This window comes from Alterluteimonas muca (genome assembly GCF_021191595.1).
Taxonomy (GTDB): Bacteria; Pseudomonadota; Gammaproteobacteria; order Xanthomonadales; family Xanthomonadaceae; genus Luteimonas; species Luteimonas muca.
The window spans coordinates 225,532-281,089 of the sequence record NZ_JAIWPS010000003.1; the positions used below are offsets into that span (position 1 = coordinate 225,532).

Here is a 55,558-nt window from a genome sequence, read left to right on the forward strand (position 1 = left end):
GGTGGGTGCGCTGTCGGCACTGTTCGTCGCGCTGTTCGGCTCGTTCAACAAGCGCCTCGTCGACCGCGCGGATCCGCTCACCGTCACCACCATCGAACTCGGCGCCGGCACGCTGACGCTGACCCTGCTGTGGCCGGTGCTGGCAGTGGCCGCGCCGGTGTTCGCCGGCGGCTTCGTGGTGCCCGGCGCGCGCGATGCCGGCCTGCTGCTGTTGCTGGCCTTCGCCTGCACCCTGCTGCCGTTCGCGCTGTCGCTGGTGGCGCTGCGGCACATGAGCGCGTTCTCGGCGCAGCTGGCGGTGAACCTGGAACCCGTCTACGCGATCGTGCTGGCCATCCTGCTGCTGGGCGAACAGCGCGAACTGACGCCTGCGTTCTATGCCGGCGTGGCGATCATCATGGCGGCGGTGCTGGTGCATCCGCTGCTGTCACGGCGCCGCGGGTCGGCCGCGCCGGAACTGCATGCCGAGAACCTCGCCACCGGCGAAGCGCGCGACCTGCTCGACACCCGGCGCGACTGAGCGCGCGCCTCAGCCGGCCTCGACCCGGTTGCGGCCACCGCGCTTGGCCGCGTACAGCGCGACATCGGCACGCGCGAACACGTCCTCCACCATTTCGCCCGGGCGGCCCTCGGCCACGCCGAAACTGAGCGTCACCGGCAGGCCGATGGACAGGTCGGCGACCGCCTGCCGCAGCGTCTCGCATTCGCGCATGGCGGCATCCGCCCGCTGGCCGGGAAACAGCACCACGAACTCCTCGCCACCCACCCGCGCCACCCGTCCGCGGGCGGCGTGGTGTTCACGCAGCGCATCGGCCACCGCCACCAGCACCCGGTCGCCCTCGGAGTGGCCGTGCTCGTCGTTGACCTGCTTGAAGTGGTCGATGTCGCAGATCGCCACCGAATATGCGGCACCGGTGTCCGCCACCGCCTGCAGCTCCTCGGCGAACGCACGGCGGTTCGGCAGCCCCGTCAGCGGGTCGGTGCGGGTCAGTTCCACCAGGCTGGCGTTTTCCTGTTCCAGTGCCAGCTGGTACTGCTGCAGCTGCTCCTCGTACCACTCGCGCTCGCGCAGCTGCAGCTCCAGCTCCCCGCTGACGCGGCGCAGTTCGATCAGCCGCGATGCCTGCCGTGACAGTGCCACCAGCGCCAGCTTCTGCTCCTCGTCGAGCACCCGCGGCTCGCGATCCATTACGCAGAAGCTGCCCAGCGGCAGTCCGTCCGGATCGAGCAGCGGTGCACCGGCGTAGAACCGCACGCGCAGCTCGCCGGTGACGAAGGGGTTGTCGCGGAATCGCGGGTCCAGCCGCGCGTCCGGGACGATCATCAGCTGCTCGGGCTGCAACAGCAAATGTGCGCAGAAGGAGTCGTCGCGGGCCGTCTGCTCGAAATCGATCCCCCGCCGCGCCTTGAACCACTGGCGGTCCTCGTCGACCAGGCTCACCAGCGCGATCGGCATGCGGCAGATCGCGGCGGCGATGCGGATCAGATCGTCGAAGCCGTCCTCGGGCGCGGTGTCGAGGATCCGCGCCCGGCGCAGGGCGTCGAGCCGGCGCGCCTCGTTGGCGGGACGCTCGGGTTTTACCATCGGGTCGTGTCTCCGTCTGGAACGCAGCGATGATGCGCGGGTCGGATTGAACGCGCTGTGACATCGGCCGCCGTGCACCGAATCACCCATGTATATCCGCTACCCGTGCACGCCGATGGAGATTGCCGGTTCCGTGACCACCCGCGACACCGACGGATTCGAAGTGCTGCTCGCCCGCCACCGCGGCATCGTGCTGAAGGTGGCGGCCAGTTACGCGCTGCACCGCGAGGACCGCGCCGAGCTCGCCCAGGAGATCCAGCTGCAGCTGTGGCGCGCCTGGCCCGGCTATGACCCGGCGCGCAGCTTCCCGACGTGGATGTATCGCATCGCCCTCAACGTGGCGATCGACCATGTGCGCCGCCAAGGCGGACAGCACGGACGCGCGGAAGCGTTCGACGAATGCCTGCATGACGGCGCCGCACCCGGTCCGGACTCCGCGCTCCACGACCAGCTGCGGTTGCTGCAGGACTTCATCCGCAGCCGCGCGCCGTTCGAACGCGCGTTGCTGCTGCTCTACCTCGAAGAACGCAGCACCCGCGAGATCGCGGAAGTCCTCGGCATCGGCGAAAGCAACGTCACCACCCGGATCTCGCGACTGAAGCAGCGCCTGCGCGAACACGTGCGCAGCAACCACCCGGAGGCACACGATGGAACTCGATGAACTCAGGCACGCCTGGCAGGTGCTCGGCCGCCAGCTGGAACAGCAGGGCGCGGTGCAGCGCGAGCTGCTGCGCGAACGCAGGCTGGAGCGGATGCGCCGCGGCCTGCGGCCGCTGTTCTGGGCGCAGCTGGCGCAGGGTACGCTGGGCGTGGGGCTGATCCTGCTCGGCGTGTCCTGCTGGACGGCGCATCTGCAGGTGCCCGCGATGCTGGCCACCGGCCTGCTGGTGCATGCCTTCGGCGTGGTCACCCTGCTGATGGCATTGCTGACTGCGGCGCTGGTGCTGCGCATCGACTACGCGGCGCCGGTGGCGCGCATCCAGCAACAGCTGGCGCAGCTGCGCTGCGTCTACCGGATCAACTCCAACGTCTGCGGGCTGCCCTGGTGGATCTTCTGGGTGTTCGTGGTGCTGGCGTTCGCCGACGTGGAGCCCGGCCCGGCGACGCCGACCTGGGTGCTGATCAATCTGGCGATCGGCGGCATCGGCCTGCTGGCCACCGCGATCTTCATCGTCTGGCGGCGCCGGAGCGGGCGCGGGCCGGGCGCGCTGTCGGACGAAAGCGCGGGGATCCACCGCGGCGAACGCGTGCTCGAGGAACTGGCCGACGGCGGGCAGGAATGAAGAACCCCGGCGCAGGCGCCGGGGGCCGGTGACACCACGCCGCCGGCGCACGAAGCGCCGGGGCGGTTTACTGGTCGTTGGCGCGCACGCTGTAGCCCGAGACGCGCCAGGTGCGGTCCTCGTCAAGCCGGAACGACACGAGCTCGCGCACCGGCTCGGGGGTGTTCGCGAACCGGGTCGGGAACACCACGTTGAGGTACAGGCCCTCGGGGACCTCGCCGCCGGCCTGGAACTGCGAACGCGTCACCACGGCCTGGCCGCGCTGGGCGGCGGCGCCCACGCGAGCGCGGTCGTTGGCGACTTCCTGCACGAAGGTCTCGCGCGGAATCATGCTCTTCACCCGCACGGTGGCCATGTCCCACACCTCGCCGGTGCGGTTGCCATCGATCATCTGCACGACCTGCTGCGCGGCCTGGGTGATCTCGGCGTCCTGGCGGGCGAGCTGGGCCTGCTGCTCGGGCGTGAGCTGCGCCTGTGGCGCCGCCTGCGCCGGCTGCTGCGGGCGGGGCTGTGCCTGCGGCTGCTGCGCGAACGCACTGCCGGCGACGAGGAGGGCGACCGCTGCCGCCAGGGTGACGCGGGTGGACTTCGTCTGCTGCCTCATGCTGCCTGCTTCCGTTGGGAAAGGCGCTATCTATTGCACTCCCGGCGCCGCGCCGCAAGCACGACCTGCCGCGACCGCTCCCGCGGCCGGACACGCAACGGGCGGACCCGTGGGCCCGCCCGTGCAGGAAACAGCTTCGTGCGGCGCGCCGGCCGCCGCCGATCAGAACGGAATGTCGTCGTCTGAGAAGTCGTCCATCGCCGGCTGCGGCTGCGGCTGCTGGGCCGGGGCCTGGCGACGCGGCGCGCCGGATTCCTGCCGCTGCGGGCGCTGTCCGCCGCCGCTGCTGCGCTCGTAGTTGCCACCGCCACCGCCCCCGCCGCCCTCGCCGCGGCCGCCGAGCATCTGCATCTCGTCGGCAACGATGTCGGTGAAGTACTTCTCGACGCCGTCGCTGCCGGTGAACTTGTCGTAACGGATGGACCCTTCGACATACACCTGCGAACCCTTGCGCAGGTATTCGCCGGCGATCTCGCCGAGCTTGCCGAAGAACTTCACCCGGTGCCACTCGGTGCGTTCCTGCTGGTTGCCGTCCTTGTCCTTGCGCACGCTCGACGTGGCCAGGCTGATCGTGGTCACGGCCATGCCGCCCTGGGTGTACTTCACGTCGGGATCGTTGCCGAGGTTGCCGACCAGGATCACCTTGTTGATTCCGCGTGCCATGTGTGGGGACCTTCTTCGATCGCCACCGGCGGCGCCGGCGGCTTGCGTGTGTGTGGGGCGGAAGTATAAGCGAGCCTCCGGGCTCCGGCCCCCGGCGACGCCGCCCGGGGCCGTCGGGAAACACCGCGCCATCGTGTCGGCGTCCGGCGCAGGCCCTTTATACTCGGGCGTTTCCCGCACGTCCCCACGCATGTCCGCCACCGCCCCGCCCCCCGCCGCCGTCACCACCGACCTGCCGACGATCCAGGCACTCGCCGCGCCCGACATGCAGGCGGTGGATGCGCTGATCCGGCGCCGGCTGGCGTCGGACGTGCTGCTGATCAACCAGGTCGCCGAGCACATCGTCTCCGCCGGCGGCAAGCGCCTGCGGCCGATGCTGGTGGTGCTGGCCGGCCGCGCCTGCGGGGCCGGCGGGCCGGACCACCACCAGCTCGCGGCGATCATCGAGTTCATCCATACCTCCACGCTGCTGCATGACGACGTGGTGGACGAGTCCGACCTGCGTCGCGGCCGCAGCACCGCCAACGCGATCTGGGGCAACGCCGCCAGCGTGCTGGTCGGCGATTTCCTCTACTCGCGCAGCTTCCAGCTGATGGTGGAGCTGGACTCGATGGAGGTGATGCGGATCCTCGCCGACACCACCAACCGCATCGCCGAGGGCGAGGTGCTGCAGCTGCTGCACGTACACAACCCGGATACCGACGAGGCCGCCTATCTCGGCGTGATCGAGCGCAAGACCGCGGTGCTGTTCGCCGCCGGCACGCGCCTGGGTGCGCTGGCCGCCGGTGCCGATGCCGCCACCTGCCAGAAGCTGCACGACTTCGGCATGCAGCTGGGCTACGCCTTCCAGATCGCCGACGACGTGCTCGACTACGCCGCCGATGCGGCCGACCTGGGCAAGAACCTCGGCGACGACCTCGCCGAGGGCAAGGCCACGCTGCCGCTGATCCACGCGATCCGCGAGTCCGATGCCGCCACCCGCGAGCGCCTGCGCGGCATCGTGCAGCGCGGCGATGCCGATGCGATGCCGGAGGTGCTGGCGGCGATCCATGCCACCGGCGGCCTCGAATACAGCCGCGACCGTGCCCGCGTGCATGCCGAGGCCGCGCAACGCGCGCTCGACGGGCTGCCGGACAACGACGCCGTTGCAGCGCTGCGCGGGCTGGCGAAGTACGCAGTGGATCGCGCGTACTGAGGGTCGGCGTGCGGCCTTTGACCGTATGCGCTTACGGACTGCGCTGCCCGAAACGCTCCTCGAAGAAGTCGTCCATCATCCGCCAGGCGCGCTTGGCCGAGCGCTCGTGGTAGACGCAGTTCGGTGGGCTGTCGGCATCCGATTCCGCGAAGCAGTGCACTGCCCCGGCGAAGTTGACGAACTGCCAGTCGGCGTCGACGGCATCCATCTCCTGCTGGAAACCCGCGATCTCCTCCGCGCTGACGCCGCGGTCGTCGGCACCGTTGAGCACCAGGATCGCCGGCGCGACCGCTGACGCCGCCGGCGCCGATGTCGACAAGCCGCCATGCAGGCTGACCACCCCGGCGAGGGACGCGCCGTCGCGGGCGAGCTCGAGCACGGTGGTACCGCCGAAGCAGAAACCGACAGCGCCGACCTGCTCCGCATCCACCTGCGGCTGCACCTGCAGCACCTCCAGCGCCTTGCGGGCACGCGCCCGCAGGGTGGCGCGGCCGTCCTCGCCACGCAGGGCGCCGGCGACCTTGCCGGCCTCACCATCGTTGGCGGGACGCACGTCGCGGCCGTACACATCGGCCACCAGCACCACGTAGTCGTCGCCGGCAAGTTGCCGGGCCTTCTCGACCGCCGAGGCATTCACGCCGCGCCAGTTCGGCACCATCAGCAGGCCGGGCTTGCGATCGCCACCGCTGTCTTCATGGACCAGCACGCCCTCGAAGGTGGTGCCGTCGAGGGTCCATTGCACGGGGTCGGCCTTCGGAGCCGCCTGGGCGGCGGCGGCGAAGGCAGCACAGCAGGCGGCAAACAGGATGCGGCGCATGGGTCGTGCTCGGGGTCTGGGGCCCCGAGCGTAGCGCGGCGCTGCCGCGCGCGTGCACGCATCAGGCGATGCCGAGGCCCGCGATCGCGGTGATCGCATCGGGGTCGAATCCGCCCAGCCGGGCGAAATGGCGGCCGCGTTCGGTGTAGTCGCGGTAGGCGCCGAAGCTGGGCGCACCGGGCGACAACAGCAGCACCCCGCCGTCGATGCCGGGCACGCCCTTCGCGGCGGCGACCGCCGATTCGAGGTCCGTGGCCTCGCGCAACACGAAGCCGGCCTCGCTCGCGGCCGTACGCAGCGCCGCATGGATACGCGGCCCGTTCCCGCCCATCGTCACCACCGCGCGTGGTGGCTGCGTGCGCACATGGGCGACGAACGCGGTCCAGTCGAGGCCGCGGTCGTGGCCGCCGACCAGGATCGCCACCGGGCGATCGCGGTACAGCTCGAGCGCGGCGATGCTGGCGTGCGGCGTGGTGCTGATCGAATCGTTGACCCAGTCGATGCCATCCCGCGTGCCGAGCGACTGCAGGCGGTGCGGCAGCGGCTGGAAGCCACGCGCATGCGCGGCCAGCGCCATGGCGTCGTGGCCGCAGGTCTCGAGCGCTGTCAGCACCGCGCACAGGTTGCCGCGGTTGTGGCGCCCGGGCAGCGGCAGGTCGCGGGTGTCGAGCACGGCGGTGTCGCCGCGGAACACGGTGTCCTCGCGCAGGTGCCAGCCGTCCGCGCGGCCATACCAGCGCACGTCGCTGTCGGGCAGTTGCAGCGCAGCCAGCCGCGGGTCGGCGGCGTTGAGCACGGCGACATGCGGCCTGGCCCTGGTCAGCAGCGCCAGTTTGTCCTCGACATAGCGCGCTTCGCCGCCATGCCAGTCGAGGTGCTCGGGAAAGATGTTGGTGACGATCGCAAGCGGGGGGCGCACGCCGGACGCGGCGACATCGCGGGTCTGGTAGCTCGACAGCTCGACCGCCCAGGCGTCAGCCTGCGCATCCAGCAGCTCCAGCAACGGCAGGCCGATATTGCCGGCCAGCGCGGTGCGCACGCCGCCGGCACGCAGCAGGTGGGCGAGCAGCGCGGTGGTGGTGCTCTTGCCCTTGGTGCCGGTCACGCACAGCGTGCGCGCATCGCCACGTTCCGCAAACCACAGCGTGGTCCCACCGATGAAGCGGGTGCCACGTGCGGCCGCAGCCTGCGCGGCCTCGCCATAGGGGCTGATCCCTGGCGACTTGACCACGATGTCGCAGGCGGCAAGCGTGTCGGCATCGACGGCCGTGCGCACCTGCAACAGCGGATCGCCGAGGCCTGCTGCATCGTCGGCCTCGCCGGGCTGGCAGAACAGCGTCAGCGGCAGTGTCGGCAGTCGGCTGCGGATGGCCCGCCACGCCGCACGGCCCTCGCGCCCCCAGCCCCACAGGCCGACGCGCCGGCCATCCAGCGATGCGATGTCAGGCGGCGAAGCGTGCACGCAGCCGCTCCCAAAGCACCGCGGGGATGCGGTGTTCCCCTTCGAGTTCTAGCAGCCGCGTGACATCGGCATCGGCGCCGTCGAGCTGCGGCGCGATCTCGCGGGCGAAGCGCTCGACGATCGCGTCCTCGCGCCATTCCGGTCGTGCCGCCAGTGCGGCCAGCGCTGCGCGGGATTCGCGCGCCTCGCCGACGCATTCGAACGGCTTGTGGTCGCGGTATTCGATCAGCGCGTCGTAACCCGGCACCTGCGAGGCGTCGTCGAGCAGGTTGCGGCCGAAGATCGCCACCAGCCGCGGCTTCGGCATGAACGGCGCCAGCGCCAGGAACACGAAATGGCACTTCGGGCACACCCCGCACCAGCGGTTGACCGGGCGCTCGCCCAGCAGGTGGAAGTTGCGGTTGCAGCTGGAGAAGTGCGCGTCGTAACGGTCGATGCGCGCGAACTGCCGCGCCACCGCCAGCTCCGACAGCGGCCGCAGCAGCGAGTAGTACGTGAGGTCCGCGGCGACGAAGCGCTGCAGGTGTTCGCCGAAGGCCTGTTCGAACGCCCAGCCCTTCGACCACTGGTGGTTCACCTCGCCCGAGCCCTCGATCAGGCTGCCGTAACTGGCGGAGCGCTCGTTGGAGAACACCACCTGGTCAGCGTCGAGCACCAGCGCGGCGAGTGCGAGGATCGCGGAATTGATCGCGGTGACCGGGATATGGCCGTTGTACGCACCGTGCCGGTTGTAGTCGAACAGCTCCGGCGCGAGCTGGCGCTGGATGTTGAGCGTCGGCAGGCCGGTGCGCTCGGCGCAGGCGCGGATCAGCTGCGACCCGCCGATCCAGCTGACGGTCTGCGCGACGCCGGCATCGCGCAGCGCCTCGATGGACACCAGCGAATCCTTGCCACCGCCGATCGCCGCCAGCGCGTGTTCGCGCAGGCCCAGCGCGGGTGCGCCGGTGCTGCCCTCATCCGCACCGTGGGCGCCTTCGCCCGCAGGCGGGAGAACGGAAGCATCCGTGGAGGAAAACCGGATCCTTCCGCGCAGGTCGAGCCCGTTGCGGTAGGCGAATTCGCCGAGGCCATGCAGGTAGACGTCGTCCAGCAATGCCGCGGTGTCGGCATCGATGGCATAGCCGTCGATGCGGATGGTGCCGGGCACCGCCGCCTTGTAGTAGCTGACGCCGGCGATCAGGTGCAGCAGCCGCGTGGCGCGCTGCACTGCCGCCGCACGCGCCGCATCCAGTGCGAACGGAGCGCCGGGCACGGTGACCGTTTCCACCAGCTCCGGGCCGTCGTCGAAGGCGTAGACCAGCCGGGCGACGCCGCTGCCGGCATCGAAGCCGCAGTCGACGAAACGGAAGCTCTGGATCGCGTCGCGGTCGAAAGCCTGGCTCACGGGGTTCCTCCCTGCACGGGTAGCACGGCCTGGCCGGGCAGTTCGCGCATGTTGTAGGTGTTGGCCATCGCATGGCCGTAGGCGCCGGCATCGGCCACCAGCAGCACGTCGCCGGGCTGGGTGGCCGCGGGCAGCAGGCGGCGGCGGCCGAGCACGTCGCTGGACTCGCAGATCGGGCCGACCACGTCGAACTCCGCGGTGTCCGTATCGTCGAGCCGCGACAGGTTGTGCACGTCATGCCAGGCGTCGTAGAGCGCGGGCCGCATCAGTGCGTTCATGCCGGCGTCGGCGCCGACGCGGCGAATGCCACTCTTTTCCACCACCTGGGTGGCGGTCAGCAGCAGCGCACCCGCTTCGGCAACCAGGTAGCGGCCCGGCTCGATCGCCAGCAGGTAGCCCGGATAGGCCGCCTTGACCTCGGCCAGCCCTGCGCTCCAGGCCTCGAGGTCGAACGGCTCGTCCTCGTCGCGGTACGGGATCGGCAGGCCACCACCGATGTCGATCGTGAGGATGCTGCCGATGCGCTCGGCGATCCCTCCAAGCTCGTCGCAGACCGAACGCCAGTGCTCGGGCGTATCGACGCCGCTGCCGAGGTGCGCGTGCAGGCCGCTGATGCGCACGCCAAGCGGGCGCGCGGTGGCGAGGAACGCGCCGATGCGGTCGACCGGCAGGCCGAACTTCGACGCCAGCCCTCCGGTCATCACCTTCTCGTGGTGGCCTTCGCCACGGCCGAGGTCCACTCGCAGCCACAACGTGCGGCCGCGGAATACGTCCGGCCAGCGCATCAGCGCCTCGACATTGTCGAGCGTCACCGTGACGCCACGCGCGAACGCGGCGGCGTATTCCTCGATCGGCGCGAAGCTCGGCGTGAACAGCACCCGCTCCGGCGCGAGGTCCGGGATGGTCGCGAACACATGCGCCATCTCGCCCTGTGACACGCACTCGAGGCCGAAGCCTTCATCCACCAGCAGCCGCAGGATCGCGGGATGCGGATTGGCCTTGATCGCGTAGTAGCGGCGATCGACCGGGGTGACCGCGGCCAGCGCACGCGCACGCGCACGCACGGTGGCGAGGTCGTAGACATAGCGGGGGGTCGCCCCGTCGGCGAGCACCAGCAGCTCCTCGCGGCGCGCCTGCCACCACGGCTGCGGACGACGGCGCAGCTGGCCGTCGATCTCGCGCCAGCGCGGGCCGAACACGCGGGTCTCGCGCACCGGCATCGCCTCGCTGTCGATCAGCCCGGCATGCAGTTCGGGCAGCAGGCCATCGGCATCGGCCTCGTCGATGACGAAGGTGAGGTTCAGGTCGTTGGAGGACTGCGAAATCAGGTGCACGCGCTCGCGGCCCATCGTGGCCCACACGTCGGAGAGCTTGTGCAGCAGCGAGCGCATGCCGCGCCCGACCAGGGTGATTGCCGCGCACGGCGCGATCACCTTGACCCGGCAGAACTGCGCGAGGTCTTCCGACAGCCGCGCCAGCACGTCGGTGCTGACCAGGTTGTCGCTGGGATCGAGCGAGACGGTGACGTTGGTTTCCGACGAACCGATGAGGTCCACCGACAGCCCATGCGCGCGGAAGCGCTCGAACACGTCGGCGAGGAAGCCGACCTGCTGCCACATGCCCACCGTCTCCATCGATACCAGCACGATGCCGTTGCGGCGGCTGATCGCCTTGACCCCGGGCACCGGGTCGACGCTGGCCTCGATCAGCGTGCCCGGCAGCTCCGGGCGGCCGGTGTCGAGGATCGCCAGCGGCACGCCCGCCGTGCGGCAGGGCCCGAGTGCGCGCGGATGCAGCACCTTGGCCCCGGTGGTGGCGATTTCCTGCGCCTCGGCGTAATCGAGCCGGGTCAGCAGACGCGCATCCGGCACCTCGCGCGGGTTGGCGCTGAACATGCCGGGCACGTCGGTCCAGATCTCCACCCGCTGCGCGCGCAGCAGTGCGCCGAACAGCGCCGCGGAGGTGTCGGAGCCGCCGCGGCCCAGAATCGCGGTGCCGCCATCGCCATGGCGCGCGATGAAGCCCTGCGTCAGCAGCATCGGTGCATCACTGTGGGCGCCGAAGCGGGCACGCCAGACGTCGTCGGCCTCGCGCTGGCAACTCACCGCCAGCCGGCGCGCCCAGTCGCTCTGGTGCGGCAGTTCCAGCGCATCGATCCAGTCGCGCGCGTCGGTCCAGCCGAAGTCGAGGCCCTGGCTGCGCAGGTAGGCGGCGCCCAGGGTCGAGGACAGCAACTCGCCCTGCGCCAGCACCTCGGCCTGCCAGTCGTACGGGCGCGCCTGCGCACGTGCATCGGCGGCCAGCGCACGCAGTGCCGCCAGCCGCTCGCCCAGCACCCCATCGGCATCCAGCCCGAGGGTTTTCGCGAACACGCGATGACGCTCGACCAGCGCCTGCATGCGGCCGCCCGGGTCGTCCGCGCCTTCGGCGATCGCCTGCAGCGCGTTGGTCACACCGGACAAGGCCGAGACCACCACCAGCACGCGTGCTCCGCCGCGCTCATGGCGCTCGCGCGCGAGCCGGCCGACGGTGTCCCAGCGCGTGCGCTCGGAGACGCTGGTGCCGCCGAACTTGAGCACGATCCAGCGCGGGGAGGAGGAAGTGGAAGCCATCGGGGTCCTGGACGAGGCGGGCGCGCAAGCGGCGCGCGAAGCGCGACATTCTATGGAATCGCACGCACCCGCGGCGGGCGATGGCCGCAACACGCACCGTCGAAGATGACCGGCTGCCATCGAGGACGCGCACCGCAGGAGGCCTTTGCGGGCGCCGGTTGCTAAGCTGCGCGGCCCTCACGCCGCCCCCTGCCATGACCGCCCGCCGCTTCGTCCAGCTCGATGTCTTCGCCGACCGCCCCGGCGCAGGCAATCCCCTCGCCGTGGTGTTCGATGCCGGGGGTCTCGATGACGCGACCATGCAGGCGATCGCGCGCTGGACGCGGCTGCCGGAAACCACCTTCGTGTTCGCGCCGGACGCCGGCAGCGACTACCGCATCCGCATGTTCAGCCCGCGCCGCGAAGTGCCGTTCGCCGGCCACCCCAGCGTCGGCACCGCGCAGGCGCTGCTCGCCGCGGGACGCATCGCGCCGGACGCCGACGGACTTGTCTGGCAGGACGGCATCGCCGGCCGGCTGCCATTGCGGGTGACCGGCACTGGCAACGAACGCACCGTCGCCGTACGCACACCGAAGGCGCGCGTGGTCGAAACCGCGGAGCGTGATGATCCGCGCCTGCGCAGTGCACTCGACGGCCTGCCGCCCGGTGCGCTGCCGCCGGCGCTGGTGGATGGCGGCCGTCGCTGGTGGCTGGCCGAGCTTGCCGACGAACGCAGCCTGCGCGAGGCGCAGCCGGACTGGAACGCGATCGGCAGGCTGGCCGAATCCACCGCGACGATGGGGCTGTGCGCCTATGCGCGCGCCGATGCCGGCAACCCCTGGGATCTGGTGGTGCGCGCCTGGGTCGGCGCGCCGGCGCAGTTCGAGGACGCGGCCTCGGGCGCCGCCAATGCGACGCTCGCCGCGTGGCTGGCATCGCGCGATGCGCTGCCGGGCGGCAAGCGCCACTACGTCGTCAGCCAGGGCCGCGAGGTCGGGTATGACGCGCGGCTGCAGCTGCAGATCGACGACGAAGGCGAGGTCTGGTCGGGTGGCCGGGTCGCCTTCGTCATCGAGGGCACGCTGGACTGGGCGGGCTGAGACGCCCGCCCACCCGGGCGTGCGGTGGCAACGCGCAGGTCAGTCGCGCGGCGCCTGCCCCGCCTCGTACACCGGCGTGCCGTCGACCCAGGTCGAGCGCAGCCGCAGCGCGTGCAGGCGCCCGACCGGCATCGCCAGCGGATCGTCCTCGACGATCAGGAAATCCGCGCGCATGCCGGTGCGCAGCTGGCCCACGTGGGCCTCGTCGAAACTGGCATAGGCCGCGTCAGCGGTGAAACCGCGCAGTGCTTCGACGGCGGTGAGCTTCTGGTCGGCAAGCCAACCGCCCGGCGGCTGTCCGTCCAGGTCCTGGCGGGTGGCGGCGGCATACAGGCCCAGCCGCGGATCGACCTGTTCGACCGGGAAGTCGGAACCCAGCGCGAGGCGTGCGCCGCTGTCGAGCAGCTTCCGCCATGCATACGCACCGGCCAGGCGTTCATCGCCCAGGCGTGCGCCGGCCCAGGGCATGTCCGACGTGGCGTGGGTGGGCTGCATCGATGCGATCACGTCCATCCGCGAGAACCGCGGGATGTCCTCGACGGCCACGATCTGCGCGTGCTCCACGCGCCAGCGCGGGCCATCGGCGGCCTGCGGCAGCGCCGCCTCGTAGGTATCGAGCACCAGCCGGTTGCCACGATCGCCGATCGCATGCGAGGCCACCTGTACGCCGCAACCCGCGGCCTTGGCCACGGTGGCGCGGAAGGCGTCGGGGTCGGTCACCAGCAGGCCGGTGTTGCCATGGTCGTCGCTGTAGTCCGCAAGCAGGGCCGCGCCACGGCTGCCCAGCGCGCCATCGATGTAGAGCTTGACCCCGCGCATCTGCAGGCGGCCGCCATCGTGGGCGTACAGGCCGTTGCTGCAGAGGTCATCGAGTGCCGCACCCTCGCCGTCGGCGTAGGCCGACACGCGCAGCGGCAGGCGACCGGCATCGGCGAACTGCCGGTACAGCGCCAGGCCTTCGCGCGAAACGCCCATGTCGTGCACGCCGGTCAGGCCGTTGCGTACGGCAGCATCCAGCGCGAGCTCCAGCGCGCGCGCATGGTCCTCGGCCGACAGTGCGGGAATCGCGGCCTCGACCAGGCCCATCGCCTCGTCGATGAAAACCCCGGTGGGTGCACCGGCCTCGCGCACGATGCGCCCGCCCTGCGGGTCGGCGGCATCGGCAAGGCGGGCGCCTGCGGCGTCGGCTGCGCGCATCGCCGCGCTGTTGGCCCAGCCGGCATGGCCATCGATCCGCCGCAGCCACACCGGGCGGTCCGGGAACGCGGCGTCGAGGTCGGCGGTGGTGGGGAACGCGGTGTCGGGCCACAGGTTCTGGTCCCAGCCGTTGCCCAGCAGCCATGCGCCGTCGGGCAGCTCGCGGGCGAATGCGGTCAGCCGCGCGACCACCTCATCCCTGCTGCTCGCGCCGACCAGGTCGGCACGCAGCAGGGCGAGCCCCAGGCCCATCAGGTGCGCATGCGCATCGATGAGGCCCGGCACCACCACCGCGCCATCCGCGTCGATGACCTCGGCCTGCGGATGGCGGCTTCGCAGCGTCGCGGCGCTGCCGATATCGACCAGCACGCCGTCGGCGTTCCACACCATTGCCTCGGCCTGCGGCTGCTGCGGATCCATCGTGTGGATGCGCGCACCGACCAGCATGGTGTGCTCCGCGGCAAACGCCGACGGTGTCGCCAACAGGCAGGCGAGCACGCCGGCCAGCATGCCCGTCGCCGGGCCCTTCATGGTTCCACGCATTCCCCAACCCCTCGATCGTCGCGAGCGCAGACTATGGACGCGCGCGGCGTCCCGCGGCAATCACGACGATCGGCACATCGCACGACGCGGCAGGACGCGGATCAGCCCGCTCCTGCGCCGCGTCGTGCGCCGTGCAGCGTGCGATCCACGCTGCGCGCGCCTGTGGTCAGTCGAGCAGCTCGGCCTCGAGGGTGATCGGCACCGCGGAAAGCGCCTTGGAAACCGGGCAGTTCTGCTTGGCATCATCGGCCAGTGCGCGGAACTTCACCGGATCGATGCCCGGCACCCGCGCGCGGGTGGTGAGGGTGATCGCGCTCATGGTCGGGCCGCCTTCCATCGACAGGTCGACCCTGGCCTCGGTGTCGATGGAGTCCGGTGCATGCCCGGCGTCGCTCAACTTGGCGGCCAGTGCCATCGTGAAGCAGCCCGCATGCGCGGCGGCGATCAGCTCCTCGGGGTTGGTGCCCTTCTCCTCGCCGAACCGGCTGTTGAAGCCGTAACGGGTGCCGGTCATCAGGCCGCTCTGCGGCGTGTCCAGCGTGCCGCCGCCGGATTTCAGGTCGCCTTCCCAGCGGGCGCGGGCCTTGCGCGAAATACCCATCGTGGTCGTCCTCGGTGTGGATGTGCCGCCCAGCCTAGGCGCCGGGTTGTTAGCGAGGTGCGCACGTGCTGCGTCGCAACGGGTTTTCGGCGGGGTCGCGGGCTATCGTCGACGGGCCATGACCGCCCGCCTGCAGGCCGTCTGCAGCGGCCCGCACCGCCGGCCGACCCGCGCCGCGGTGACACACGCGGACAGCCATGACGCCTCCTGCGCGGCCCGGGCCGCGTCCCGGCCCCCGGGCCGACAGCCACGGAGTCGCGTCCATGTCCCACAGCACCGAAGCCATCCGCAACCTCGCCCTCGCGGGCCACCCCGGCACCGGCAAAACCATGCTGTCCGAAGCCCTGCTGCACGCCGGTGGCGCGATTGCGACGGCAGGCACCATCGAACGCGGCAACACCGTGTCCGACCATGATCCGATCGAGCGCGAACGTGGCCATTCGATCGATGCCGCGCTGGCCTCGTTCGACCATGCCGGCGTCCACGTCAACCTCATCGACACCCCCGGGTATCCCGACTTCCGCGGCCCTGCGCTGGCGGCGCTGGCGGCCGTCGACACCACGGCGATCGTCGTCGACGCGGTGCGTGGCGTGGAACACGGCACACGCCGGTTGATGGCGCGCGCCGCCGGGCGCGGCCTGTGCCGGATGCTGGTCGTCAACCGCATCGATGCCGAAGGCGCCGACCCTGCGCGCGTGCTCGACGCCCTGCGCGAGGCCTTCGGCCCCGAGGTGCTGCCGCTCAACCTGCCGGCCGACGGCGGCCAGCGCGTGGTCGACTGTTTCCGCCTGCGCGAAGGCAACAGCGACCTCGGACCGGTCGGTGACTGGCACCAGCGGGTGCTCGACCAGGTCGTCGAGATCGAAGAGACCGTGATGGACCGCTACCTCGAGCGCGGCGAGGACGGCCTGTCGACGACGGCACTGCACGACGCCTTCGAGCGGTGCATGCGCGAAGGCCACCTGGTGCCGGTGTGCTTCGTGTCGGCACGTACCGGCGTTGGCGTGGACGCGTTGCTGGCGACCATCCGCGAGCTGCTGCCGCACCCCGGCGAAGCCAATCCGCCGCCGTTCGTGGCCGGCACCGGCGCGGACGCCCGACCGCTGCAGCTCACGCCCGATCCAGCGGCGCATGTCGTTGCCGACGTGTTCCGCATCGTCCACGACCCGTTCGTCGGCAAGCTCGGCATCTTCCGGGTGTACCAGGGCACCGTGCGTCGCGACAGCCAGCTGCTGGTCGATGATGGCCGCAAGCCGTTCCGCGTCGCCCATCTGTTCCGCATCCATGGCAGGGACCACATCGAGATCGACGCCGCCGTGCCCGGCGACATCGCCGCGGTGGCCAGGGTCGAGGAGCTGCACTTCGATGCCGTGCTGCACGACAGCCACGACGAGGACCACATCCACCTCGCGCCGCCCGGCTTTCCACAGCCGATGTTCGGGCTTGCGGTCACGCCCGCACGCAAGGGCCAGGAGCAGAAGCTCGCGATCGCGCTGCAGCGGCTGGCGGAGGAGGACCCGTGCTTCCGGGTCGAGCAGGACGAGGAGACGCACGAAACGGTGATCCGCGGGCTGTCCGACCTGCACCTGCGGGTGCAGCTGCAGCGCCTGGGCGAACGCCACGGCCTGGAGGTGGAGACGCGCGCGCCGCGCATCGCCTATCGCGAGACGATTTCCGCGCCTGCCGAAGGCCACCATCGCCACAAGAAGCAGACCGGTGGCGCCGGCCAGTTCGGCGAGGTGTTCCTGCGCGTGGAGCCATTGCCGCGTGGGGCCGGCTTCGAGTTCGTCGACGAGGTCAAGGGCGGCGTGATCCCCGGGCAGTTCCTGCCCGCGGTCGAGAAAGGCGTGCGCCAGGTGCTGAAGGAAGGCGCGCTCGCCGGCTACCCGCTGCAGGACGTGCGGGTGGTGGTCCACGACGGCAAGCACCATGCCGTCGACAGCAAGGAGGTGGCGTTCGTCGCCGCGGGCCGCAAGGCCTTCCTGGATGCCGTCTCGCGTGCGCATCCGCAACTGCTGGAGCCGATCGTGGAGATGGAGGTGCACGCACCCGACGCCCACACCGGCGACATCAGCGGCGGGCTGGCCTCACGCCGCGCGCGCATCCACGGCACCGACGGCGGCGATGCCGGGGAGATCGTGGTCCGCGCGCAGGTGCCGCTCTCCGAGCTGGACGGCTATGCCGCCGAGCTCAAGTCGGTCACCGCCGGGCGCGGCCGCTATGCGGTGGATTTCAGCCATTACGAACCGGCACCGCCGCAGGTGCAGAAGCGGCTGGCCGAAGCCTGGAATCCGCGTCGCGATGAGGACTGACCTCCACCGCCGCGGTCACAGGCGCCGGCGCCACGCTGCAATCGTCGGCGCCGACGGCCTCGAGGCGCCGCGCCGCGGCCCCGGCCATCAGCCACCACCAGTGGCGCTGCGACATCAGCTGCAGGTCGCCTACGCGCAGCACTTCGCGGCCCGTGGCCGGCGTGCCGCCGTGGACCGGCATGGTGGACACCGCGGCAAGCAGCGGCACGATCAGCAGACTCGGAAGACGGGGCATGGCGGCGGTCACTCGGCGGGTCACTCCTTCATGGATGCACCGGCGGGGCCGATGGTTGCAGCGTTCCGTCGCATCGGTGCCAGAACGTGCAGCTGATCTCCCCGGCGCTGGCGGCGCATCTCGCCGATGCCGTGCTGGCCCTGCATGCCGGCATCGCGCTGTTCGCGGTGGCGGTGCTGGGTGCCGTGCTTATCGGCGGCCCGCTCGGGTGGCGCTGGGTGCGTCACGCGTGGCTGCGCCGCCTGCACCTCGCGCTGCTCGCCGTCGTCGCGCTGCAGGCGTGGCTCGGGCGGCTGTGTCCGCTGACGGTCTGGGAACAGGCGCTGCGCACGCATGCCGGGCAGTCGACGCATGCGGGGTCGTTCGTCGAATACTGGCTGTCGCGCCTGCTGTTCTTCGAGGCGCCGTGGTGGACATTCATCGCCGCCTACAGCCTGGCCGTCGGGCTGACGGTGCTCGCCTGGTGGCGCTGGCCACCGCTTCGACGGTCTTGAATGCGCGAAAACCCCGGGTTTCTTTGCGGTTTCCTATTGGCGGCGGCCTTGACATGGCCTACATTCCGACTGGCCGGCGGGTATGGCCGACATCCAACCATCCATCACGGAACAGGACACATGGCGAAGAAAGCAACCAAGGTGGCGAAGAAGGCCGCTGCTCCGAAGAAGGCCGCTGCAGCGAAGCCGGCCGCACCGAAGGCGATCAAGGAACCGCTGAGCAAGTCGGGCCTGGTGGCACACCTCGCCGAGACCACCGGCGTGGTCGCGAAGGACGTCCGTTCGATCCTCGCCGCGCTCGAAGGCGCGATCCACGGTTCCATCGGCAAGAAGGGCCACGGCTCGTTCACCCTGCCGGGCGTGCTGAAGATCACCTCGGTCAAGGTGCCGGCAAAGCCGAAGCGCAAGGGCATCAACCCCTTCACCAAGGAAGAGCAGGTGTTCGCGGCGAAGCCGGCGACCGTCAAGGTCAAGGTGCGTCCGCTGAAGAAGCTCAAGGACGCTGCCGTCTAAGGCATTCGTCCGCACTGCCCGCATTACGGGGCTGAAGGCCGGTCTGCTCATCGAGCGGCCGGCCTTTTTGTTTCGTGGCAGATCAGCGGAGAGTCCGGACAGCCCGCCACGAACGCCGGGGGATGCCCAGCCGGATATCTCCGCGTCCTGCTCCCACATCCGGCCGCCGGCCATCCATGGCCGGCTCTGGACATCCCCCGGCGTCCGCGGCGGGCTCCAGAGGCTGGCGCGTGGTCGGGACGAAGATCAAAAGCGAAGACGGCCGGGTGGTGCTGGATGACGAGGCCGACTGCAACCGCTGTTGATCTCCGTGCCGAGCCGACGAACGCAGGAGCCCGTCGCGTGCACAGGGGGGTGTGCGCACAGCCGGCCATGGATGGCCGGCGGCCGGCCGTGGTAGCTGGACGCGGACTTCGGCCGGGGGAGCACACCCCCCTGGGCGCGCGACGGGCGGCACGAAACCCAACGAAGCGACTCCACGGACACACAGACATTTCCGCTGCACGTCATCGTCCAGTGTCTGGAAAACGACCTGCCCTTCGCGGCCAGTCGACCCATCCGCCATGACGAGCGGCCTCCGGGCAGTCCGGAGGGGGACGGTTGCGCCACGATGACGCAGTGCGCATTGATTCCCGATTAAGCCGTCACCCCGTTATCTCGCCTGCTCGCCCGATTCCTCCCAGGACCGACCGATGAAACTGCAAGGCTTCCTCGACCAGCTGCTCCGCTCCGCCACAGACCCCGCCGCTCCCGCGACGCGTGAGCCGTCCGCCGCCGGCGGTCCGCTCGGCAACCTCGGTGGGATGCTCAACCAGGACTTCGGTCGTGGCGCGCTGACGGGCGGCGCACTCGGCCTGCTGCTCGGCCGCAACCGCACCACACGCAAGCTCGCCACCTATGGCGGGCTGGCCGCCATCGGGTTGATGGCCTACCGCGCCTATGGCGACTACCAGCGCCAGCAGACCGGCCAGACGATCGAACCGCAGACGGTCGACCGCCTGCCGCCGCCGCAGGCGGAACTGCACAGCGAAGCGATCCTGCGCGCACTGGTGGCGGCGGCGAAGGCCGATGGCCATGTCGACGCCCGCGAGCGCGAACTGATCGAAGGCGAGTTCCGGCGCGTGGATGCCGACCGCGAACTGCAGCAGTGGCTGCACGCGGAACTGGAGAAGCCGCTCGACCCCGCCGAAGTCGCTGGCGCCGCGGCTGCGCCGGAGATCGCCGCCGAGATGTACCTGGCCAGCCTGCTGGTGGTGGACGAGCAGAACTTCATGGAGCGCGCCTACCTCGACGAGCTCGCACGCAGGCTCGGCATCGACGACGCGCTCAAGACCCGGCTGGAAGCGCAGGTGCGCGTGCCGGCCTGAGCACATACGGGCGCGGGGACATCGGCTTCACCCGCGCCGGCTAGGCTGTAGCCGTGTCGACGCCACCGCCTTCCCCTCCCCGCCGCGACTACCGCCGGCCCGCGATCCGCGCCACGGGCTGGATCGTGTTCCTGCTGCTGGCCTGGTTCGCGGCGTCGTGGGCGTGGCGGCAACCGTTCATGGCCCCGGTGCGCATGGGCTACGAACTGGCGCGCATGCCCGCGCCCGATGCCCTGCCGATGCCGGTGCGTGGCGTCGCCGCCTCCCGGGTGGCCGATACCTATGGCGCGCCGCGCGGCAGTGACCGCCAGCACGAAGGCGTGGACATCTTCGCGTCGCGCGGCACCGACGTGCTCAGCACCACGCCGGGCATCGTCACCTCGGTCCGCGAAGGCGGCCTCGGCGGCCGGCAGGTCTGGGTGCTGGGCCCGGCACGCGAGCGCCACTACTACGCACACCTCGATGATTGGGCGCCGGATCTCGCCGAGGGCCAGGTCGTGGTGCCCGGCGATGTGCTCGGCAGCGTCGGCGACACCGGCAATGCCCGCGGCACGCCGCCGCACCTGCACTACGGCATCTACGGCTCCGACGGCACCTATGACCCGCTGCCGCTGCTGCGTGCGGGCGCACGTCGCGACACCGGATCATCCCCGCAGAGCCAACAGAGCCCATGACCACGCCGACTGCATCGACCGATCACCGCGGCACGGTTAGCATCCAGCCTCCCGCCCGCCGTGGACACGACACCCGGATGGACAAGCGTTTCCTCGTTTGTGGCCTGATGATGAGCCTGGCGGCGATGCTGCTGGGCGTGCTCGTCCACGGCGGCCTGTTGCGCGCCGACTACCTTGCCCATGCCGCGCTCTACCGCGACCCGGCGGAGGCGAACGCGCGGCTGGTCTGGATCGTGGTCGCCTATGCCTTGATCGGCTTCAGCATGACCTGGCTGTTCCGCCGCATGTATCCCGAGCGCCGGGTACGGGCACGCGATGGCCTGCAGTTCGGGCTCGCGATCGCGCTGGTGTCGTTCCTGCCGTGGCATCTGCTGGCCTATGTGGGCCAGCCGTTGCCGTCCGGCCTGCTGGCCCGCCAGGTGCTGTTCGACCTGCTGTCGATGCTGCTGCTCGGCCGCCTGCTGGTCTGGCTGCGGCCCAATCGCGCACCGCTGAGCCTTCCGGAATGAGCGGCCCGCAGCACCCGCGGTGTGCCCGGCTGCGGCCCGCCCGCATGGTGTCCGGCCTGCTGCTGGCCGCGCTGCTCGCGGGCTGCGGTGGCAACGACGATGCCCAGCAACAGCGACGCGGCGCGCCGGCTTCGGCCAGCGATGTCGCCACCCTGCCCGCCCCGGCACCGGGCGGCGGCAGCGTGACCGGCGCACCACCGCCGCCCGCACCGGGCGAGGTTTCGCTGGGCGACGAACCGGTACAGGACGCATGGATCGAGACCGCTGGTGTCGACGGGCTGCCGCCGCTCGAGGACAACCCGGAGGCCGGGCTGGCCGAACTGGTTCCGATCGTGCCCGCGCCCGCCGGGGCCGCGGACAATGCCCCTGCCGTGTCCGCTACCGCGGGGATGCCATCGACGACGGCTCCGGCCGACGCGAGCCCGCAGGCCGCGGCGGTCGTCCAGACCTATTACGCCGCCATCGGCTCGCGCGATTACCGCCGCGCGTATGCGCTGTGGTCGGATGGCGGCCGCGCCAGCGGGCAGTCGCCCGAACAGTTCGCGGCCGGCTTCGCCGACACCCGTTCGGTCGAGGTGCAGGTCGGCGCTTCCGGTGCACCGGACGGTGCGGCGGGCTCGCAGTACGTACGGGTGCCGGTGTCGGTGGTTGCCACGCAGGCCGACGGCAGCACCCGCCGCTTCGCCGGGCAATACACGCTGCGGCGCGCGATGGCCGATGGCGCGGGGTCCCAGGCATGGCGGATCGCGTCCGCCGAACTGCGCGAAGAGCGGCTCTGAGCGCTCAGAGCCCGAAGCGGTAGCTGAGCTTGACCAGCAGCTGTTCGTCGTCGCGCAGGCTGAAGCTGTCCTGCAGCTGGCGGGCAACGCCGTCGGGGTCGAACAGCTGCTCGTAGCCGCCGCGTGCGTACACCACGTACAGGTGCGATAGCGGCGCGAGCTCGTAGCGGTAGCGCACCTGGAAACCGAGGTTGCGTACGCCGAAATCGTCCACCGTATCTAAGGTGGCGATGGCGTGGCCACCGGGATCGAAGCGCCAGGCCTGGCGCAGGCGCGCGTCGATGCCGATCGCCTGCAGCTTGATGCGCAGTTGCTGGCGCGGGTCGATGCTCCAGTCGAGCCCCGCGAGCAGATGGGCCTCGCGGCCGAGGAAGCCGCCGACGAGATTGCCGCCCTGCCAGATCAGCCAGTCCGGCCGATGGATGTACGTGGCACCTGCATTGATGCTGAGCGCGTCGCTCAGGAACCAGGTCGCGCCGTACCAGAACGCCGCGCCGGGCCGGTCGTTGCCTGCGAGGCCGCCGCTGGACACCTCGAGCTCCACGTCATGCGCCCACCGTCCCTTGCGCGGGCGTTCGTATTCGTACATCGCCGAAAAGCTCGCCGGCAGCCGCACCAGGCCGTTGCCGCGCAGCAGCTGGTCGCTCACGCCGGCGCTGTTGAGGTTGAGCTGCACGTACTCGTAACTGCCGTCGCGCAACCTGCCCTCGCGGCTCACGCGGAACTGGTCACTGAGCTTGTCACCGCGGTCGTTGTGGCTGGTCGTCGCACGCCAGCGCCAGTCCTTGGACGCGTAGCGCGAATCCTCCGGCTGGTCGGCAAAACGCCTGCGCAGTTCCCAGTGCATGTAGTTGACGCTGTTGCGCGCGAGATACCCGAAATCGTTGATCTGCAGCCCGTCGCCGAAATGCATGGCGATCCACTGCTGGCGCCAGCCGCCGTCCATCTCGTAATCGGCCCACACCGTGGCGCCGAAATCCTCGCTGCGCGCGCCGGCCTGGTCGATGCGGCTGCCGAGCAGGCGCGTGCGCACGTTCCAGCGCTGCGTCGGCCGCCAGTTGTGGTCGACACCGAGCACGCTGGCTTGGCGGTCGAGCCACGGGCGGTCGACGCGGGTCAGCATCGCGCCGAGGTTCTGGTTGGCGAGATCGCGCACCACGCGTAGCGCGTGGAATGAACGTCCGGCCTCGCCGCGCTCGTCGGCCGAGAACACGCCGTATTTCATTCCGCCGAAGTTGCCGTTGAGCTTGAGCGCCGCGGTGATGTCGCTGGCGCCACTGCCATCATCGGCCGGGCCACCGACCCGCCGGGTGTACAGCTGCTGGCTGAAGTCGGATGGCGTGGTCAATTCGAACAGGCCCTGGTTCTCGGTGAAGAAGGGGCGCTTGTCGCTGACGAAGGTCTCGGTGGCGCTGAAGTTCACCACCAGGTCGTCGCTTTCCACCTGTCCGAAGTCCGGGTTCACCGTCGCCGACAGCTGGAAGCGCCCGCTCGGCTTCCAGAACAGGTCGGCACCCCCGTCGAGCCCGCTGTCGCCGCCGGTGGCGTCGTACAACCCGGAAACGTAGGGCGTGATCGCCAGCAGCGACTGGCTGTACGCCGGCACCTCCAGCGGATGGAAGTCGGAGACGAAGCGCGCCCGTTCGTAGCTTGCGAATGGCATCGCCGCACGTTCGCCGGTGGCACCGATCACCCGGTCGAGATAGATGCGCAGACGGCGCATGCCGTCGCGGCCATCGGCCATCGGCGCGGTATGCCAGGGAATCAGCATCTCCACCGACCAGCCACTGTCGTCCTCGGACACGGCATGCATCCACAGGCCGTCCCAGTCGTCGTTGAACTGGTTCTCGTTGCTGATCACCGCGTCGTAGATGCCGCCGGTGGAGGCGACAGTGAAGTTGTAGGCGGTGCGGCCATCGCCATCGAAGTCGACCATCAGGTTGACCCGATCGACCTGGGCATCGAAATCGCGTTGCACCCACTGCCGCGTGCGCGGCACGTCCGCCGGTTGCTCGTTGCGGAACGCAACCGCCAGTCCTTCCGGCGTGGCCATCACCCAGGCGCGCGTCGCAAGCGATGCCGGCGCGCCGCTGAGCGGCTGCGTCTGCCGGAAGTCGGTGAACTCGTGCGCATCCGCCCACTCGGCCGGGTCGATGTGGCCATCGACTCCGATGGCCATCAGGGCGGGCGACGCCAGCAGCAGCGCAAGCGCGGCGGCGGGTGCAAGGACGCGTATCGCGGGACGCATCGGTCGGTGCATCGTCATGGTTCCATCCGGGCCGGGCCGCCCGCTGGCGCGCACGGTACGCGCGCAGCCGCCGTGCGACGCCTGTCGTTGGTCATTGCGACCGTTACCGGCCGTCGCGCATCTCCGGCGCGACGCAGGTCTTCAGCGCTTGGGCTGGAGCAGGGTTCCGGTGCAGCCGGGCTGGCCGCAGCGGCAACCCCACAGCTTCTTCAGCCGCGGCGTGTGGCGTTCGGCCAGGCGGATGCCGTAGTTGTAGGTGAGTTCCTCGCCGCGGCTGATGTCGCGCAGCGCCTCGATGTAGATGCGGTCCTTTTCGGGCCGCCCCTTCGCGTCCTCTTCCACCAGCGCCTCGCAGTTGGGCGCGCAGCTGTGGTTGATCCAGCGCCCGATGTTGCCGCGCCTGTTGCCGTCGATCACGTAGTGGTCGTTGAGGGTGAACAGGAAGGTGTGGCCGTTCTCCTCGAGATCCGCGTAATCCGCGTCGACTTCCTCGTGCGTGCGCAGCGCACCGGTGTAACGGATGATCCTTTCGCCCTTTTTGATCTTGCGCGTGGCGAACACGCCATTGCCGTGGATCGGGGACTTGCGGGCTTCGATCTTCAGGGGCTTGGTGGACATCGGGTCGCGCGTTCGTGGAGAGGCGGCATTGTGCCACGCGTCGCGCTGCGCTCCGGAAGCCGGCGGGTCGACTCCCGCTTGCACGGCTGCTGAACCCCGCGTACCCGCGGGTTTGGCCGACGCGGATCGAAAGAGTACAATTTCGGTCCTCTTTCATGGATCCGCCATGCTCCGCGTCACCCGCCTCACCGATTACGCAACCGTCGTGCTGACCGCGCTTGCCGCGCGCTCGGAGGCGGTATTGAGCGCGTCGGAGCTGGCCGAACTGGCCGGCCTGGAGACGCCGACGGTGAGCAAGGTGCTCAAGCCGCTGGCACAGGCGGGGCTCGTCGAGGGCTTCCGCGGCGTCAACGGCGGCTACCGGCTGGCGCGCCCGGCCACGGCGATCACCCTGATCGAGATCGTCGAGGCGATGGAAGGCCCGCTGGCCATCACCGAGTGCAGCCTCGACGACAACCAGTGCGGCATCTCCCACCAGTGCGGGCTGCGTGCCAACTGGCGCCGCATCAACGACGTGGTCGCCGATGCGCTGCGCGGGTTCACCCTCGCCAGCCTGCATGGCGACGTCTCCAGCCCGTCTCCTTCCCCCCTGCCGTCCCTGCGCCGCATCCAGGCGCGGCTGGCGGACACCTGACAGTAGGCAGCCCATGGCCACCGACATCATCGAACCCGTCATCGACGAACCCATCGCCAACCGTGAGATCCACGAGCAGCTGGGGCGCAAGTACGAAGCGGGTTTCATCACCGACATCGAATCCGACTCGCTGCCCCCGGGCCTCGACGAGGACACCATCCGCGCGCTGTCCGCGAAGAAGGACGAGCCGGAGTGGATGACCGAGTGGCGCCTGGCCGCCTACCGCCACTGGCTGACGATGCCGGTGCCGCAGTGGGCGAAGCTTGCGATCGCGCCGATCGACTTCCAGGCGCTGTCGTACTACTCCGCGCCAAAGGGCCCGAAGTACAAGTCGCTCGATGAAGTGCCGCAGGAACTCCTCGATACCTACGACAAGCTCGGCGTCCCGCTGCACGAGCGCGCGCGCCTGGCCGGCGTGGCGGTGGACGCGGTGTTCGATTCGGTCTCGGTCGGCACCACCTTCCGCAAGGAACTCGCCGAGAAGGGCGTGATCTTCTGCTCGATGTCGGAAGCGATCCAGGACCACCCGGAACTGGTGAGGAAGTACCTCGGCACCGTGGTGCCGGTGGGCGACAACTACTTCGCCGCGCTGAACTCGGCGGTGTTCTCCGACGGCAGCTTCGTGTACATCCCGAAGGGGGTGCGCTGCCCGATGGAGCTGTCCACCTACTTCCGCATCAATGCCGGCCATACCGGGCAGTTCGAGCGCACGCTGATCATCTGCGAGGACCAGGGCTACGTGTCCTACCTCGAAGGCTGCACCGCGCCGATGCGCGACGAGAACCAGCTGCACGCGGCCGTCGTCGAGCTGGTGGCGCTCGACGATGCAGAGATCAAGTACTCGACGGTGCAGAACTGGTATCCCGGTGACGAAAACGGCGTCGGCGGCATCTACAACTTCGTGACCAAGCGCGCCGAGTGCCGTGGCGCGCGCAGCAAGGTCGTCTGGGCGCAGGTGGAGACCGGCTCGGCGATCACGTGGAAGTACCCGAGCTGCGTGCTGCTGGGCGATGACTCCACGGGCGAGTTCCACTCGGTGGCACTGACCCACCATCGCCAGCAGGCCGACACCGGCACCAAGATGATCCACATCGGCAAGCGCACCAAGTCGAAGATCGTCAGCAAGGGCATCAGCGCCGGCCGCGGGCAGAACACCTACCGCGGCCTGGTGAAGGTGGACCGCAATGCCGATGGCGCGCGCAACCACACCCAGTGCGATTCCCTGCTGATCGGCAAGAAGTGCGGCGCGCACACCTTCCCCTATATCGAGGTGAAGAATCCGGGCGCCACCGTCGAGCACGAGGCCACCACCTCCAAGATCAGCGACGACCAGATGTTCTATTGCCGCAGCCGCGGCATCAGCGAGGAAGACGCGGTCAGCCTGATCGTCGACGGCTTCTGCAAGCAGGTGTTCCGCGAACTGCCGATGGAGTTCGCGGTGGAAGCCAAGAAGCTGCTGGAAGTGTCGCTGGAAGGCAGCGTCGGCTGAGAGATGCCGCAACTCCCCGCCGTGCGGGGACGCAGAAGACAACAACGGAACCCATCATGCTCAAGATCCAAGACCTCCACGCCTCCATCAACGGGCGCGACATCCTCAAAGGCCTTTCGCTGCACGTGAAGCCGGGCGAGGTGCACGCCATCATGGGGCCGAACGGCGCCGGCAAGTCCACGCTGGGCAACATCCTCGCCGGCCGCGACGGCTACGACATCAGCCAGGGCACCATCGAGTTCGAAGGCCGGCCGCTGCTGGAACTCGAGCCGGAAGAGCGCGCCGCCGCGGGCGTGTTTCTGGCCTTCCAGTACCCGGTCGAGATCCCCGGCGTGAACAACACCTACTTCCTGCGCAGCGCACTCAACGCGCAGCGGAAGTCGCGTGGCGAGCCGGAGCTGGATTCGATGCAGTTCCTCAAGCTGGTGCGCGAGAAGCTGTCGGTGCTGCACCTCGACGACAAGCTGCTGCATCGCGGCGTCAACGAGGGGTTTTCCGGCGGCGAGAAGAAGCGCAACGAGATCTTCCAGCTCGCGGTGCTGGAGCCGAAGCTCGCCATCCTCGACGAGACCGACTCCGGCCTCGACATCGACGCGCTCAGGACCGTGGCCGAAGGCGTCAACACGCTGCGTGCCCCCGACCGCGCGTTCGTGGTGATCACCCATTATCAGCGCCTGCTGGAGTACATCCGCCCGGACGTGGTGCACGTGCTGGCCGACGGCCGCATCGTCGAGAGCGGTGGGCCTGAACTGGCGCTCGAACTCGAGGAGCACGGCTACGGCTGGATCCGCGATCGCGTGGTGCCGGAGGCGGTCTGATGAGCGTGCTGCTCGATTCGCTGGCCGCGGGCTTCCAGGGCGATGCCGCGCGCCGTTCGATCCTCGACGAGGCCCTGCGCGATGGCCTGCCCGGCCCCCGCAGCGAAGCCTGGAAGTACACCCCGCTGCGCGCGCTGGAACGGCGCAGCTTCGACATCGCCCCTGCCCTGCCGCCGCGGATCGACCCGGCGCTGCTGGATGCGATTCCCGCGCCGCGGCTGGTGTTCGTCAATGGTCGCCACGCACCGGCATTGTCCTCGCTGGACGGCCTGCCCGCGGGCGTGTCGCTGCGGCCGTTGTCGGATGCGCTGGCCGACGGCGACGAGGTCCTGCGCTTCCTGCACCGCCGTTTCGACCGTACCGATGAGGTCTTTGCGCGGCTCAACGCGGCGCTCGCCGGCGAAGGCGTGCTGCTGCGTGTCGAGGCCGATACCGCCGTCGACGTGCCACTGCAGCTGGTGTTCGTCGGCGCGCCGTCGGACGCGGATGGCAGCGCCAGCCAGGACCTCGCCTGGCACCTGCGCCACCTGATCGAACTGCGCCGGGGCGCCTCGCTTGCGGTGGTCGAGCACCACCTGCATGTCGGCGAAGGCCGCCATCTCACCAATGCCCTCGCGCATGTGCACGTGGCCGATGGCGCGCGCCTGGAGCACGCCCGCGTGCAGGATGACGCCACCGGGGCGACGCTGTTCCTGCGCACCGACGTGGTGCTGGCGGAAGACGCCGAGTACCGCCGCGTCGACGTCGAACTGGGCGGCGCGCTGTCGCGGCACGAGCTCAACGTGCGCCTGGAAGGCGAACGCGCGCGGTTGACCGCCAATGGCGTGCTGCTCGGCACCGGGCGCCGCCACGTCGACACCCGCTTGGGCATCGACCATGTCGCACGTGACACCGCGGCCGAGCTGGTGTGGCGTGGTGCCGCGACCGCGCGTGGCCGCGTCGTGTTCCACGGCGGCATCCTGATCCGCGAAGGCGCCGACGGCACCGATGCACAGCTGTCGAACAAGAACCTGCTGCTGTCGGCCGATGCGGAGATCGACACCCAGCCGGTGCTGGTGATCCACGCCGACGAGGTGCAGGCCGCGCACGGTGCGACCGTGGGGCAACTCGACGACAACGCGCTGTTCTACCTGCGCGCGCGCGGCATCCCCGAGCGCCAGGCACGCGCGTTGCTGACCGCGGCCTTCGTGCGCGAACCGCTCGCGGCCATGGACGGGCCGCTGCGCCAGACCCTCGAGAACGCGCTGTCGCGCATGCTCGACGGCATCGTCTCCGGATGAGCGCGACTGCCCCCGAGACGGCGGCATCGCCGATCGACTGGGCGCGGGTGCGCGCGGATTTCCCGCTACTCGAACGCCAGGTGCACGGCAAGCCGCTGGTCTACTTCGACAATGCAAACACCGGGCAGAAGCCGGCTGTGGTGATCGAAGCGGTCGATGGCTACTACCGTCACTTCAATGCCAATGTCAGCCGTGCCGTGCACCAGCTCGGCAGCGAGGCGACCGAGGCCTACGAGGGTGCACGCAAGCGGCTGGCACGCTTCCTCAACGTGCGCGCGGACGAGCTGGTGCTGTGCAGCGGCACCACCTTCGCGATCAACCTGGTCGCCTACTCCTGGGCGCTGCCGCGTCTGAAGGCGGGCGACACCATCCTGGTGTCGCGCATGGAGCACCACGCCAACATCGTGCCGTGGCAGCTGGTGGCCGAACGCACCGGGGCGACCGTGCGCGTGGCGGAGATTCTCGAGGACGGCACCCTCGACCGCGAGGCGCTGGTGCGTGCGATGACACCCGACGTCAGGCTGTTCGCGATCGCCCATGTCTCCAACCTGCTGGGCACGGTGAACCCGGTGCGCGAACTGTGCCGCGAGGCACGCCGGCGCGGCATCGTCACCGTCGTCGACGGTTCGCAGGCGGTGCCGCACCGGCCGGTCGACGTGCAGGCGATCGGTTGCGACTTCTATGCCTTCACCGGTCACAAGATGTGCGGCCCGACCGGCACCGGTGCGCTTTGGGCGCGCCGCGAGCATCTCGAGGCGATGCCGCCGTTCCTGGGCGGCGGCGAGATGATCCGCGAAGTGAGCTTCGATGGCACCGTGTTCAACGATCCGCCGCACCGCTTCGAGGCCGGCACCCCGAACATCGCCGGTTTCGTCGGCCTGGCCGCGGCCGTCGACTACCTTGATGCGATCGGCATGGCCAACATCGAGGCCCGCGAGGCCGACCTGCTGGCCTACCTGACCACCGCGCTGGACGCCGAGCCCGGCGTGCGCATTCTCGGCCGTGCATCCGACAAGGCCGCGGTAGTCTCGTTCCTGGTCGACGGCGCACACGCGCACGACCTCGCCACCCTGCTCGACCTCGAGGGCGTGGCGGTGCGTTCGGGGCAGCACTGCGCGCATCCGCTGCTGCAGTTCTACGGCGTCGCCGCGACCTGTCGCGCGTCGCCGGCCTTCTACAACACCCACGCCGAGATCGACGCCTTCATCACCGCCCTGCGCAAGGTGCGACGGCTGCTCGGCTGAGCCGGTGCGCTCAGGCGCGGGCCGCAGCGCTCGCGCGTCGGCAGGAATGCAGGATGTCCCGCCCGGGCCGGTAATCGCGGGTCTGCACGTCGAAGAAGCCCAGCACCGTATCGAACAGGTTGTCCTGGCTGTAGGCATCGCCGGCGATCCGGTCGAGGCAATCGCGGTCGATACCGGCGCTGGCGGTGACCGCGGGCGACAGCCACAGCGTCATCGGCACCTGGAGCTGCTGGCGCGGCGCGATCGCCAGTGGCGCGCCATGCAGGAACAGTCCGTACTCGCCCAGTGACTCGCCGTGGTCGGACACGTAGAGCATCGCCGCGTCGTGGCCATGCTGCGCGCCCAGCAGGTCGATCAGTTGTCCCAGCACCGCGTCGGTGTAGCCGATGGCGTTGTCGTATGCGTTGACGATCTGCTCCCGGCTGCAACGCCCGAGGTCGCCGTGGCGGCAGGTGGGCCGGTAAAGCTCGAACGCGGCGGGATAGCGCTCGAAATAGTTCGGTCCGTGATTGCCGAGCGGATGCAGCACGATCAGCACGTCGTCCTCGGCGGCCTCGATGCGCTCGCGCAGTCCGGCGAGCAGGATCGCGTCGAGGCAGCGGTTGCCGGTGCACAGCGCGGGCGCCTGCGTCGGCTGCATCGTCTGCATTCCGATGGCATCGCAGACGCCCTTGCAGCCGGACTGGTTGTCGCGCCAGGCCACCGCCACGCCGGTCCTCGCCAGCACGTCGAGCAGGTTCTCCTGGTGGTGGATCGCGACGCGGTCGTAACGCTCGCGCCCAAGGATCGAGAACATGCACGGAAGCGAGACTTCGGTGCTGGTCCCGCAGGCGGTGACGTCGGGGAAGTTCACCACGTCGCGGCGCGCCAGTTCCGGCGTGGTCTGGCGCGCATACCCGTTGAGGCCCCAGTGGTCGGCGCGAACGGTCTCGCCGACCACCAGCACCAGTACCCTGGGCCGGCGCGGACCGGCGGCGCCGACGATGCGCCGGGCATCGGCGGCCACCACCTCGCGCGGGCCGGCCGGGCCGCGTTCCTCCTGCGACAGCGCACGCACCGTGGAGACCAGCACGTTGCCGGGGGTAATGCGATGGCGCAACGCGTGGTCGTTGCGCATCAGCGAGAACACCCCTTGCGAACCGACCGCCAGCGCGACCAGGGCCAGCGCCAGCATCGCGATCGCGAACAGCGCCCGACGCCGCAGGTCCTGGCGCAGGGGCGGAATGCGCACGCGCGTCCACAACACCAGCGCGGCCGGCAGCCCGCCTGCGACGGCGACATGGACCAGCAGCCCCGGTGACAGCAGCTCGCGGCTCTCCGCCATGTCGGTGTGCAGGATGTTGCGGAGCATGTCGACGTCGAACAGCACCGCGTAACGCGATGCGTACCAGCTGGCGCAAGCGGTCACTACCAGCAGCGCCGCCAGCACGGGCCGGGTTGCGGCGCGCCACGCGAAGGGCGCCAGCACGCAGGCGTGCAACGCGAACACCGCGACGGCGAGGACGAGCCGCACCCGCGGCGATGTGCCGGCCTGCGCCACCGCCTGCCAGAAGGTGCCGTTGCAGGCGAGCACGAAGTACGCGCACACCAGCGCCAGCAGCGCCTCGCCGGACATGCTCGGGCGCCAGCCGCGGATGGCGAGGTCGCGCACCTGCAGTCGGCGCAGGCTGTCGCGGACGGTGCTCATGGACGCCGCCTTGCCCTAATGGCGAAGCTGCCGATGTCCGCTTCCGGCGCACGGGCCGGCGACTCCCGCCACAGCCATACACGCGCGAGCGTCGCGGACCAGACCCAGCACAGCGCCAGGGCCCAGACGTCGTGGGACAGGAAGTGCGCACCGCGCAGCTGCTGGGTGATGCCGAAGATCGTGCCGGCCAGCAGCCCCGCGCACAGCCCCCGGTGGCGCCAGCGCGGCGCGACCCGCTGCAGAGCGAAGTAGCTCGCGACCCAGGCATACCCGGCGGCGGCATGGCCCGCCGGGAAACAGGCACCGTCGCCGGCGAACCACGGCACCGGCGCGTGGCTACCGCCATATGCCACGAGCGCCCACGGACAATCGACGCCACTGACCTGCTTGAGTGCTCCCGCCAGCAGGGCGCTGCCCGCCACGGCCACCACGAGGTAGGCCAGCGCCCGTTGCCGTTCGCGCGGCATGCGCCCGCGGATTCCCGCGGCGAGCAACGCGCATGCGCCTACCCACGCCAGGATGCTGGCGTGCCTCGCCCACACGTGCAGCAGGGTCGAGGTCCACCATGCATCGCGCAGCGCCCAGTGCCCGCCCTCGAGTCGATAGAGGGCGTTGGCGATCCACTGGTCACCGCCAAGCCCATGCAGCGGCACGGTCAACAGCAGCGCGAACGCCGGCACGGCGGCGATCGCCTCCCAATGCGTGGCGGCCGGCTTCACCACGGCACGCAGGCCCACACCAGGGCATGCAGCAGGAGGGCGGCCGCGACCGCCGCGGAGCCCGCGTCCTTCGCCTTTCCGGACAATGGGTGGTGTTGCCGGCCGAAACGGTCGACCGTCGCCTCGATCGCGGTATTGAGCAGTTCCACCACCAGTACCAGCCCGAAGGTCAGCAACAGCAGGACGAGCCACAGCGGCGGAACCTCGAGCATGAACACTGCCGCGCCCACGGCCGCACCCAGCACGATCTCCTGGCGGAAAGCCGCCTCGGTGCGCCAGGTGTCGCGCACGCCACGCAACGAATGGCCTGCGGCCGCAAACAGACGCGCGGCTCCCGCAGTCTTGTATTCACTCATATCCCGTACGTCTCCCTGGCACCATGCCGGCACCGGGCAGCTTTCCGGCGTCCACGTCGGAACCGGGTCGGAAAAACATTCGCCGCCGATTAAGAGCCCGGATGCCGCGCGCCGCCGACGGCGTCGTCGCCGCCGGACGTACCTCACTGGCCGCAGCCTCGAACGGCGCGCATCCTATGACCTGCTCCCCGGACCGATCGCCATGCGCCTGCTCATCGTCGAGGACCACCCACCGCTTGTCGCCAGCCTGTTCGCCTACTTCGAGGCACGCGGCGCGCGCCTCGATGCCGCGCCCGACGGCGTGGTGGGGCTGCACCTTGCCGTCACCCAGAACTACGACGCCGTCGTGCTCGACTGGATGCTGCCGCGCATGGAAGGCCCCGTCGTACTGAAGACCATGCGCGAACGCGGGATCGACACGCCGGTGCTGATGCTGACCGCGCGCGACCAGTTGCCCGACAAGCTCACCGGCTTCCGCGCGGGCGCCGATGACTACCTGACCAAGCCGTTCGACCTTGCCGAGTTGGAAGTGCGCCTGGAAGCACTGCTTGTCCGTGCACGCGGGCGCACCGCCATCCGCCAGCTCGAGGTCGGCGACCTGCGGCTGGATCTCGCCACCCTGGAAGTGCGCCGGGGCGGCGAGTTGCTGCACCTGTTCCCCGCCTCGCGCAAGCTGCTGCAGGTGCTGATGATGGCAAGCCCCGCGGCGGTCAGCCGGCGGGAGCTCGAGTACGCGTTGTGGGGCGACGAGCCCCCCGATGGCGACATGCTGCGTTCGCATATCTACGAACTGCGCCGCAGCGTCGATGGCGACCGGCCGGTCAAGCTCATCCACACCCTCCCCCGTATCGGTTACCGGGTCGCCGTGGTGGACGATGCGTACGCGTCCTAGCCTCACCCGCCAGATCACACTCGGCCTGGTGGTCTACGGGGTCCTGCTCAGCGTCGCGCTGTTCGTGCACGGCCTGCTGGTCAACGAACAGGCCGAGCGGATGGTCTGGCAGGCGATGCTGGAAACGTCGATGGACGACCTGCTCGAGCGGCGCCGGCACGATCCCGGCTTCGGCTGGCGCAACAACGGCCGGCTCGACCTCCACATCCTGGATGCGGGAGACGCACGGGTACCGGACACCTTGCGTCCACTCGCCCCGGGCCTGCACGACAACGTGTTCTTCGGCGACAACGAATGGGTGGTGCTGGTTCGCGAGGAGGCCGGCATCCGCTACGCGCTGGCGCTCGACATCGACGGCTTCGAGGACCTGGAGTGGGAGCTCGTGAAGCCGGTGATCGCCTCGTCGGTGCTGTTCATGCTGCTGCTCGGCATCGCGGTCTATTTCGGCGCGCGCCTGCTGGCGCGCCCGCTGCGCGACCTTGCCGCAGACATCGGCACGCTGTCGCCCGACCGCCGCGGCCTGCGCATCGAGGTGCCGGCGCGTGCGAGTTCGGAGCTGACGGTGATCGCCGGTGCGCTCAACGATTACCTCGCCCGCAACGACCAGTTCGTCGACCGCGAGCGCGCCTTCATCGATACCGCCAGCCACGAGCTGCGCACGCCGATGGCGGTGATCCGCAGCGCCGCGCAGATCGCGCTCACCGGGCCGGGCGATGATGCGCCGCGCCAGCTCCAGCGCATCGCCCGCGCCACCCGCGAGGTCGAGCAGCTCATTTCCATGCTGTTGCTGCTGGCCAAGGATCCCGAGCGCGTCACCGCCGCCGCGGAGCGCTTCCGCCTCGACGAAATGCTGCCTGCGGTGGTCGACGACCATCGCCACCTCGCCGCGGACAAGGACCTCACGTTCCTGGTCGGACCGCTGCAACCCTGCACGCTGGTGGCACCCGAGGCCGTGGTGCGCCTGGCCGTCGGCAACCTGCTGCGCAACGCGATCGAACACAGCGACCGCGGCGAGATCCGCCTCACCCTCGACGGTGCGGGGCGGGTGGAGATCCGGGACCCCGGCCACGGCATGACGCCCGAGGAGATCAGCGCGCTGTACGCGCGCCTGGCGCGTGGCAGCGACCGGGGTTCGGGCATCGGGCTGGCCCTGATCGCCCGCCTCAGCGAACACCTGGGCTGGCGGCTGTCGATCGAACCTGGTGGCGACCAGGGCACCGTGGCGCGTCTCGACTTCGGCGGTGCACAACAGGGCTGAGCCGCGCGCTTCGCCGTCGCGCCGTTCCGACAACTTTCCGACCACCGCGCACCAATCCTGACTGGACACGCCGGTGTTGCCGGTGCTTCCGTTCGGGTGTAGTGCGATGCCCCAGACGCTCCGGCACGGTCTTGCGCCGCTGCTGCCCTTCCTGTCGATCTTCGTGCTCGGCCTGCTGCTGCTGTCGCTGTCGCGGCTCGGGCTGTCGCTGTGGCAGGCGGACGCGGTGGGCGCCGCCGGCGGATGGACGCAGGTCCTCGTCCAGGGCGTCCGCGTCGACGTGGCCGCGATGTGCATGTGGCTGGGCATCGCGGCGGCCGCCTACCTGCTGCTGCCCGCGTCGCTTGCACGGCGCCCGCAGGTGGCGATCGTGTTCGCCGTGTGGCTGGCGCTTGCACTGGCGATCCCGATGGCGCTGGAAGCCGCCACGCCGGCGTTCATGGCCGAGTACGGGCTGCGGCCCAACCGGTTGTTCATCGAGTACCTCGCCTACCCGCGCGAAGTGTCGTCGATGCTGGCCAAGGGCCACCTGCTGACGGGGCTGGCCACCGTGCTGGTCACGCTGGCCGCCGCATGGTTCGCCTACCGGCTCGCCCGGCGGCTGCTCGCGCGGCATCCGCACCATCCCGGCACCGGGGCGGTGCGCGCGCTGGGTGCGGTCATGGTGCTGCTGGCCTGCACACTGGGCATCCGCTCCACGCTGGGGCACCGGCCCATGAACCCGGCCATGCTGGCTTTCTCCACCGATGCCACGGTGAACACCCTACCGCTCAACTCGTTCTATTCGCTGGCGTTCGCGATCCGCGACGAACTGCGGCACGACCCCGGTGCGCGCATCTACGACCCCACCACGCCGGACGAGGAGGTGGCCGACGCACTGCGCGGCATCAGCGCAGCGTGGCCCGGCGCCACGGTGGTCAAGGATGCATCGGTACCGCTGCTGCTCAGGCGCGACCCGGTCCATCACGGCCCGCCACGCAACCTGGTGATCGTGCTGGAGGAAAGCCTCGGCGCGCGTTTCGTCGGCAGTCTCGGCGGATTGCCGCTCACCCCGCGCTTCGATGCGCTCGCCACCCGCGGCTGGGCCTTCGACCAGCTCTATGCCACCGGCACGCGCTCGGTGCGCGGCATCGAGGCGGTCGTGAGCGGCTATCCGCCGACGCCGTCGGTGGCAGTGGTGAAGCGGCCGCGCGCGCAGCAGGACTTCTTCACCCTCGCCGCGCTCCTGCGTCGCCACGGCTACGACACCGCGTTCCACTACGGCGGTGAGAGCCATTTCGACAACATGCGCGGCTTCTTCCTCGGCAACGGGTTCGAGCGGATCATCGAGCGCAAGGATCATGCTGCGCCGGGTTTCGTCGGCTCCTGGGGCGTCTCCGACGAGGACCTGTTCGCCGAGGCGCATGCCGACTTCGAGCGTCTCCACGCAGCGGGCACGCCGTTCTTCGGTTTCATCTTCACGTCGAGCAACCATGATCCGTTCGAGTTCCCGGACGACCGCATCGAGCTGTACGACGCGCCGAAGGCGACCCGCAACAATGCTGCCAAGTACGCGGACCATGCGCTGGGGGGCTTCTTCGAACGTGCGATGTCCTCGACGTACTGGGCCGATACCGTGTTCCTGGTGGTGGCCGACCATGACTCCCGCGTGCTCGGCCAGTCGCTGGTGCCGGTGGACAATTTCCGCATTCCCGGCCTGATCCTGGGCGCCGGCGTCGAGCCACGCCGGGACACCCGCCTGGTGAGCCAGATCGACCTGGCGCCGACCCTGCTGTCGCTGCTCGGCATCGACGATGCGACACCGCTGCTGGGCCGCGACCTCAACCGCGACGACCCGACCGCGCACGGCCGGGCACCGATGCAGTACGACGCGAACTTCGGCTGGCTGGAAGACGACGGCACGCTCGTGGTCCTGCAGCCGGGTCAGGCGCCGCGCGCGTTCGTGCACCGGCCGGGACGTCCACTGGTCGCATCCGGGGCGCCCTCGGCGGAGGCGCAGAGGCTGGCGGCGCTGCATGCGCTGTGGGGCACCGTCGCCTACGAGCGCGGGTGGTACCGGCTTCCGGAGGGCCCGTAGACAGCCCGGCCACGACCGGGAGCCGCTTGCATTCCCTGGCGGTTTTCCGGACAACACCGCATCCCACCCGTGCGCGAACATCGAATGGCCGAAGTGCTCCCGCTGTATTTCCGTGCGGCGACGGCCGCCGACGTGCCGGCGCTGGTGGCCCTGGTGACCTCGGCCTATCGCGGCGATGCCAGCCGCGCCGGCTGGACCACGGAAGCCGACCTGCTCGATGGCCAGCGCATCGATGCCGCGGTGCTGCGTGACGACATCGCACGCCCGCGCAGCCGGGTGCTCATTGCCGATGACGCCGCGGGGCCGGTCGCCTGCGCGCACGTGGCCGATGTCGACGGCAGCGGTTACTTCGGCATGTTCGCGGTCGACCCGCGGCGCCAGGGCGGCGGTATCGGGCGCGCGGTGCTGCACGAATGCGAGCGCATCGCCCGCGAGGACTGGACCCTTGCGCGGATGCGGATGACGGTGATCGACGTCCGCACCGAGCTGATCGCCTGGTACGAGCGCCTCGGGTACCGCCGCACCGGCGAGCACCTGCCGTTCCCCTATGGCGACACCCGCTTCGGCATCCCCCGGCGCGATGACCTGCGCTTCGAGGTGCTCGAGAAGGCGCTGCCACCCGTGTCCGCGGGCGCGCGCGTGTCCTGACGCCATCGCGGTGCCGGCGGGCCGCGGCATCCGCGAAGCCCGCAGGCAGATGCGGCCATCCCGGCTGACCCCGCGGGCCAGCCTCCCTACAATGCCCGCATGAGCGACTGGACCTTTGTGTGCACCACCGCCGAGCTCCTGCCGGGCGAGACCCGCGTGGCCTGGGACGGCGATACGCCGATCCTGGTGTTCAACCTCGACGGCGCCTACTACGCGCTGGAAGACCGCTGCAGCCACGAGGATTTCGAGCTCTCCGCGGGCCATTTCGATACCGCCGAGGGCAGCATCGAGTGCGCGCTGCACGGTGCGCGCTTCGATATACGCGATGGACGCCCGCTGTGCGCGCCAGCCTATGGGCCGGTGGTGCGCTTCCCGGTCGAGGTGCGCGACGGCGGGGTCTGGACCCGCGACGACCGCTGAAACCCGCACCGCGGCTGCAAGAAAGATCCCGCAGGATCTTTTATCAAGAATCGTTCTCATTATAATTCGCATCCAAGGGCGTCATGCCCGCCTCCTGCGATGCCGTCCAGCCACCGCCAGACCCGGCTTCAGGATTCCCTACGCACCGACCCCACGGAGCCCCTGGATGCACGCAGTCACCCCGAACCGGCGTACCGCGCCCCGACGCCATCTGCTGGCCGTCGCCCTCACCGTTGGTCTGGCGGGACATGCGGTCGCCGACCCCGGCCTGCAGACCCGCGACTTCGACACCATCGTGGTCACCGCCACCGGTTTCGAGCAGAAGATCACCGACGCGCCGGCCAGCATCACCGTGGTCACCCGCGAGGAACTCGCCCGCCGGCCGTATGCCAACCTCGTCGATGCGCTGCGCGACATCGAAGGGCTCGACGTCGGCATGGAGAGCACCGACAAGAACGGCGAGGCCACCATCAGCATGCGCGGCCTCGGCTCCGACTACACGCTGGTGCTGATCGACGGCCGCCGGCAGAGCAATGTCGGCGACCTCTACCCCAACAATTTCGGCGGCGGACAGTTCGCCTTCGTGCCGCCGATGGAGGCGATCGAGCGCATCGAGGTCGTGCGCGGGCCGATGTCGACGCTGTACGGCTCCGACGCGATGGGCGGCGTGGTCAACATCATCACCCGCAAGGTCGGCACGGTCTGGCACGGCGCGGTGACCCAGACGCATACCTTCCAGCAGGAAGACGAGTTCGGTGACGCCCGCAAGACCGATCTGTATGTCGGCGGGCCGCTGGTGGCCAACCGGCTGGGCCTGGCGGTGCGCGGCAGCTGGTACGACCGCGACGAATCGATCCCCGACTGGGAGCCGCTGCCCCTGCCCGACGGCACGATGTGGGACCGCGCCCTCGGCTTCGGCGGCGGTGGCAAGCAGGTCGCCGCCACCAACTGGAATGCCGGCGTGCGCCTCGCATTCACCCCCAACGACGACCACGACATCATGCTCGACTACGACCGTTCACGGTTGAAGTACGACAACTCCAGCGGCCAGACCGGCACGCTCGACAGCATCGAGAGCCTGTGGCGCACCGGTAACGCGGTGATTCCCGCGCCCGGTGGCGGCACCGTGACCCGTCGCGTGGTGCAGCCGCGCGTCGGCTACACCGCCTACCAGCGCTACGAGCGTGACCAGCTCGCGCTGAGCCATGTCGGACGCTGGTCGTTCGGCACCAGTACCACCAGCATCACCCGGCACGAGAGCAGCAACCTCGGCCGTTCGCTACCGTTGACGGTGGCCGAGCGTGGCGACTTGCAGGACCTGTGGAACGATGTCTGTGCGCGCCGTGGCCAGGCCGCCTACTGCAACAACGGCACCGGCCTTGCGGGTATCGAATCCAGCGGGCTCACCGCGGAGGAAATGGCCCGCCTGCAGGCGTTCCTGCCGCGGCAGCTGCGCACGCTGGAACTCGAGGGCCTGGTGGTCGACACCATGCTGGAGCTGCCGCTGGGCGACCACGTGGTCACCGTCGGCGGCCAGTACGACGACACCGACATGGAGGATGGCGTGTTCGGCATGGACGGTGCGGGTTTCCGCGACGGCACGAGCCAGAAGCACCGCCAATGGGCGCTGTTCGCCGAGGACAACTGGGCGTTCACCGACGACCTCACCGCGACCTTCGGACTGCGCTACGACCACCACAACATCTTCGGCAGCCACGTCAGCCCGCGTGCCTACCTGGTCTGGGATGCCACGCAGGCGTGGACGGTCAAGGGCGGCATCAGCACCGGCTACAAGGCGCCCAAGCCCAACTACCTGTTCCCCGGCATCACCGGCTTCGGCGGCCAGGGCGTGTCGCCGATGGTCGGTACCCCGACACTGCAGCCGGAGACCAGCACCAACGTCGAGCTGGCCACCTATTACGACGGTGGCCGCTGGGGCTTCAACGCCACCGCGTTCTACAACCGCTTCAAGGACAAGATCGCCACCGGCGACAACTTTGCCAACTGCGAGGTCGCGCCGACCGGCGGCGGCTACTGCGTGGACATCGGCCCGGGCTGGGCGGCGCTCGGCTATACGACCTTCAGCCAGCGGGTGAATATCGACCGCGCCGAAACGCGCGGCGTCGAACTCGCCGCCCACACCGGGCTCACCGACACCCTGGCGCTGCGCGGCAACTACACCTGGACCCGCTCGGAACAGAAGAGCGGCGACGACGCGGGGCGCCCGGTGACCGGCAACCCCGCCGAGCACATCGCCAACGCGACGCTGGAATGGACGCCGACCGACGTACTGACGCTGTCGCTGATCGGCGAGGGCCGCTACGACCGCTACCGCGACTACGACGCCGTCGCCGGGCAGGAGCGCTGGTACAGCGACTACACCGTGTTCCACCTCGGCGCGTCCTGGCGCATCACCGATGCGTTCCGGCTCAACGCGCGCATCAACAACCTGTTCGACAAGGACTTCATCGAGCAGACCTGCACGCTGGCCGATACCCGCGACAGCTATGTCTGCGTCGACGACTACCTGGTCAAGGACCAGCGGCGCAACCTCTGGCTATCGGCCAGCTACCGCTTCTGAACCAGTGCTGCGGCCCGACGGATACGCACGCGGCGCATCCGTCGGCCGACGTCAGTCGGTTGGCCCGTCGGCAACGGCGCCGCGTGGGCGGATGCGGATGGCCAGCAGTTCCCCGCCGCCATCGAGCAGGAAACGCCGGCGCACCGGTTCATCGAGCACCGCGGTATCGCCCTGCGCCAGCGGCGGCAACAGTGCGCCTTCGAAGCGCGCCTGCCCGGCCAGCAGATGCAGTGCCCAGCGCGTGCCGGGATCGGCGAAGAACAGCATCGGCCCGACCAGTGGCCGGTGCCAGAGATCGACGTCCACCGCCTGTGGGCGCCAGATCAGGTTGAACACCTCGACCCGGCCGTCCGGCGCGGCCCGGGGCGGCGGGTCGCCGTCGAAGCGGAGGCGCCCGTAGGGCGGCTGCAGGTCCCCGCGTCGGCCATCGGCAAATTCCAGCTGCAGCCCCTCGCCCCGCAGCAGCACCTGTTCGCGCATGGCGCCGGGGAATGCCGAATACGGGCCGGCCTGTTCGATGTCGGCGATCGACAGCCGCCAGTCCCATCCGCCGTCGTGCGCGTCGGATGCGCAGATCTCGCGGGTCCATCCGCGCCCGTTGCGCCAGCGGCTGCGGAGGTAATCGTTGGCCGGGATCACCCGGCTTCCGGCGGAAGCGTCCATCGGCGCAGTGTAGCGGGCGGCCCGGCGCCGACACGCCTCTCACCAGCGGACGCCGCCCCCCGTGCGTCCTGCACGGGGGGACGGCGAACATCCCTGTCATTCCGGCCTCCGTGCCGGACTCCCGGAGCGGTCCTGCTCCCGACTGGCGGCCGCGCGTCCGTGCGCGGCCCCAGGTGCCTCTTCAGCGCTGCGGACGCGCGGTTGCGGTCGCGGTGGTGGCGGCGGCCGCGGGACGCTCGGCCGGACGGCGCGCAGGCGCGGCGCCGAGCTCGATGCGGTCGCGGTTGAGCTCCACGGTGCGCAGGCCGATGCCCTTGACGAGGGCGAGCTGCTCGACGCTGCGGAAGGCGCCGTTGGCCTTGCGGTGCTCGACGATGGCCTCGGCCTTGGCCGGGCCCACGTTGACCAGCACGCGGTCGAGCGTGGCGGCGTCGGCGGTGTTGATATTGACCTTCTCGCTGGCCCAGGCGGCGCCGGCCAGCAACAGCGAAAGCAGTGACGTGCACAGGGTCCTGGTGAACATGTTCATGGCGATTCCTTCCGTATGTGGGTGGCTTCCTGCCGGCGCGCCCGCGCCGGTATGCAGAGTGTCCGCAACCGCCGCGGCCGCGCCTATCGCCCGCCGCGCCGTGCGCCCACAGGGCAAAGCCGGCAGCCGGCGTCGGAAAATTCCGACCGCGACGCGCCGGCTAGAATGGGGCCTTCCCCCGCTTTCCAGGAGTCGCCATGGACGCCAGCAAGGTCGATCGTTTCGTCGCCCAGAAATGGGACGACGACATCGTGCCCCAGCTCGTCGAATACATCCGCATCCCGAACAAGTCGCCGATGTTCGATGCCGAGTGGAAGGCGCACGGGTACATGGACCAGGCCGTGGAACTGATGGCCGGCTGGGCGCGCCGGCAGGACATCCCCGGCATGCAGGTGGACGTGATCGAGCTGGAAGGCCGCACGCCGCTGATCTTCATCGAGATCCCCGCCGCGCACGGTGGCCGCGACGACGATTGCGTGCTGCTGTACGGCCACCTCGACAAGCAGCCGGAGATGACCGGCTGGGACGATGATCTCGGTCCGTGGAAGCCGGTGTTGCGCGGCGACAGGCTGTACGGCCGCGGTGGCGCCGACGACGGCTATGCGATCTACGGTTCGCTGGCCGCGATCATGGCCCTGCACGAGCAGCAGCTGCCGCACGCGCGCTGCGTGGTGCTGATCGAGGCCTGCGAGGAATCCGGCAGCTACGACCTCCCTGCCTATGTCGATCACCTCGCCGAGCGCATCGGCAAGCCGTCGCTGGTGGTCTGCCTGGATTCGGGCTGCGGCAACTACGAGCAGCTGTGGTGCACCACCTCGTTGCGCGGCCTGGCCGGCGGCAACCTTACGGTGAAGGTGCTCGACGAGGGCGTGCATTCGGGCGATGCCTCGGGCGTGGTGCCGTCGAGCTTCCGGCTGCTGCGCCAGCTGCTGTCGCGCATCGAGGACGAAACCACCGGCCGCATCCTCCTCGAGGGCCTGCACGCCGAAATCCCCGCCGAGCGGCAGGAGCAGGCACGGCGTGCGTCCGGCGTGCTCGGCGACGAGGTCTATTCGAAGTTCCCGCTGCTCCAGGGCATGCGGCCGATGAACGAAGACCTGGCCGAGCTGGTGCTCAACCGCACCTGGCGCCCGGCACTGTCGGTGACTGGCGTGGGTGGCATCCCGTCGCTGGATTCGGCCGGCAACGTGTTGCGCCCGCATACCGCGGTGAAGCTGTCACTGCGCCTGCCGCCCACCGTTGACGGCAAGCGTGCCGGCGCACTGCTGCAGCAGGCGCTGACGCAGGATCCGCCAAACGGCGCACAGGTCACGTTGGAACTCGAAAAGGCCGCGACCGGCTGGAACGCACCGGCGCTGTCGCCGTGGCTGGAAACCGCGATCAACGATGCCAGCGAGGCGTTCTTCGGGCGCCCGGCGATGTACATGGGCGAAGGCGGCTCGATCCCGTTCATGGGCATGCTCGGCGAGAAGTTCCCGGGCGCGCAGTTCATGATCACCGGCGTGCTCGGCCCGCATTCCAACGCGCACGGCCCCAACGAGTTCCTGCACATCCCGATGGGCAAGCGCGTGACCGCCTGCGTCGCGCGGGTGATCGCCGAACACCACCAGGCCGGCCTGAGGGGCGAGACCACCGGCTCCGCCGTTGCCGCCGACAGCGGCAGCCGCCACGGCGACCACGGCTGCTGCTGATGCCTGGGTCCGCGCGCTCTCCGCGCACGCCGCGGAGAGCGCGATGGCGGCAGCTGCGGCTATGCTTGCGCCCGGATCATCACAGGGGGCGACATGGCACCGTTCGGCAGCAGCAACTGGCTGTACATCATTCTCATCGGCCTGCTGGTCGGCATCCTCGCGCGCATCATCGCCCCGGGCCGTCGCCGGATGGGCGTGATCCTGACCTGCCTGCTCGGCATCGGCGGCGCCCTGCTGGGCACCTGGGGCGGGCAGCAGATGGGCTGGTACGCGGTCGGCCAGGCCGCGGGCTTTTTCGGTGCGCTGCTGGGCGCGGTGATCATCCTCGGCCTGCTGCAGCTGCTGCGACCGCGCTGATCCCGGTTTGATCTTCTGCCGCGGATTTCGCGGATAGCGCGGATGAAGGGCCGATGGGATCGAACGGACGACAGATGGTTGATCCGCATCCTCCGCGTGGATCCGCGGCTGGAACGTGGCTCAGTCGCCGCCGTCCAGCACATAGGCAATGACCCGATCCGCCAGCGCCTGCGCATCGTCACGCCGGGTGTCGAGCACCAGCTCCGGTGCTTCCGGCGGCTCGTAGGGTGAATCGATGCCGGTGAAGTTCGGCAGTTCGCCGCGGCGTGCCTTCGCGTACAGGCCCTTGACGTCGCGCCGCTCGGCATCGGCCAGCGGGGTGTCGACGAACACCTCGATGAAGTCGCCGGGCTCGAACAGCGCACGGGCGGCGGCACGCTCGGCGCGGAACGGCGAGATGAAGCTCACCAGCACGACCAGCCCGGCATCGGTCATCAGCCTGGCGACCTCACCGATGCGCCGCAGGTTCTCCACCCGGTCCTCGTCGGTGAAGCCGAGATCGCGGTTGAGCCCGTGGCGCACGTTGTCGCCGTCGAGCAGATAGGTGTGCAGTCCGCGCGCCAGCAGCCCTCGTTCGACGAGGTTGGCGATGGTCGACTTGCCGGCACCGGACAGCCCGGTGAACCAGATGCAGCGCGGCTGCTGCCCCTTCAATGCGGCGCGCGCGTTGCGGTCGACGTCGAGCACCTGCCAGTGGATGTTGTCGGCGCGCCGCAGGCCGTGGCGGACCATGCCGGCCCCAACCGTGGCCCGGCTGAGCGGATCGACGAGGATGAAGCCGCCGAGGGTGGCATTCTCCGCATACGGTGCGTAGGCGATGACGGCATCCAGCGAGATCACCACCTCGCCGATCTCGTTGAACTCCAGCCGCTTCGCGGCCAGTGGCTGCAGGCTTTCGGGATCGTGGCGGAACTTCAGCTCGCTGATCCGCGCCCCGACCGCACGCGCACCGTTCCTGAGCTGGTAGCGGCGCCCCGGCAGCAGCGGTGCCTCGTCGAACCAGAGCACTTCAGCAACGAACTGGTCGGTATGGGCGAGCGGTGCGTCGACGGGCGCCAGCACATGCCCGCGCCCGGCATCCACGTCGTCGGCGAGTTGCACCGCCACCGCCTGCCCCACCTGCGCGGCCTCGGCAGCAACGCCGGCAACCGTGAGTGCCGCGATCCGGCTTGCGACACCGCTGGGCTCGATGCGGACCTCGTCGCCGACACGCACGCGACCGGCAGCCAGCGTGCCGGTGAGCCAGCGCCCGCCCTCGGCGTCGCGCAGCACCAACTGCAGCGGAAGCCGCAACGGCAGTGCGGGGTCCGGCCCATCCACCTGCACGCCCTCGAGATGTTCGAGCACGCTGGGGCCGTGGTACCAGTCGATCGCGGTCGAGCGCGTGGTGACGTTGTCGCCCACGGCCGCGGCCACCGGGATCGCCATGACGTCCCCGATGCCGAGCCTGCCGGCATGTTCGCGGAAGCGTGAGGCGATCGCCTCGAACACCGGCTGCGCATAACCGACGCGGTCCATCTTGTTGACCGCCAGCAGCACGTGGCGCACGCCGAACAGCGACAGGATGGCGGCATGCCGGAACGTCTGCGGCAGCAGCCCCCTGCTGGCATCGACCAGCACGATCGCAAGGTCCGCGACCGACGCGCCGGTCGCCATGTTGCGGGTGTACTGCACGTGGCCGGGACAGTCGGCGATCAGGAAGCGCCGTCGCGCGGTCTGCAGGTGGCGCCAGGCCACGTCGATGGTGATGCCCTGCTCGCGCTCGGCGTCGAGGCCGTCGAGCAGCAGCGCGTAGTCGACCTCGCCGCCGCGCGTGCCGTGGCTGGCACTCGCGCGTGCGAGCGCCGCACGCTCGTCGTCCGGGACGCGCCCGGCCTCGTGCAGCAGGCGCCCGATCAGCGTGCTCTTGCCGTCGTCCACGCTGCCGCAGGCGACCAGGCGCAGGAAATCCATGGCCGCCATCAGAAGTACCCTTCCCGCTTCTTCTTTTCCATCGAGTCGCCGTCGGCGTGGTCGATCAACCGCCCGGCGCGCTCGGACAGTGCGCTGTTCTCCATCTCGCGGATCACCGCATCGAGGTCGGCGGCTTCCGACTCCACCGCGCCGGTGAGCGGGTAGCAGCCGAGGGTGCGGAAGCGGACCCGGCGCTGTTCGATGGACTCGCCGTCGCGGAGCACGAAACGCTTGTCGTCGACCATGATCCAGGTGCCGTCGCGACGTACCACCGGGCGCTCGGCGGCGAAGTACAGCGGCACCACCTCGATCGCCTCGCGGCGGATGTAGCGCCACACGTCGAGTTCGGTCCAGTTCGACAGCGGAAACACCCGCACGCTCTCGCCGGTACCCACACGGGCGTTGTAGAGGTTCCAGAGTTCCGGCCGCTGCCGGCGCGGGTCCCAGCGGTGGGCGGCGTCGCGGAACGAGAACACGCGTTCCTTCGCCCGCGACTTCTCCTCGTCGCGGCGGGCGCCGCCGATGGCGGCATCGTAGCCGCCGGCCTCGAGCGCCTGCTTGAGAGCGAGCGTCTTCATCACTTCGGTGTGCACGCTGGCACCGTGGCTGAAGGGGCCGATGCCATCGCGCAGGCCGTCGGGATTGATGTGCACGCGCAGGTCCACGCCGGTCTCCGCCGCGCGGCGATCGCGGAACGCGATCATCTCGCGGAACTTCCACGTGGTATCCACGTGCAGCAGCGGGATCGGCGGAGTGGCGGGCGCGAATGCCTTGAGCAGCAGGTGCAGCAGCACCGAGCTGTCCTTGCCGATCGAATACAGCATGACCGGGCGACGGCTTTCGGCGGCGACCTCGCGCAGGATGTGCAGGCTTTCCGCCTCGAGGCGGTCGAGATGATCGGTCACGGGCGTGGGGTTACGGCGGCTTTGCCGCGATGCATCCATTCTACCGGCGTGGCCGTGCGCAGGACTCGCATGCCGGCGTCAACGCGACGTTGATCCATACCCTTCGGTGAACACCACGCAATCGCCCTCAGGACCGCCCGTACACGTCCTCGTAGCGGATGATGTCGTCCTCGCCGAGGTAGTCGCCGGACTGCACCTCGATCAGCTCCAGCGGATCGGCGCCGGGATTCTCCAGCCGGTGCCGCGCCCCCAGCGGGATATAGGTGGACTGGTTGGCATGGAGGTCGAACACGTCGTTGTCGCGGGTGACCCGCGCCGTGCCGCGCACCACCACCCAGTGCTCGGCGCGATGCGCGTGCGACTGCAGCGACAGCCGCGCACCGGGCTTGACCTTGATTCGCTTGACCTGGAAACCGTTGCCGACGTCGAGCGAATCGTAGCTGCCCCAGGGCCGGTGCACCTCGCGGTGCAGCACCGCATGGCTGCGCTGGTCGGCCTTGAGGCGCGCCACCACGTCCTTGACCTGCTGCACGCGGTCCTTGCGCGCAACCAGCACGGCGTCGTCGGTTTCCACCACCACCAGGTCGTCGACGCCGACCAGCGCCACCAGCCGGCGCGAATAGGCATAGGTGTTGCGGCTGTCGACCGCGATCACGTCGCCGTGCCCGGCATTGCCGTGCTCGTCCTGGTCGCTGACATCCCACAGCGCCGACCACGAGCCGACATCGTTCCAGCCGATGTCGACCGGCAGCACGCGCGCATCGGAGGTCTTCTCCATCACCGCGTAGTCGATCGAATCCGACGGGCTGGCGGCAAAGGCCTCGCGCTCGAGGCGGACGAAGTCGCCATCGCGGCTCGCGGCATCGAACGCGCGGCGCACCGCATCGAGGATGTCGGGGCGGAAACGCGCCAGCTCGTCGAGATAGCGCGAGGCGCGGAACAGGAACATGCCGCTGTTCCAGACATGGTCGCCGCTGGCGAGGTAGGCGCGCGCGGTATCCGGATCCGGCTTCTCGACGAAGCGCAGCACCGGGCGCACGCCCTCGCCGGGACCGGCCTGGATATAGCCGAAGCCGGTCTCCGGTGCCCAAGCACGGATGCCGAAGGTCACCAGCGCGCCGTCCTCGGCCGCCGGCAGGGCTTCGCGCACGGCGGCATGGAACGCCGGCACATCACGCACCACGTGGTCGGAGGGCAGCACCAGCAGCACCGGGTCCTCGCCTGCGGCACGCGCCTGCAATGCCGCCGCGGCGATTGCCGGCGCGGTGTTGCGCCCCACCGGCTCGAGCACGATGTCCGGCACCGGGGCGCCGATCTGCCGCAACTGCTCGGCGACGAGGAAACGGTGTTCCTCGTTGGCGACGACGATCGGCTTCAACGTGGTCAACGCGGCGACGCGCGACCAGGTGTCCTGCACCATCGTCGCCTCGCCTGCCAGCGGCAGGAACTGCTTGGGATAGGCCTCGCGCGACAGCGGCCACAACCGCGTGCCGGACCCGCCGGACAACAACACCACCTGCAACATGGCCATCCTCTTCGCTTGTTCGCGCCGACTGGACGCGCAGTTTACCCTTGGCCGCCCCGACCACCGGCATTGCCGGCCGTGCACCGGAGTATCCGATGAAAGCGCTGATCTTCGCCGCCGGCCTGGGCGAGCGCATGCGTCCGCTGACCGAAACCACGCCCAAACCGCTTCTGGCGGCCGGCGGCAAGCCGCTGATCGTCTGGCATCTCGAGAAGCTCGCCGCGCTCGGCGTCGACGAGGTCGTGGTCAACACCTCCTGGCTGGCGCGGCGTTTCCCTGCGGAACTGGGCGATGGCGGGCGCTGGGGCCTGCGCATCCACTACAGCTACGAGGGCGAGGTGCCGCTGGAAACCGGCGGCGGCATGTGGAAGGCGCTGTCGCGGCTGGGCAACGCGCCGTTCATCGCCGTCAACGGCGATGTCTGGACCGATTTCGACTTCGCGCAGCTGCCGACGCACCCGCCGGGCGACGCGCACCTGGTGCTGGTCGACAATCCCGATCACAACCCCGATGGCGACTTCGCGCTGCACCCGTCGGGCGACGTGCGCACCGACGGTGCGCCGCGGCTCACCTATGCGGGGATCGGCATCTACCGTGCTTCGCTGTTCGACCACCGGGCGCAGGTGATCGGCGAGGCACCGGGCGCAGGCGCCATCCCGCCGCGTTTCCGGCTGGCACCGTTGCTGCGTGCGGCGATGCGCGAAGGCCAGGTCACCGGCACCCACCATCGCGGGCGCTGGACCGATGTCGGCACCCTGCTGCGGCTGCAGCAGCTGGACGCGGAGCTGGCCACGGGCTGAGTCCCGCGGCGCGGGCGATCAGCCGCTGCCGCCCGTCCCGTCGGAGCCGGGCTCCGACGCCAGCACCTGGCGCAGGAACGGGACCGTCACCCGGCGCTGGGCAGCCAGCGATGCACGGTCGAGCTGGTCCAGCAGCCGGGTGAGCCCGCCGGGATCGCGGCCGACCCGGCGCAGCAGCCAGTCGATGGCGGCGGGTTCGATCACCAGCCCACGCCGCAGCGCGCGGCACTGCAGCAGCTCGCGCCGCCCGTCGTCATCCAGCGGCGCCAGCGCGATGCCGGTACAGGCGGACAGGCGCGAACGCAGGTCCGGCAGGCCGATCGTCAGCCCGGTCGCGGGGGTCCCGGCGGTGTACAGCAGCCGTCGCCCGCCATCCATTGCGCGGTTGTGGAAATGGAACAGCGCGACCTCGTCCTCGCGGGTGCCGAGCACCGCATCGAGGCCATCCAGTGCGATGAAGTCGCAGGTATCGAGTGCTTCCAGCGCACCGCCAAGACGGCCGGCGGCGCTTGCCAGCGGCAGGAACGCGCTGCGCAGCCCGGCGGTTTCCGCATGCGCACAGGCCGCCAGCGCGAGGTGGGTCTTGCCGACTCCCGGCGGCCCCTGCAACAGCACGCCGCTGTCTTCCTGGCCGGTGGCCAGCGCCTGCAGCTGCGCGAGGGCACCACCGGGCGCGCCGACGAAGGTGTCGAAGCGCTGGTCGGGCGGATAACGCAACGCAAGCGGCAGCTGCGCGGCGCCGGGCACCGGGGTATTCAACGTGGGTGCCCCGTCAGTCCTTGTCGGCCCGCGGCCCGCTGTCGGTCACCACGAGGGTGCGGTCGTCGACCACCAGCGCGCTCGGCGTGCCGGTGTACAGGCGGCTGGCCTGGTAGCGCTCGTGGGCATAGCGCAGCAGCACGTTGGCCACCGCGGCCACCGGCAGCGCGATCAGCATGCCGACGAAGCCGAACAGCTGGCCGCCGGCCATCACCGCGAAGATCACCGCCACCGGGTGCAGGCCGATGCGATCGCCGACCAGGCGCGGCGTCAGCACATAGCTCTCGAACAGCTGGCCGGCGGTGAACACGACGGCGCCCAGGATCAACAGCTGCCAGTCGAATCCCTGGGCCTGCACCACGGCCGCCAGCAGCATCATGATCAGGCCGACGGTGGCGCCGAGGTATGGCACGAAACTGATCAGCCCCGCGATCAGCCCGACCAGGATGCCCAGGCGCAGGCCGATGAGCTGCAGGCCGATCGCGTAGAACGCACCCTGCGCCAGCATCACCAGGAACTGCCCGCGCAGGAATGCGGCCAGCGACTCGTCGGATTCACGCGCCAGCCGCGTCACGGTCGCGTAGTGATCGCGGGGCACCAGCTGCGCCACCCGCGCCACCAGCACGTCCCAGTCGCGGAGGAAATAGAACGTGAGGATCGGCACCAGCACCAGGTTCACGACCAGCGCGACCAGCGCGAAGCCCGAGCGCGACACATACGACATGAAGGTGGCCGCCACCCCGCCCGCCTGTTGCCAGTGGCCGCGCACCCACTCGATCAGGCGCTGCGGGTCCATCCACCCGGAGATCTCGATGCCGAAACGCCGCTCCATCCAGGGAATCGCGGTGCCCATCAGCCACTCGCGGTGGGCGGGCAGGCTGTCGATCAGCGTCACCACCTGGCGCTCGATCAGCGGCACCAGGATCACCAGCACCAGCACCAGCAGCAGCACCATCAGCACGAAGACCAGCGACACCGCGATACCGCGTGAGCGGCCGGTGCGCTCGATCCGGTCGACCAGCGGATCGCCCAGCCAGCCCAGCAGCGCCGCCAGCACGAACGGGGTGAGGATCGGCCCGAGCGCGCCGATCAGCCACAGCACCGCGAAGGCCACCAGGCCCCACTGCAGGCGCTTCAGGAAGGTCGCGATCGCCTCGTCGGCAAGCTCAGCCATGGCCGGTCATCGCACGATGCGGAACGTGGGCGTGCCGCTGACGTCCTCGACCTCCGCCAGCACGTCGCGGTTGGCCATGCGGCGGAAGCCCGGCAGGCCGGTCACCAGCTCGAGTTCGTATTCCACCCCGTCGGCCGTCGCGCGCATCGGCACCGCGCGGCGCACCACCGGCATCGCCTGCAGCGTCGACGCCAGGCGGATGAAGTCGTCGCTGCTGGCCAGGCCGGTGAACACCACCCGGTAGTTGCCCGGCTCGCCCACCGGGGCGACCCGCGCATAGCGCTTGACGAGTGCATCGGCCGCGCCGTCGGCGCCTGCGCTCATCGCCCGGCGGGCATCGGCGTGTTCGCTGCTCCATTCCGACAGCACGCGGCCGTCGTCGACGAAGGTCCAGTCCGCGCGCCATCCGCTGCCGGCGCGCTGCAGCTTGCCGATCAGCTGCATCGGCGGCTGGTAGCGGGCCGACAGCCGGGCGATCGCCGCGGCGTCGCCCCGCCAGATCGCGCCCACGCCCGCCTGCTCGGCGGCGCTGCCGCGCGGCAGGCCGAGCTGGTAGCCACGCTGGCGGGCACGGTCGAGCACCGGCCGCACGACGTTGTTCTGCTGCAGGCTCACCAGGCGCGGCCCCGAGCCATCGTCGATGGCCAGCCACAGCACCGGTTTCGGCCGCGGTTCCGGCCAGATCGGCAGGCCCAGCGCCGCGGCCAGGCCGTCCACGGCATCGCGGTCGAAGCGCACCACCAGCGTGGTCTGGAAGCTCGGCGCACCGGTGGCCGACACGCCCTCGTCCTGGCGGTAGTCGTAATGCTCGGCGTACTGCGCGGCGCGCCGCAGCTCCTGGCCCACACCGGGCCGCGACGCGGCCGAGGCATCGCCGGATATCTTGCCCAGCACCTGCGCCAGCGCGCGGCTCAGCGCGGGGCCGCGGGCGGCGTCGCTCTGGCTGCCCACCGGCACCTCCGCCTCGTACAACCCCTGCGCCCGCGCACTGTCGCCCTCGACGCGCTGCGCCTGCACGGGCGCGACCACCGCGACCGCCAGCAGCAGCCCCGTGATCCACCCCGCCATCCGGCCAACCAACGACATGCCTGATCCTTCGCGCTGCGACAAACGCGCGAATGGTGCCACAAGTGGGCCATCGCCCATGCGCGGCGTTGCGCCGGCTGCCGCGCGGTGCGCGGTCGACGGCTGCCCGCGCCTGCTAAAATCGCCGGTCCGCCCGCTTCGGCCGCATCCGTGACCCAGCCCACCCCCCTCACCTATCGAGATGCCGGTGTCGACATCGACGCGGGCAATGCCCTGGTCGAACGCATCAAGCCGCTGGTCCGGCGCACCCTGCGCCCGGAAGTGATGGGCGGGCTCGGCGGCTTCGGCGCGCTGTTCGATCTCTCCGGGCGCTACCGTGAACCGGTGCTGGTCTCGGGCACCGACGGTGTCGGCACCAAGCTCAAGCTGGCCCAGCAGCTCGGCCGCCACGACACCATCGGCATCGACCTGGTCGGCATGTGCGTCAACGACGTGCTGGTGCAGGGCGCGGAACCGCTGTTCTTCCTCGACTACTTCGCCACCGGCAAGCTCGATGTCGACACCGCGGCCGCCGTCGTCGGCGGCATCGCGCGCGGCTGCGAACTCGCCGGCTGCGCACTCATCGGTGGCGAGACCGCCGAAATGCCCGACATGTACGCACCGGGCGAATACGACCTGGCCGGCTTCACGGTCGGCGCGGTGGAGAAGTCGCGGCTGCTCGACGGCTCGGCCGTCCGTGCGGGAGACGTGCTGCTGGGCATCGCGTCGTCCGGCCCGCACTCCAACGGGTATTCGCTGGTGCGGCGCATCTACGACCGCGCCGGGCAGCCTGCCGACCTCGATCTCGGCGGCGTGCGGCTGATCGACGCGCTGATGGCGCCGACCACGCTCTACGTGAAGCCGGTGCTGGCGCTGCTCGACGACGCCTCCGGCTGCACGGTGCATGCGATGGCGCATATCACCGGTGGCGGGCTGACCGAGAACATCGTCCGCGTGGTGCCCGGGGGTCTCGGCGTCGCCATCGACGCAGGCGCATGGCCGCTGCCGCCGGTGTTCGAGTGGCTGCAGCGCGAGGGCGCGGTCGCACGCGGGGAGATGTGGCGCACCTTCAACTGCGGCATCGGCTTCGTGCTGGTGCTGCCGGAGGACGCGGTCGCCGCGGCCTCGGCCCACCTCGACCGGCAGGGCCTCGCCCACTGGCGGATCGGCGAAGTGGTCACCGCTGGCGCCGGCGACCGCGTCCGCATCGGCTGATCGCTGGTGGCAACCGGTCCGGCGCCGGCAGCGGCCAGCTGCCGGATCGCGGTGCTCGCATCCGGCCGCGGCAGCAACCTGCAGTCGCTGCTGGACGCCATCGCCGCCGGCGTACTCGATGCGCAGGTGGTCGGCGTGTTCTCCGACCGTGCGCAGGCGCCCGCGCTGGCGCGCGCGCGCGATGCCGGCATCCCCGCGCATGCACTCTCGCCGCGCGACCACGCCAGCCGCGATGCCTTCGATGCGGCCCTGTTCGCGGCGGTGGATGCCAGCGCCCCCGACTTGATCGTCTGCGCCGGTTACATGCGCCTGCTCGGTGACGCGGTGGTGGCGCCGCGCAGCGTGCGGATGATCAACATCCACCCCTCGCTGCTGCCGGATTTCAAGGGGCTCCACACCCACCGGCAGGCGCTGGCCGCCGGTGCATCCCGGCATGGCGCCAGCGTGCACTTCGTGACCGCCGATCTCGACGGTGGTCCGGTGATCGCGCAGGCACCGGTCCCGGTGCTTGCTGGCGACGATGAAGCCAGCCTGTCCGCGCGCGTGCTGGAGCGCGAACATCCGCTGCTGGTCGAAACCGTGCGCCTGCTGGGCGAGCGGCGCATCACGCTCGGCGAAGAGGGTGTGCTGTACGACGGGGCCCCGCTGCCGGCGCCGCTTCAGCTGGCAGCCAACAACCGCTTCGCATGATGCCGCGACATGAAAACCCTCCTCCCCATCCTCCTTGCGCTGTCGGCCCTCCTGCCCGGCAGCGTGCGCGCAGCCGGACTTGCGCCGTTCATGGCCAGCTACGAGGCGTGGTACCAGGGCCGGCATGCCGGTGACGCCACCATGCGCGTGGAACAGGCCGGCGACGGGCGCTGGGAGGTCGGGCTCGGCATCCGTGGCCGCCACGGCTTCGCCGGCCTGGCGCGGGTGAACATGGAACAGAGCACGCACTTCGACATCGCCGGCGGCCACTATCGCCCGCTGCGCCAGGAGACCATGCGCAAGGCGCTGGTGTTCACCCGCCGCGCCACCGGCAACTACGACTGGAATGCACGCCAGGCGCAGTGGACCGGCGACGTCAGCAAGCGGCGCCGCGCACCGGTGCCGCTGCGCGATGGCGACATGAGCGCGCTGCTGATCAACCTCGCGATCATGCGCGACGCCAGCCCCGGAGCCACCCTGCACTACCGCTTCGTGGACGGCGGCCGCGCGCGCGAGCATGTCTACCAGGTGGCGCCGGAGCCGGAGATCGTCGAGGTCGGCGAGCTCAGCTACAACGCACTGCGCGTTTCACGGGTCGACGAAGGCCGCGATGAGATGATCGTGTGGATTGCCGATGGCGTACCGACCCCGGTGCGCATCCTGCAGCTGGACGACGATGGCGAAGACGACGTCGACCTGCGACTGATCGAATACCAGGGAGTCCAATGACGATGATGACCCGTACCACCCCGATTGCCGCGCCGCGCGCGTGGAAGCGTCTTGCCGCCGGTGCGTTGCTGCTGGCCGCATGCGGTGCAGCCAGCGCGATGGAGCCCTTCACCGCCCGCTACAACGCGAAGTTCATGGGCATGGAGGCCACCGGCACGATGAAGTTGGAAGCCGCCGGCGACAACCGCTTCAACTACAGCCTCGACGTCGCCGGCATGGGCGCGCGGCTGGCGCAGAAGACCACCTTCGAGCGCCACGGCGATGGCTGGCGGCCACTGTCGAGTTCCGACTTCCAGGGTGGTGAATCCGGCCTTGCGGCGATGCTGGTGAAGCGCAAGACGATCGAGGCCACCTACGACTGGAACCGCAACCAGGCACGCTGGACCGGTGACGTGGACGCCGACGAGGCCGGTCCCGTGACGCTGCGCCAGGGCGACGTCGACGGCCTGCTGCTCAACCTCGTGCTGGTGCAGGACGTGCAGGCCGGCCGCCCGCTCACCTACCGGCTGGTCGACGAAGGCCGCGCGCGCGAGCACACCTACGAGGTGCAGGGCAAGGAGACCGTGACCGTCGGCGGGCAGTCGCGCGAGGCCACGAAGGTGGTACGCGACGACGGGCGTCGCCAG

Annotated in this window: 53 protein-coding genes (2 of these 53 running past the window's edge); 30 read left to right on the forward strand and 23 right to left on the reverse strand. The window is 70.2% G+C overall.

Annotated features, from left to right (window positions below):
- A protein-coding gene (locus tag LDO11_RS06700; RefSeq protein WP_232140839.1) for an EamA family transporter crosses the window boundary here: on the forward strand, nucleotides 1-520 show its 3' portion. Its footprint begins 443 nt before the window's first position; 520 of the gene's 963 nt are visible here — the last part of the coding sequence; its start codon lies off the left edge, out of view; the stop codon is at nucleotides 518-520.
- Between the two features lie 9 nt (nucleotides 521-529).
- Here the strand turns inward: LDO11_RS06700 and LDO11_RS06705 are convergent, their stop codons facing one another.
- A complete protein-coding gene (locus LDO11_RS06705) occupies nucleotides 530-1,585 on the reverse strand; it encodes a GGDEF domain-containing protein (protein WP_232140840.1) in 1,056 nt (351 codons plus the stop codon).
- Between the two features lie 115 nt (nucleotides 1,586-1,700).
- Between LDO11_RS06705 and LDO11_RS06710 the strand changes: the two genes are divergently transcribed.
- Nucleotides 1,701-2,246, forward strand: a complete 546-nt coding sequence (locus LDO11_RS06710; protein ID WP_232140916.1) for an RNA polymerase sigma factor — start codon at nucleotides 1,701-1,703, stop codon at nucleotides 2,244-2,246.
- A complete protein-coding gene (locus LDO11_RS06715; RefSeq protein WP_232140841.1) occupies nucleotides 2,233-2,868 on the forward strand; it encodes a hypothetical protein in 636 nt (211 codons plus the stop codon). The genes LDO11_RS06710 and LDO11_RS06715 overlap by 14 nt, the downstream gene beginning before the upstream one ends.
- A gap of 67 nt (nucleotides 2,869-2,935) precedes the next feature.
- On the opposite strand, the gene LDO11_RS06720 is transcribed toward LDO11_RS06715, so the two are convergent.
- Nucleotides 2,936-3,472 carry a DUF4019 domain-containing protein gene (locus LDO11_RS06720; protein ID WP_129135346.1) on the reverse strand — a complete coding sequence of 179 codons (537 nt, stop codon included), beginning with the start codon at nucleotides 3,470-3,472 and terminating at the stop codon, nucleotides 2,936-2,938.
- A 162-nt stretch (nucleotides 3,473-3,634) separates the two neighbouring features.
- A complete protein-coding gene (ssb, locus tag LDO11_RS06725; RefSeq protein WP_232140842.1) occupies nucleotides 3,635-4,135 on the reverse strand; it encodes a single-stranded DNA-binding protein in 501 nt (166 codons plus the stop codon).
- Nucleotides 4,136-4,325: 190 nt separating this feature from the next.
- Between ssb and LDO11_RS06730 the strand changes: the two genes are divergently transcribed.
- Nucleotides 4,326-5,330, forward strand: coding sequence for a polyprenyl synthetase family protein (locus LDO11_RS06730; RefSeq protein WP_232140843.1), 1,005 nt, complete (start codon nucleotides 4,326-4,328; stop codon nucleotides 5,328-5,330).
- A 31-nt stretch (nucleotides 5,331-5,361) separates the two neighbouring features.
- Here the strand turns inward: LDO11_RS06730 and LDO11_RS06735 are convergent, their stop codons facing one another.
- The 4 genes from LDO11_RS06735 to LDO11_RS06750 form a co-directional block, all read right to left on the reverse strand.
- Complete coding sequence (locus LDO11_RS06735; RefSeq protein ID WP_232140844.1) at nucleotides 5,362-6,147, reverse strand: dienelactone hydrolase family protein; 786 nt, start codon at nucleotides 6,145-6,147, stop codon at nucleotides 5,362-5,364.
- A gap of 61 nt (nucleotides 6,148-6,208) precedes the next feature.
- Nucleotides 6,209-7,609, reverse strand: coding sequence for a UDP-N-acetylmuramoyl-L-alanine--D-glutamate ligase (gene murD, locus LDO11_RS06740; protein WP_232140845.1), 1,401 nt, complete (start codon nucleotides 7,607-7,609; stop codon nucleotides 6,209-6,211).
- Nucleotides 7,590-8,993 (reverse strand): UDP-N-acetyl-alpha-D-muramoyl-L-alanyl-L-glutamate epimerase, encoded by a 1,404-nt coding sequence (murL, locus tag LDO11_RS06745; protein ID WP_232140846.1) that lies wholly within the window; start codon nucleotides 8,991-8,993, stop codon nucleotides 7,590-7,592. Before murL ends, murD begins: the two co-directional genes overlap by 20 nt.
- Nucleotides 8,990-11,605, reverse strand: a complete 2,616-nt coding sequence (locus LDO11_RS06750) for a bifunctional aspartate kinase/diaminopimelate decarboxylase (protein ID WP_232140847.1) — start codon at nucleotides 11,603-11,605, stop codon at nucleotides 8,990-8,992. The genes murL and LDO11_RS06750 overlap by 4 nt, the downstream gene beginning before the upstream one ends.
- Before the next feature lie 194 nt (nucleotides 11,606-11,799).
- Here LDO11_RS06750 and LDO11_RS06755 point away from each other — a divergent pair, with 194 nt between their 5' ends.
- Nucleotides 11,800-12,684, forward strand: coding sequence for a PhzF family phenazine biosynthesis protein (locus LDO11_RS06755; RefSeq protein WP_232140848.1), 885 nt, complete (start codon nucleotides 11,800-11,802; stop codon nucleotides 12,682-12,684).
- Nucleotides 12,685-12,723: 39 nt separating this feature from the next.
- Here the strand turns inward: LDO11_RS06755 and LDO11_RS06760 are convergent, their stop codons facing one another.
- Both LDO11_RS06760 and LDO11_RS06765 read right to left on the reverse strand, forming a co-directional pair.
- Complete coding sequence (locus LDO11_RS06760; protein ID WP_232140849.1) at nucleotides 12,724-14,412, reverse strand: amidohydrolase; 1,689 nt, start codon at nucleotides 14,410-14,412, stop codon at nucleotides 12,724-12,726.
- A gap of 178 nt (nucleotides 14,413-14,590) precedes the next feature.
- Entirely contained in the window at nucleotides 14,591-15,025 is a 435-nt protein-coding gene (locus tag LDO11_RS06765) for an OsmC family protein (RefSeq protein WP_232140850.1), read from the reverse strand.
- A 263-nt stretch (nucleotides 15,026-15,288) separates the two neighbouring features.
- Between LDO11_RS06765 and fusA the strand changes: the two genes are divergently transcribed.
- Nucleotides 15,289-17,337, forward strand: coding sequence for an elongation factor G (gene fusA, locus LDO11_RS06770; protein ID WP_232140851.1), 2,049 nt, complete (start codon nucleotides 15,289-15,291; stop codon nucleotides 17,335-17,337).
- Here the strand turns inward: fusA and LDO11_RS06775 are convergent.
- Nucleotides 17,258-17,572, reverse strand: coding sequence for a hypothetical protein (locus tag LDO11_RS06775; protein WP_232140852.1), 315 nt, complete (start codon nucleotides 17,570-17,572; stop codon nucleotides 17,258-17,260). The two genes, fusA and LDO11_RS06775, sit on opposite strands and share 80 nt — an antisense overlap.
- 86 nt (nucleotides 17,573-17,658) lie before the next feature.
- On the opposite strand from LDO11_RS06775, the gene LDO11_RS06780 reads away from it, so the two are divergent.
- The 6 genes from LDO11_RS06780 to LDO11_RS06805 all read left to right on the forward strand — a co-directional run bounded on the left by LDO11_RS06780 (nucleotide 17,659) and on the right by LDO11_RS06805 (nucleotide 21,908).
- On the forward strand, nucleotides 17,659-18,066 hold the full coding sequence (locus LDO11_RS06780; protein ID WP_232140853.1) for a DUF2784 family protein: 408 nt from the start codon (nucleotides 17,659-17,661) through the stop codon (nucleotides 18,064-18,066).
- Between the two features lie 120 nt (nucleotides 18,067-18,186).
- Nucleotides 18,187-18,579 carry an HU family DNA-binding protein gene (locus LDO11_RS06785; protein WP_232140854.1) on the forward strand — a complete coding sequence of 131 codons (393 nt, stop codon included), beginning with the start codon at nucleotides 18,187-18,189 and terminating at the stop codon, nucleotides 18,577-18,579.
- Between the two features lie 692 nt (nucleotides 18,580-19,271).
- Nucleotides 19,272-19,946 (forward strand): tellurite resistance TerB family protein, encoded by a 675-nt coding sequence (locus tag LDO11_RS06790; protein ID WP_232140855.1) that lies wholly within the window; start codon nucleotides 19,272-19,274, stop codon nucleotides 19,944-19,946.
- 53 nt (nucleotides 19,947-19,999) lie between these two features.
- The gene (locus LDO11_RS06795) at nucleotides 20,000-20,620 is read left to right on the forward strand and encodes a M23 family metallopeptidase (protein WP_435574614.1); all 621 of its coding nucleotides are present in this window, start codon (nucleotides 20,000-20,002) and stop codon (nucleotides 20,618-20,620) included.
- A 77-nt stretch (nucleotides 20,621-20,697) separates the two neighbouring features.
- A complete protein-coding gene (locus LDO11_RS06800; RefSeq protein WP_129135332.1) occupies nucleotides 20,698-21,129 on the forward strand; it encodes a hypothetical protein in 432 nt (143 codons plus the stop codon).
- A 44-nt stretch (nucleotides 21,130-21,173) separates the two neighbouring features.
- A complete protein-coding gene (locus tag LDO11_RS06805) occupies nucleotides 21,174-21,908 on the forward strand; it encodes a hypothetical protein (protein WP_232140856.1) in 735 nt (244 codons plus the stop codon).
- 4 nt (nucleotides 21,909-21,912) lie between these two features.
- On the opposite strand, the gene LDO11_RS06810 is transcribed toward LDO11_RS06805, so the two are convergent.
- Together LDO11_RS06810 and LDO11_RS06815 are read right to left on the reverse strand one after the other, a co-directional pair.
- Nucleotides 21,913-24,174, reverse strand: coding sequence for a DUF5916 domain-containing protein (locus LDO11_RS06810; protein WP_232140857.1), 2,262 nt, complete (start codon nucleotides 24,172-24,174; stop codon nucleotides 21,913-21,915).
- Nucleotides 24,175-24,297: 123 nt separating this feature from the next.
- Complete coding sequence (locus LDO11_RS06815) at nucleotides 24,298-24,774, reverse strand: SET domain-containing protein (RefSeq protein ID WP_232140858.1); 477 nt, start codon at nucleotides 24,772-24,774, stop codon at nucleotides 24,298-24,300.
- A 166-nt stretch (nucleotides 24,775-24,940) separates the two neighbouring features.
- On the opposite strand from LDO11_RS06815, the gene LDO11_RS06820 reads away from it, so the two are divergent.
- The 5 genes from LDO11_RS06820 to LDO11_RS06840 are packed head-to-tail and all read left to right on the forward strand — an operon-like array spanning nucleotide 24,941 to nucleotide 30,239.
- Nucleotides 24,941-25,408 (forward strand): SUF system Fe-S cluster assembly regulator, encoded by a 468-nt coding sequence (locus tag LDO11_RS06820; protein WP_232140859.1) that lies wholly within the window; start codon nucleotides 24,941-24,943, stop codon nucleotides 25,406-25,408.
- A gap of 13 nt (nucleotides 25,409-25,421) precedes the next feature.
- A complete protein-coding gene (sufB, locus tag LDO11_RS06825; RefSeq protein WP_232140860.1) occupies nucleotides 25,422-26,897 on the forward strand; it encodes a Fe-S cluster assembly protein SufB in 1,476 nt (491 codons plus the stop codon).
- Nucleotides 26,898-26,953: 56 nt separating this feature from the next.
- Nucleotides 26,954-27,715 carry a Fe-S cluster assembly ATPase SufC gene (gene sufC, locus LDO11_RS06830; RefSeq protein ID WP_232140861.1) on the forward strand — a complete coding sequence of 254 codons (762 nt, stop codon included), beginning with the start codon at nucleotides 26,954-26,956 and terminating at the stop codon, nucleotides 27,713-27,715.
- Entirely contained in the window at nucleotides 27,715-28,995 is a 1,281-nt protein-coding gene (gene sufD, locus LDO11_RS06835) for a Fe-S cluster assembly protein SufD (RefSeq protein WP_232140862.1), read from the forward strand. Before sufC ends, sufD begins: the two co-directional genes overlap by 1 nt.
- Nucleotides 28,992-30,239, forward strand: coding sequence for a cysteine desulfurase (locus tag LDO11_RS06840; RefSeq protein ID WP_232140863.1), 1,248 nt, complete (start codon nucleotides 28,992-28,994; stop codon nucleotides 30,237-30,239). The genes sufD and LDO11_RS06840 overlap by 4 nt, the downstream gene beginning before the upstream one ends.
- Nucleotides 30,240-30,249: 10 nt before the next feature.
- Here LDO11_RS06840 and LDO11_RS06845 read toward each other — a convergent pair whose 3' ends face one another.
- Genes LDO11_RS06845 through LDO11_RS06855 form a run of 3 tightly spaced genes read right to left on the reverse strand, consistent with a single transcriptional unit; the run spans nucleotide 30,250 to nucleotide 33,001 of the window.
- A complete protein-coding gene (locus LDO11_RS06845; RefSeq protein ID WP_232140864.1) occupies nucleotides 30,250-31,926 on the reverse strand; it encodes a phosphoethanolamine transferase in 1,677 nt (558 codons plus the stop codon).
- Entirely contained in the window at nucleotides 31,923-32,663 is a 741-nt protein-coding gene (locus LDO11_RS06850; protein ID WP_232140865.1) for a phosphatase PAP2 family protein, read from the reverse strand. Before LDO11_RS06850 ends, LDO11_RS06845 begins: the two co-directional genes overlap by 4 nt.
- Nucleotides 32,642-33,001: a diacylglycerol kinase gene (locus tag LDO11_RS06855; RefSeq protein ID WP_232140866.1), complete on the reverse strand. Its 360-nt coding sequence runs from the start codon at nucleotides 32,999-33,001 to the stop codon at nucleotides 32,642-32,644. Before LDO11_RS06855 ends, LDO11_RS06850 begins: the two co-directional genes overlap by 22 nt.
- A gap of 202 nt (nucleotides 33,002-33,203) precedes the next feature.
- Here LDO11_RS06855 and LDO11_RS06860 point away from each other — a divergent pair, with 202 nt between their 5' ends.
- From LDO11_RS06860 to LDO11_RS06885, 6 genes are all read left to right on the forward strand, one after another.
- Nucleotides 33,204-33,893, forward strand: coding sequence for a response regulator transcription factor (locus LDO11_RS06860; protein ID WP_232140867.1), 690 nt, complete (start codon nucleotides 33,204-33,206; stop codon nucleotides 33,891-33,893).
- Complete coding sequence (locus tag LDO11_RS06865) at nucleotides 33,877-35,151, forward strand: sensor histidine kinase (protein WP_232140868.1); 1,275 nt, start codon at nucleotides 33,877-33,879, stop codon at nucleotides 35,149-35,151. Before LDO11_RS06860 ends, LDO11_RS06865 begins: the two co-directional genes overlap by 17 nt.
- Before the next feature lie 106 nt (nucleotides 35,152-35,257).
- Nucleotides 35,258-37,228, forward strand: a complete 1,971-nt coding sequence (locus LDO11_RS06870; protein ID WP_232140869.1) for an LTA synthase family protein — start codon at nucleotides 35,258-35,260, stop codon at nucleotides 37,226-37,228.
- Between the two features lie 84 nt (nucleotides 37,229-37,312).
- Nucleotides 37,313-37,876, forward strand: a complete 564-nt coding sequence (locus LDO11_RS06875; protein ID WP_255683332.1) for a GNAT family N-acetyltransferase — start codon at nucleotides 37,313-37,315, stop codon at nucleotides 37,874-37,876.
- 99 nt (nucleotides 37,877-37,975) lie between these two features.
- Nucleotides 37,976-38,296 (forward strand): Rieske (2Fe-2S) protein, encoded by a 321-nt coding sequence (locus tag LDO11_RS06880; protein ID WP_232140870.1) that lies wholly within the window; start codon nucleotides 37,976-37,978, stop codon nucleotides 38,294-38,296.
- A 166-nt stretch (nucleotides 38,297-38,462) separates the two neighbouring features.
- Nucleotides 38,463-40,877, forward strand: coding sequence for a TonB-dependent receptor domain-containing protein (locus LDO11_RS06885; protein ID WP_232140871.1), 2,415 nt, complete (start codon nucleotides 38,463-38,465; stop codon nucleotides 40,875-40,877).
- A gap of 51 nt (nucleotides 40,878-40,928) precedes the next feature.
- On the opposite strand, the gene LDO11_RS06890 is transcribed toward LDO11_RS06885, so the two are convergent.
- Entirely contained in the window at nucleotides 40,929-41,540 is a 612-nt protein-coding gene (locus LDO11_RS06890; protein WP_129135322.1) for a HutD/Ves family protein, read from the reverse strand.
- 181 nt (nucleotides 41,541-41,721) lie between these two features.
- Entirely contained in the window at nucleotides 41,722-42,069 is a 348-nt protein-coding gene (locus LDO11_RS06895) for a ComEA family DNA-binding protein (protein ID WP_129135321.1), read from the reverse strand.
- A 197-nt stretch (nucleotides 42,070-42,266) separates the two neighbouring features.
- On the opposite strand from LDO11_RS06895, the gene LDO11_RS06900 reads away from it, so the two are divergent.
- Together LDO11_RS06900 and LDO11_RS06905 are read left to right on the forward strand one after the other, a co-directional pair.
- On the forward strand, nucleotides 42,267-43,760 hold the full coding sequence (locus tag LDO11_RS06900) for a M20 family metallopeptidase (RefSeq protein WP_232140872.1): 1,494 nt from the start codon (nucleotides 42,267-42,269) through the stop codon (nucleotides 43,758-43,760).
- A gap of 93 nt (nucleotides 43,761-43,853) precedes the next feature.
- Nucleotides 43,854-44,117, forward strand: a complete 264-nt coding sequence (locus LDO11_RS06905; protein WP_232140873.1) for a GlsB/YeaQ/YmgE family stress response membrane protein — start codon at nucleotides 43,854-43,856, stop codon at nucleotides 44,115-44,117.
- 120 nt (nucleotides 44,118-44,237) lie between these two features.
- On the opposite strand, the gene cysC is transcribed toward LDO11_RS06905, so the two are convergent.
- The 3 genes from cysC to LDO11_RS06920 form a co-directional block, all read right to left on the reverse strand.
- The gene (gene cysC / locus LDO11_RS06910; RefSeq protein WP_232140874.1) at nucleotides 44,238-46,070 is read right to left on the reverse strand and encodes an adenylyl-sulfate kinase; all 1,833 of its coding nucleotides are present in this window, start codon (nucleotides 46,068-46,070) and stop codon (nucleotides 44,238-44,240) included.
- 8 nt (nucleotides 46,071-46,078) lie between these two features.
- Complete coding sequence (gene cysD, locus LDO11_RS06915) at nucleotides 46,079-47,014, reverse strand: sulfate adenylyltransferase subunit CysD (RefSeq protein ID WP_232140875.1); 936 nt, start codon at nucleotides 47,012-47,014, stop codon at nucleotides 46,079-46,081.
- A gap of 88 nt (nucleotides 47,015-47,102) precedes the next feature.
- Nucleotides 47,103-48,506 carry a mannose-1-phosphate guanylyltransferase/mannose-6-phosphate isomerase gene (locus tag LDO11_RS06920; RefSeq protein ID WP_232140876.1) on the reverse strand — a complete coding sequence of 468 codons (1,404 nt, stop codon included), beginning with the start codon at nucleotides 48,504-48,506 and terminating at the stop codon, nucleotides 47,103-47,105.
- 89 nt (nucleotides 48,507-48,595) lie between these two features.
- Here LDO11_RS06920 and murU point away from each other — a divergent pair, with 89 nt between their 5' ends.
- Nucleotides 48,596-49,300 carry an N-acetylmuramate alpha-1-phosphate uridylyltransferase MurU gene (gene murU, locus LDO11_RS06925; protein ID WP_232140877.1) on the forward strand — a complete coding sequence of 235 codons (705 nt, stop codon included), beginning with the start codon at nucleotides 48,596-48,598 and terminating at the stop codon, nucleotides 49,298-49,300.
- A gap of 18 nt (nucleotides 49,301-49,318) precedes the next feature.
- On the opposite strand, the gene hda is transcribed toward murU, so the two are convergent.
- Genes hda through LDO11_RS06940 form a run of 3 tightly spaced genes read right to left on the reverse strand, consistent with a single transcriptional unit; the run spans nucleotide 49,319 to nucleotide 52,319 of the window.
- A complete protein-coding gene (gene hda, locus LDO11_RS06930; RefSeq protein ID WP_232140878.1) occupies nucleotides 49,319-50,059 on the reverse strand; it encodes a DnaA regulatory inactivator Hda in 741 nt (246 codons plus the stop codon).
- Between the two features lie 13 nt (nucleotides 50,060-50,072).
- Entirely contained in the window at nucleotides 50,073-51,233 is a 1,161-nt protein-coding gene (locus LDO11_RS06935) for an AI-2E family transporter (RefSeq protein WP_232140879.1), read from the reverse strand.
- Between the two features lie 6 nt (nucleotides 51,234-51,239).
- Nucleotides 51,240-52,319: a DUF2066 domain-containing protein gene (locus LDO11_RS06940; RefSeq protein WP_232140880.1), complete on the reverse strand. Its 1,080-nt coding sequence runs from the start codon at nucleotides 52,317-52,319 to the stop codon at nucleotides 51,240-51,242.
- Between the two features lie 150 nt (nucleotides 52,320-52,469).
- Here LDO11_RS06940 and purM point away from each other — a divergent pair, with 150 nt between their 5' ends.
- The 4 genes in view from purM to LDO11_RS06960 are tightly spaced (at most 9 nt apart) and all read left to right on the forward strand, a layout consistent with a single transcriptional unit that may run on beyond the window.
- Nucleotides 52,470-53,513: a phosphoribosylformylglycinamidine cyclo-ligase gene (gene purM, locus LDO11_RS06945; RefSeq protein ID WP_435574615.1), complete on the forward strand. Its 1,044-nt coding sequence runs from the start codon at nucleotides 52,470-52,472 to the stop codon at nucleotides 53,511-53,513.
- 6 nt (nucleotides 53,514-53,519) lie between these two features.
- Nucleotides 53,520-54,203 carry a phosphoribosylglycinamide formyltransferase gene (gene purN, locus LDO11_RS06950; protein WP_232140881.1) on the forward strand — a complete coding sequence of 228 codons (684 nt, stop codon included), beginning with the start codon at nucleotides 53,520-53,522 and terminating at the stop codon, nucleotides 54,201-54,203.
- A 9-nt stretch (nucleotides 54,204-54,212) separates the two neighbouring features.
- A complete protein-coding gene (locus tag LDO11_RS06955; protein WP_232140882.1) occupies nucleotides 54,213-54,932 on the forward strand; it encodes a DUF3108 domain-containing protein in 720 nt (239 codons plus the stop codon).
- Between the two features lie 2 nt (nucleotides 54,933-54,934).
- On the forward strand, nucleotides 54,935-55,558 hold the 5' portion of the coding sequence (locus LDO11_RS06960; protein ID WP_232140883.1) for a DUF3108 domain-containing protein. The gene runs 102 nt beyond the window's last position; only the first 624 of its 726 coding nucleotides appear in the window; the start codon lies at nucleotides 54,935-54,937; its stop codon lies beyond the right edge, outside the window.

What these genes read in the sequence shown, in the direction of transcription:
- cysC (WP_232140874.1), bottom strand. Translation starts at nt 46,070, where the DNA reads ATGGATTTCCTGCGCCTGGTCGCCTGCGGCAGCGTGGACGACGGCAAG.
- LDO11_RS06800 (WP_129135332.1), top strand. Translation starts at nt 20,698, where the DNA reads ATGGACAAGCGTTTCCTCGTTTGTGGCCTGATGATGAGCCTGGCGGCG.
- LDO11_RS06720 (WP_129135346.1), bottom strand. Translation starts at nt 3,472, where the DNA reads ATGAGGCAGCAGACGAAGTCCACCCGCGTCACCCTGGCGGCAGCGGTC.
- LDO11_RS06735 (WP_232140844.1), bottom strand. Translation starts at nt 6,147, where the DNA reads ATGCGCCGCATCCTGTTTGCCGCCTGCTGTGCTGCCTTCGCCGCCGCC.
- LDO11_RS06705 (WP_232140840.1), bottom strand. Translation starts at nt 1,585, where the DNA reads ATGGTAAAACCCGAGCGTCCCGCCAACGAGGCGCGCCGGCTCGACGCC.
- LDO11_RS06875 (WP_255683332.1), top strand. Translation starts at nt 37,313, where the DNA reads ATGGCCGAAGTGCTCCCGCTGTATTTCCGTGCGGCGACGGCCGCCGAC.
- LDO11_RS06775 (WP_232140852.1), bottom strand. Translation starts at nt 17,572, where the DNA reads ATGCCCCGTCTTCCGAGTCTGCTGATCGTGCCGCTGCTTGCCGCGGTG.
- LDO11_RS06815 (WP_232140858.1), bottom strand. Translation starts at nt 24,774, where the DNA reads ATGTCCACCAAGCCCCTGAAGATCGAAGCCCGCAAGTCCCCGATCCAC.
- LDO11_RS06935 (WP_232140879.1), bottom strand. Translation starts at nt 51,233, where the DNA reads ATGGCTGAGCTTGCCGACGAGGCGATCGCGACCTTCCTGAAGCGCCTG.
- LDO11_RS06955 (WP_232140882.1), top strand. Translation starts at nt 54,213, where the DNA reads ATGAAAACCCTCCTCCCCATCCTCCTTGCGCTGTCGGCCCTCCTGCCC.
- sufB (WP_232140860.1), top strand. Translation starts at nt 25,422, where the DNA reads ATGGCCACCGACATCATCGAACCCGTCATCGACGAACCCATCGCCAAC.
- murU (WP_232140877.1), top strand. Translation starts at nt 48,596, where the DNA reads ATGAAAGCGCTGATCTTCGCCGCCGGCCTGGGCGAGCGCATGCGTCCG.
- cysD (WP_232140875.1), bottom strand. Translation starts at nt 47,014, where the DNA reads ATGGATGCATCGCGGCAAAGCCGCCGTAACCCCACGCCCGTGACCGAT.
- LDO11_RS06715 (WP_232140841.1), top strand. Translation starts at nt 2,233, where the DNA reads ATGGAACTCGATGAACTCAGGCACGCCTGGCAGGTGCTCGGCCGCCAG.
- LDO11_RS06885 (WP_232140871.1), top strand. Translation starts at nt 38,463, where the DNA reads ATGCACGCAGTCACCCCGAACCGGCGTACCGCGCCCCGACGCCATCTG.
- LDO11_RS06840 (WP_232140863.1), top strand. Translation starts at nt 28,992, where the DNA reads ATGAGCGCGACTGCCCCCGAGACGGCGGCATCGCCGATCGACTGGGCG.
- sufD (WP_232140862.1), top strand. Translation starts at nt 27,715, where the DNA reads ATGAGCGTGCTGCTCGATTCGCTGGCCGCGGGCTTCCAGGGCGATGCC.
- LDO11_RS06920 (WP_232140876.1), bottom strand. Translation starts at nt 48,506, where the DNA reads ATGGCCATGTTGCAGGTGGTGTTGTTGTCCGGCGGGTCCGGCACGCGG.
- LDO11_RS06710 (WP_232140916.1), top strand. Translation starts at nt 1,701, where the DNA reads ATGGAGATTGCCGGTTCCGTGACCACCCGCGACACCGACGGATTCGAA.
- ssb (WP_232140842.1), bottom strand. Translation starts at nt 4,135, where the DNA reads ATGGCACGCGGAATCAACAAGGTGATCCTGGTCGGCAACCTCGGCAAC.
- LDO11_RS06895 (WP_129135321.1), bottom strand. Translation starts at nt 42,069, where the DNA reads ATGAACATGTTCACCAGGACCCTGTGCACGTCACTGCTTTCGCTGTTG.
- LDO11_RS06820 (WP_232140859.1), top strand. Translation starts at nt 24,941, where the DNA reads ATGCTCCGCGTCACCCGCCTCACCGATTACGCAACCGTCGTGCTGACC.
- LDO11_RS06810 (WP_232140857.1), bottom strand. Translation starts at nt 24,174, where the DNA reads ATGACGATGCACCGACCGATGCGTCCCGCGATACGCGTCCTTGCACCC.
- LDO11_RS06855 (WP_232140866.1), bottom strand. Translation starts at nt 33,001, where the DNA reads ATGAGTGAATACAAGACTGCGGGAGCCGCGCGTCTGTTTGCGGCCGCA.
- LDO11_RS06880 (WP_232140870.1), top strand. Translation starts at nt 37,976, where the DNA reads ATGAGCGACTGGACCTTTGTGTGCACCACCGCCGAGCTCCTGCCGGGC.
- LDO11_RS06870 (WP_232140869.1), top strand. Translation starts at nt 35,258, where the DNA reads ATGCCCCAGACGCTCCGGCACGGTCTTGCGCCGCTGCTGCCCTTCCTG.
- LDO11_RS06790 (WP_232140855.1), top strand. Translation starts at nt 19,272, where the DNA reads ATGAAACTGCAAGGCTTCCTCGACCAGCTGCTCCGCTCCGCCACAGAC.
- sufC (WP_232140861.1), top strand. Translation starts at nt 26,954, where the DNA reads ATGCTCAAGATCCAAGACCTCCACGCCTCCATCAACGGGCGCGACATC.
- LDO11_RS06805 (WP_232140856.1), top strand. Translation starts at nt 21,174, where the DNA reads ATGGTGTCCGGCCTGCTGCTGGCCGCGCTGCTCGCGGGCTGCGGTGGC.
- LDO11_RS06730 (WP_232140843.1), top strand. Translation starts at nt 4,326, where the DNA reads ATGTCCGCCACCGCCCCGCCCCCCGCCGCCGTCACCACCGACCTGCCG.
- LDO11_RS06905 (WP_232140873.1), top strand. Translation starts at nt 43,854, where the DNA reads ATGGCACCGTTCGGCAGCAGCAACTGGCTGTACATCATTCTCATCGGC.
- LDO11_RS06865 (WP_232140868.1), top strand. Translation starts at nt 33,877, where the DNA reads ATGCGTACGCGTCCTAGCCTCACCCGCCAGATCACACTCGGCCTGGTG.
- LDO11_RS06860 (WP_232140867.1), top strand. Translation starts at nt 33,204, where the DNA reads ATGCGCCTGCTCATCGTCGAGGACCACCCACCGCTTGTCGCCAGCCTG.
- LDO11_RS06845 (WP_232140864.1), bottom strand. Translation starts at nt 31,926, where the DNA reads ATGAGCACCGTCCGCGACAGCCTGCGCCGACTGCAGGTGCGCGACCTC.
- fusA (WP_232140851.1), top strand. Translation starts at nt 15,289, where the DNA reads ATGTCCCACAGCACCGAAGCCATCCGCAACCTCGCCCTCGCGGGCCAC.
- LDO11_RS06785 (WP_232140854.1), top strand. Translation starts at nt 18,187, where the DNA reads ATGGCGAAGAAAGCAACCAAGGTGGCGAAGAAGGCCGCTGCTCCGAAG.
- LDO11_RS06760 (WP_232140849.1), bottom strand. Translation starts at nt 14,412, where the DNA reads ATGAAGGGCCCGGCGACGGGCATGCTGGCCGGCGTGCTCGCCTGCCTG.
- LDO11_RS06940 (WP_232140880.1), bottom strand. Translation starts at nt 52,319, where the DNA reads ATGTCGTTGGTTGGCCGGATGGCGGGGTGGATCACGGGGCTGCTGCTG.
- LDO11_RS06890 (WP_129135322.1), bottom strand. Translation starts at nt 41,540, where the DNA reads ATGGACGCTTCCGCCGGAAGCCGGGTGATCCCGGCCAACGATTACCTC.
- LDO11_RS06755 (WP_232140848.1), top strand. Translation starts at nt 11,800, where the DNA reads ATGACCGCCCGCCGCTTCGTCCAGCTCGATGTCTTCGCCGACCGCCCC.
- LDO11_RS06750 (WP_232140847.1), bottom strand. Translation starts at nt 11,605, where the DNA reads ATGGCTTCCACTTCCTCCTCCCCGCGCTGGATCGTGCTCAAGTTCGGC.
- LDO11_RS06765 (WP_232140850.1), bottom strand. Translation starts at nt 15,025, where the DNA reads ATGGGTATTTCGCGCAAGGCCCGCGCCCGCTGGGAAGGCGACCTGAAA.
- LDO11_RS06900 (WP_232140872.1), top strand. Translation starts at nt 42,267, where the DNA reads ATGGACGCCAGCAAGGTCGATCGTTTCGTCGCCCAGAAATGGGACGAC.